A 57,330-nucleotide genomic window follows, 5' to 3' on the forward strand; every position below is an offset into this window, starting at 1 on the left:
CCACCACGGCCCGCAACACCGACACCGACACCGGCACCGGCACACAGCTCCAGACCCAGGAACTGATCACCCGTCAGGACCCCACACCCACATCCGCATCCACACCCACATCCGCTTCCGCATCCGCATCCGCTTCCGTGACCACCGCGGAAGCCCGACCGGCCACAACCGGCGAGACCACCGCCCCGCCCCGGCAGCAGCCCCCGCGCGCCGACGCCCCGACCACCGAGGCGCTCGCGGACCTGCGCACCACCGTCGAGGCCCGGGACCGGGCGTACGGCGAGTTCGAGACCCGGCTCACGGTCTTCCCCGAACTGCGCGCCCCGGAGGCGGCGGACCGGCTCGCCCCCGTCCGGGAGGCGTTCGCCGACACCTGGGCGCGGGACCGTGCCGCCGCTCTCGCGGATCTGGACACCCGGCTCGCGGCCACCCGGGACGCTCTCGCCGCCCGGGAACAGGCACGCCAGGTCTTCGACCGCGACATCGCCACCGTGCTGCCCACCGACCGCGGCGGCACGGCCTTCGCCGCCTCGTCGCAGGCCGCCGCGCTGGCCGAGGAGTTCCAGGACGTGATGGCGGGTCGTCNCGCCGCCTTCGACGCCGTACTGCGCACCACCGGATCGCACGGCGAACGCGTCGACCTGGCCGACGGCCGGGCCCAGTGGAACACCCCGGTGCGGCGTTGGTACGCCGACCAGCTCGGCGTGCTGCGCGGTCAGTTCACCGCCGAGTGGGCCGAGGCGTCCGCCGTGCGGGACGCCGACGAGCGCCGGCAGCGGCTGGAGCACCTGGCCGAGGAGACCCGCCAGGCCGCCGTGCACCAGCAGGACCGGGCGCCCGTCGCGGCCGAACAGCACCGCCGGTTCCTGGAGCACACCGCCGGGTTCGCCGCCGACCGCGCCTGGAACAGCGACCTGACCGCCTGGTACGAGCAGCAGCGCCGTACGCTCGCCGAGCCGCTGGCCGCCCGCCTCGACCAGTACGGTCCGCGGGGCCAGGCCGACGCCGTGGCGCGCTTCGACGCCCAGGCCGATGCGCTGCACGCGGTGGCCGAGGCCCGGCACCGGTCGTACCAGGACTTCGAGCGGCTCCTGGAGGACCGGCCCGAGGGCACGGTACGGATGACCCACGCGGCCACCGCCGACTGGGCCCGGCACCACATCGACGCGCTGCGCGAGGCGTACGTCCAGGCCGGTGAGACCGCCACCGCGGTCCGGTCGACCGACTCCGGCCCGGCCGCGGAGTTCGTCCCGGCCCCGCTCCACGCCGACGCGAGCGACTGGCGTACCGCGGCCTGGCAGACGGCCCAGCAGGACCTGCACCTGCGCTACGCCGACCTGCTGGCGCAGGCCCGCACCGAACCCACCACCGGGCCAACGGCCACCGCCGGCAGCGACACCGGCGCTCTGGACACCGACGCCGGCGCTCTCGACGAGGCGTTCCTGCGCTGGACGCGCGACGAGGCGCCGATGCTCACCGCCGACCAGCTCACCGCCGTCCGGGAACGGGTCCGCGAGGACCACGGCCGGATCACCGGCACCGACGACCGGCCGGCGGCCGACGTGGCGCTGCGGGACGCCTTCACCGTGGCGGCGGCCCGGGAGATCGGCCTCGGCCACGGCGACGGGGCGTTCACGCGCGCGTTCCAGGCGTGGGGGGAGCGGCTCACCGACACCTGGCGCGGCCGGCTGGACGACGGGACGACGGCACCGTTCGAGCTGACCGAGGACCTCGTCGTCACGGTCCGCGAGCAGGCCGCCGACGGCTTCCGCGCACGCTGGGACGCGGCGCTGCACGACACTCTCACCGGCATCGACCCCCGTACCGCGATGAACGACGCGGTACGGCAGGCGAGCCGCCGACTGCGCGACCTGGTCGACACGCTGCCCGGCGAGTTCGACCGGCAGGCGCTGCTGCACGGCCAGCTCGACCGGCTCCGCGGCCGGGTGGCGGAGGTGGCGGCCGCCCTCCCCGACCACCTCGGGCAGGAGGGCCGCGACCTGCTGGCCGCGTTCGACGCCGAGGACACCGTGGTGTCCGAGCCGGGCCGGGCCCTGGTACTCGACGAGGCCGGCCGCACGCTGCGCGAGGCGTTCGACCGGATCTTCCCCACCGCGGACAGCGCGGCCGGGACCGTGTCGGAGGCCCGCGCGCTGCCGGCGCAGTGGCAGGAGCGGCTCGGTGGCCTGCTGACCGAACTGCCCGGCCGCCTCGCGCGGCAGGCGGTCCGCGAGGCGGAGATCGTGCGCTCGCGGGAGGCCGTCACCGAGGCCGCCGACTCCTGGGCCGAGTCCGGGACCCAGGTGGGCCGCGCGTTCCTGGACCGCTTCCCGGTGGACTTCGCCCACCTGCGGCCGATGCTCCGCCAGGAACTGGACGTGACGGTCGCCGCGGCCGTCAACCACCGCTTCGAACAGGTCTTCGCCGCCGACACCTCCCAGGCGACGGGGGCCCGGCAGGAGCGGTGGCGCGCCGCGTACGCCGAGCTGACCGACCCCGGCCGGCTGCACACCTGGCTGACCGTGCGGCACGCCCGCGACCAGGTGAACGCCGTCTCCGGCCGGCTCTTCGACGAACAGCTCCAGCGCCGGGCCGACGGCGGGAAGACGCTGAGCGAGGCGGACGCCGCCCGCGCCCGGGCCGGTCTGGACGAGCGGCTGCTCGCCGCCTTCGACGCCCTGTTCACGGACCGCCCCGTCACCCGCGACGAACTGCCGGGCCTGACGCGGCGCTGGGACACCGTCCTGGCCGACCAGGCCCGCGCCCTCCCCGCCCACCTCGACTTCGAGTCCACCGTCGGCCCGGCGCTGCTCACGGCGGCCCGCTCCTTCGAGGCGCTGCGCGGGGACGCGGAGACCGGCGAGGAGCGGCTCGCCGAACTCGCCGACGACTTCCGCGAGGACTTCCTGGCCGCCTACGAACTGCTGTGGGCACCGCAGGCCCTCTCCACGTCCTGGTCCGCCCACGAGGCGGCGTACGCCGACTCCTTCACCGCCGGCCTGACCGCCGCCCGGCTGCGCGCACTCGACGCCACCCTCGGCCGGGACACCGCCGAGACCTCCGACGCGGCGCAGGCGCGGCTGCGCCGGGAGTACGACGAGCCCGCCTTCCAGGAGCTGTGGGAGCGGGCGGACGCCCTGCTCCGGCCCGCACCGCTGATCGGGCACGAGCCGGACACGGCCGCCGCGCGAGAGGTACAGCACCGGGCGATGTTCCGGGTCATGGAGATCCTCGGCCGGGCCGAGGACGACCCGCGGGCACAGGCCCGGGCGCACGAGCGGGCCAGGACCCTCGCGGACGCGCTGGCGGCCGGCCGGCCGGGCCTGCGCTCGGCCCGGCGAGGGCTGCGGGGCGGCGCGAAGCGCAAGCAGGGGGGCGCGACCGCCGCCGCGGGGCAGGGCGAGAGCAGCCGCAACGAGCAGGCCACCCAGCAGGCTGCCGAGCCGGCCACCCAGCCGGCGGTGCTCACCCCGGCGATCCGGGCCCAGTTGGACCGGGCGGCCGGCGCCACCGTGGACGTCGCACACCACCGGGCGCCCCTGCTCAACCTGCTGCTCGACCTGGCGCGGGTCGCCCCCTGGCACGAGCAGTGGCCCGTCAGACCGCTGGCACAGCTCCTGCACACCGACGGGCGCTGGAGTGCGGAGGAGCACCACCCGGCGGTGGTCAGGATGCTGCGCCCGGACGCCGTCCACCTCGTCGAGCAGGCGGCCGGGAGCCCGGCGCTCAGCTACTTCCTCTTCGTCCACGAGGACATGCCCGAGGTCCTCGCCGCCGCGCCGGTCCTGCTGAGCACGCTGCAGAACCTCCCGACGACGCACAGCACCCAGGCCGCGGTCTTCCACCGCAACCCGCAGTACCTCCAGGCCCTGATCCACAAGTCTCCCTCGGGCCGGCGGGAACTGGTCGACGCGATCGAGAACGGAGCCCTGTGGACCAAGGAACTGTTCGTCTACCCCGCGCTGGCGTTCCGCCTCGCCGGCCACACCGATCTGATCCACTCCCTGCTGGAGACGAAGAACAGGGTCCTCGCCGTCCTCGCCGAACGCGACCCCGAGATCGCCGACACGCTGCCCAGGGGCGACCGACCGGTCGCGCGGGCCGAGCTCCTCAGCAACGAGGGCGCCCTGATGGCCGGGCTCCAGTCGGTGACCCTCAACCGGCTGCAAGCGGTGGCCGTCGACTACAAGCGGCTCTTCGCCCACACCGGACTCCGCGCCGCGCTGCGGGTCCACGCCGACCAGCCGTACGTGCTCTTCTACGTGCCCGGCATGCTGGACCTGGCGATGAAGGACACCTCGGTACTGGACGTCCTGGCCCGCAACCCCCAGTTGATCGACGTCCTGCCGGACGTGCCCTCCTTCGGAGGCCGGATCGCCCGGTCCAAGGAGCTGATCGCCGCCGCCGCGGACAATCCGGCGGTGGCCGCCGTGCTCTCCCACGACCCGCGCGCCTTCGACGACGTCCCCGACGACCGACTGCTCCCGGCCCTGGCCGAGGCCGTCCAGCCGCCGCCGCGGCCGGTGCGGTCCGGTGAGGCGCCCGAGGACTCGGCGCTGAACCGGCTGCGGGCGGCCGACGCCGCGCTGGACACGGCGCTCGCCGATCCGGAACTCGCCGGAGTGCTGGAGCGGGATCAGGCACTGGTGGCGATGCTCACCCGCCACCCCGGTCTGCTGCACCACCCGCACGAGTACCGTCGCCTGCTGCGGCCGGGCAGCGTTCCGTTGCGTGGGCTCGTGGGCGGTGGCGGTATTCCCGCCCTGCTGGTTCCCGGCGTGCTCCGGACGGTGCTGCGCCACCGTGTGATGGAGCTGTACATCGTCCGCCCCGACGGCGCCACGGTCGCGCGGCGGGTGGCGCAGATGGCCGCGCACGGGCCGGGGCTACGGGACGCGCAGTACTGGAACACGGCCGTGGCGGAAGCCTCCACCACCCTCGCCGGCGCCGTCCCCATGTTCGAGCGACTGACCGGCCTGGAGTCGCGGCTGCTCACCGAGGACCGCCTGGTGGCCTTCGCGCGCACGACCGGCTCCGAGAAGGCCCTGGACACGCTGAGTTCCCCGCAGGAGCGGCAGGACCTGGCGGACGCCGTCACGGAGAACGACGGGGCGCTGCTGACGGTGATCGTCAGGAATCCCCGCGCGGCGACCGCCCTGACGGAGCCCGCCTACGTGGCCAACGTGCGCGCCCATCCGCTCCTGATGAGCGAACTGGCGGCCCGGCCCGGCCTGCCCCTGACCCTCGGCCACTGGCGGCGCTTCTACGGCGACCGGCCGCTGCTCGCCGCCCTCCAGCGGTCCGCCGCGGCCCGCGACCTGCTGCTCGCCGTCCCCGAGGTCCTCGTGGAGGCCGTCGCGCGCCCCGCCTTCGTCCGGGCACTGAGCGAGGGGCGACTCGACGAGGCGTTCCAGCGGGCCGCCGAGGCGAAGAAGAGCGCGCGGGGGAAGAAGAGCCGGGGCTGGATCAACGACCTGCTGGGCGTGGTCCAGAATCTCGGCGAGCCGGTGCTCTCATCGGAGGGCATCGTCTACCGGCCGCACGACTTCTGGCTGGCCAGGCTCTTCACCCTCACCGAGCAGGAGGCCGAGCAGGGGCTGAGGGAACGGATCACGGCCGACGAGCCCGTCGACCTGGAAGCGCTCCTGGAGACGAACCGTGCGGTCCGCCGGCTCCCGCGCGTGCTCGACCTCGCCCGCACCCGCCCGGCACTGGGCGCCGCCCTGCTGCGCAACGCCGAGTTGCTGCCGATGCTGCGGGAACGGCCGGCCCTGGTCGACCTGATCGCCGATCCGAGCGAGGACAGCCTGGTGCTGATCCACGACGACCCGGCGTTCACCAGCGCGCTGCGCACCAACGACTATCTCTACCGACTCTTCCTCACCACCCCCGCGGTGCGGCTGTGGCTGCTCAACAACCCCTCCCTCAAACAGGGATACGTGGACAACCCGCAGATCAGCAGGCTCTACCTGTACCGCCACGACATCCTCGTCCGCATGTTCCGGCCCGACGACATCAGGCTGTTGGGGAACGAGGACATCGCGCGCGTCCTCGCGGACTCCGGACCGGTCTCCGACGAGCTGATGCGGGAGGAGGGGCTGCGGGGCGAACTGGCCCGGCTGCTGCCCCGCCCCGGGGGCGGGGCGACGATCCGCGCGGCGGTGAGCAGCCTGCCGCTGCTGCGGACCCTGACCGCGCACCCGCACCTGCTGACCGTCATCGGCGCGGTGCCCGGCCTGGCCCGGGCGCTGACCGACAGACCGGACCTGATCACCACCGAAGCCGCCTACCTGAGGCTGCTGGACAACCCGCCGCTGGCCGCCCTGCTCGCCGGGCACACCGCCCAGGTCCCGGTGGTCCTGTCGGACGCCGCGCTGGCGGAGACCGCGACGGCCGCCCCGGCCGTGGTACGGGCCCTCGCGGCCGACCCCGACGTGGTACGCCTGCTCCAGCGCCGCCCCGCCGTCCACCTGCTCCTGCGCCAGCATCCGGAGGTGGCGGACCGGCTGGCCAACGGCTCGCTCTCGCTGCGCCGGGCGCTGGAGTCGGTACGCGGCCTGCCGGAGGCCATGACGGAGCAGCCCCGGATCTGGCGGCAGGTACGCCAGTCACCGTGGCTGGCCGACGCGCTGCTGCGCAGCCACCGCCTGCTGGACGAGGCCCACGCGGACAGCTCGCTGTGGCGGGCGGCGCGGACCGACCAGCCGCTGGCCGAGGCGCTGACCGCCCAGCTCGTGCGGCGGCTGACCGTCCGGGAGGCACTGCTGGGAGCCGTCGCCGCCCGGACGAGAACGGCCGCCGCCGGACCGGAGGCGGCCGACCTGCGCCGACTGCTGTCGAACACCAGTCTGACCCGCTTCCTCGACGACGAACCCTGGTTCGTCGACCGGTTCCTGTCCACCCCCGAATGGCTCGCCCACGCACTGCGCGACACCGCCCCCGCCGACGCGCTCCGGTCGCTGGCCCGGGAGGGCCGGCTGCGCGCGCTGGCCGAGGACCCCTCGCCGCAGGCGCTGCTGCGCGCGCTGTCCGAGTTCGCCGCGCCCGCCCGCGCCGCCGCCACCACCGGCACCGCCACCGCCGCGGCGACGGCACCGGCCCGCACCCGGAACGACGCCGGGCAGCCGGGACGTACCGGCACCGCCGCGGGGAAGAACGCCAAGCAGCCGGCCCGCACCGAGTCGGTCTGGGCGCGGGCCCTCGCCTCCGTCCCCGAGACCGCCGAACTGCTGCTCGGCCCGGCGGGCGCCGCGGCGGCCAGGGCGCTGGGCGGCAACCCCGAACTGCTGCCGCTGCTGCTCGGCGCGCCGACGGTGACCGAGGACCTCCGGCACGACCCCGCGGTGTGGGGCGACTACACCTTCGCCCCCTTCCTGGCCGGCCCCGAAGCCGCGTTCGCCAGCTTCGAGAGCGACTTCCACCGGTGGCTGGACGGGCTGGGCGTGGTCCTCGAAGGCGACTACCACGCCCGGACCACCGAGGCGGCCCGCGCGGTGTGGACCCGGGCCCACGCCGAACGCCAGGCCCGCCAGGCCGAGGAGACGGCGAAGGTCGCGCAGCGGTTCGCGGCGTTCGCCCCGCACGACAGCGACACCTGGGAGCACAGCGGACGCCTGGTGTACGCCGCGCACGTACGGCCGGAACGGCTGCCGCAGGACCAGCTCAAGGTGCTCGACGACGTGGCCTGGGGGCGCCTGCGCCCCCGCGAGAACGTGGTGCAGGCCAACCGGGCGCTGCACGTGCACCTCGACAGCGGCAGCGGCGGTGCCTCACTGGCGTACGTCCTCGCCCCCGACGGCCGGGTGGACACGCTGGTGTACGCGCTCAGCACCTCGCGGCAGGGCAACAAGTACCAGTGGGAGGGCCACGGCGGGCGGTACGTGAGCGGCCCGCTGGAACTCGACGCGGTGCGCAACACCCCCGCCCTGCTGGCGTCCGCCGAGCTGACCCGGGAAGCGGCCCGGCAGGCCGAGGAGCAGGCGGCCCGCCCGGCGGCCAAGGGGAAGGGCAAGGGGAAGGGCAAGGCCACCGCCACCGCCCCGGCCCCCGCCCGGACCGAGCCGGTCGACGCGGTGCCGCCGCTGGTGGTGGACCCCGACCTGGCCCGACTGGCCGACGCGGTCGCCAAGTACCACACGGCCCTGTCCGAGTACGGCGCCGCGCGGCAGGCGAGGAACGCGGCCCGCGCGGTGACGGGCGCGCAGGGCAAGCTGGAGGAGACCCGGCGGGCGCTGCGCGACATGGGTCTCGACCCCGAGGCGCGGTCCGACGCCGACGAGGCGTCCGAAGGTGTCGCGCGGCTGCGGATGAGCGCCGCCTCCCGCGCCCGGGAGGCGGGGCCGGCCGGTGACCTGGCCGAGGCGCCGTCCGTCGCCCCGGCCGCCGCACGGACCGAGGACCCGGCGCCGCGCCGGGTGTCACCGGCGCCGCTGGGCACCGTGTCGCTGCACGACCTCGACCTGCGCGGCCTCGTCGACGGGGCGGGCCGGTTCGTCGGCGTCGACCTCGTCCCGACGTACGACAGCACCACCCGGCAGGTCCGGTCCGCCGAGGGAAGCACCATCTGGCGCGTCGACTTCGACCACGGCGTGCCCGGCACCGCCGCGCCCGCCGTCATCGCCTACCGCCAGGGCCGGCCGGTCCGGATGACACTGCACGCGTTCGCCGACCTCGTCGCCCGCAACCGTTTCCAGGACGGCCCGGTGTGGCTGGTCGCCGACCACGCCGCCCGGCACGGCCTCGACCTCGCCACCACGGTGGCCGACCGGGCCGGCGTCCGGGTGTACTCGCACACCGGCCAGATCGACTTCTTCGACACCCCCTTCGGCGACCTGGAGATCCGGCCCGCCGGCCAGGCCCGGGAGGGGCGGTCCGCCGGGCGCTGGGTGTACGTGGACCCGAACGAGGACCGCGCGGCACTCGCGGCGCGGCGCGACACCGACGAGTCGGGGCCGGAGAACTACGTCCGCTCCGTGACCGGCGAGAGGTTCCACTTCCGTTCCCTGGTGATGACACCGCTCGCCGACCCCGAGGGACGCCTGATCGGCCACACCTCGCTGCCCGAGCACCAACTCGCCGAGTTCGAGGCCGCCTTCGCCGCGCTGCCGCAGGCACAGCGGTACGAAGTGGTCTCCGAGCAGGGTCGGAGCCACGGACTGACAGGAACGAACCCGTGGGCCTCGGGCGCCGGGGAGCGGCACTTCCTGGTCGCCCACGGCGTGGCCGACGCACCCCACGCGGAACTGCTCACCCGCGACGACCGGGTCGTGCGGTTCGACGGCGAGCAGGTGGCCGCCGTACTGCGCGCCCGGGCCGGTTTCCACGCCTTCCAGGGCCGGGCGACACGCACCGCGGACAGCTCCGTGATCGTCGTCATCTGCTACGCCGCGAGCACCTCGGCGGTGCATCCGACGTCGTACATCCAGCGGCTGGCCGAGGGCCTCGGCCTGCCGGTCGCGGGGCCGACCGGGCCGCTCCAGGTCGGTCTGCGCCGGACCTTCCTGGTGCCGTTCGGCGGGGTGGCCGGCTGGCGGACCGCGCGGCCGGGAGACGCCGAGCCGGAGTTCCGGGGCTACACGGGGCTGGGCACCGACCCCGTGGGGGAACGTCCCTTCGAGCGGGGGCCGGTCATCACCGTCTCCTCCTCCGGCTCCGACACCTCCGGCACCTCCCACGGCGAGCCGGTCGCGGACGCCGCCGTGCGGGAGCCGCGCCCGCCGCGCCCCATGCCCAACCTCGACGGCCTGCTCACCGGCCCCGACCTGCACACGTCGGCCGCCGACCGCGCCGACCGGGACCACACGGTCACACCGGTCGCCGAGACCGCGCTGCGCGGCCGGGACGAACGAGACGCCGGCCTGCTCTTCGCGCCGCCGGAGCACACCGGACGGCAGGGCGCGGGCGCGGAGACCTACGCGCCCGCCGACGACCGGCTCACCGCGGCCGTCCGCGACGGCCTGCTCGCCCTGCTCCCGCCGGAACTGCGGGAACGCACGGGACGGCTGCTCGACACCCACTTCGCCGGCACCGACCTCGACGGCGACCTGCACGAGGCGGTCGCCGACCGGCTCACCCTGGTCCTGCGCCCGCCCGGCGGCCCCCTCGCCGTCACGGTGCGGCTGCGGTTCGGTGACTGGACCCAGCTCACCGACGCGCGCGGCGAGCCGGTCGGCGACGCGAGCGACCGGGCCGGCGTCCGCGCGCCGCGCACCTCCCCGCCCTCGGCGACCGGACGGGTCAGGAACTGGCAGGAGAGCGCCACCGCCGACCGCTCGGTCGACCACGGTCTGAACGTAACCCTGCCGCAGCCCTTCTCCCAGGCCCTGTCGTACGTGCCGCACCTCTCCCAGGTCGGCTCCGCCGCGAAGGCCCTCCTGGCCGGTTTCTCCAAGAAGACCGCCTTCAGCGCCGCCACCCGGCAGGGCACCACACAGACCATCAGGCCGGCGTCCGCGCCCCGGGCGGTGCGGTTCCTGCACGACGTGGAGGTGAGCCTGGAGGTCCGGCGGGCCGGGCAGGAGCCGAGCCGGTCCCGGACGGTCCTGGAACGGGCCCTCACCGGCACCTACCCCCGCCGGGCCGTCCGCGCCCTGCCGCGCCCCGCCGGCACCGACCACGCCACCTCCGGGCTGTGGGCCGGCCTGTCCGGCGAGGCCGGCCCGAGCACCGCCGCGCTGCGGCGGGCACCGGCACCGGACGCGACGGCCCTCGCCCCCCGGACCGCGGGCCCCGCCCAGGCCGGCCCGCCGGTCACCGTCCCCGCCCTGTCCTGGGTGGACTCGGTCACCGGGGCCGGGGAGTACCGCGCCGCGGTGTTCGCCGCGGTCGACCCGTCGCTCGCCGACCCGGCCGCGCCGTCCTTCGAGACCCTGGACACCTTCGCCGGGGTCCGCTCCCTGCTGTCCGGACTGCGGGACGCGGCCGCCGGCGGCCACCACTCCCCGCCGGTGACCACCACGGGCGAGCGGTCCGACGCGGTGCGGGTCGACGCCACCTTCCACAACCCCCGCATCGTGGCGGACGCGGACGAGCTGTCCCGGGTGGACGTGGAGGACGTCCGGTCCGGCACCGTCGGCGCGGCCTCCGTCCAGGGCGACACGGCCAGCGCCGGCGTCGGCGGCGCGGTCTCGCTGGCCGCCGCCGCCCTCGGCATACCGGCGAGCGTGCCCCTGCCGAAGCTCACCTACGGACGTTCGGTGCAGTACACCCGCGCCGGGCAGCAGGCCGACAGCCTGGAGGTACGGCGGCTGCGGCACACCGACGAACCCACCACCGCGGTCGAGTTCGACGTACGGCTGGAGACCCGCGGGCTCGGCGGGCGCACCGGCCCGGAGACCTGGGTCACCGCGCGGGTGCGGATGCTCACCGCCGACGCCGGACGCCTCGGGGGCCTCCCGCCGGACGCCACCGCGGTGCGCCCGGCCGGGACGCCCGCGGACCCCGAGACCCGGGCCCGCACCGCCCCGGGCCGCGTACTGACACTGCCCCCCGCGACCGACGGCTGGCTGCCCCCCACCAGCCGGATCGGCGAAGTCGGCCCGGACGGGGCCGAACAGGCACTCGGCCGCGCCCTCGACCTGGTCCACGACCACTTCCCCGGCTACCTGGCGCCGCGCTTCCCCCGGCGGGAAGCGCCGGCCCCCGCCGGCGCCGTCGTGCGGTGGCGGGGCGACACCGGACTCGCGCACCACGTCGCCAACCATCTCGCGCTGGCCGAAGCGCTCAGCCCGGCGGCACTGGCCCGGCGGGCCCACGTACTGGCGGGGCAGGGCCACACCGTCGTGCTGACCCGCCCCCTCGGGGACCCCCGGCGGCCGAGCGGCACGGAGCAGATCCGCCTCACCGTCCGGGCGAGCCTCGACCCGGCGGACTTCACCTACGCCCGGTCCCGGCCCGGCCAGACGGAGGTCGTCTTCGGGACCTCCGTGGACCTGCTCAGCTCCGCGCTGCGCCGCTGGAAGGTCGTCGCGGGCATCGGCATCGACATCGGCGACTTTGCCGAGACGGAGGCGGCCGCGCAGCTCACCGGCCGCCTCGTCCCCAAGGTGAGCTGGAGCCGTTCGATCGACGAGACCGGCGGGTTCGCCGCGGCCGGTGCCCTCGGCGGCGGTTCGCTGTGGCTCGCCGAGTTCGACGGCCCGGTGACCTTCCACCTCACCGCCGAACCGGTGCCCACCGCCGGACGGCCCGCACCGGTGCGGGTGAGCGCCGAGCCGGTGACGGGCCGGGCGACCCTCGCCGTCCCCGAGGACCTGACCCTGGAGCGGGACGCCGCCGGCCGGGTGCGCAGCGCCCTGGAGTTCGACTCCCGCGTGGACGGCACCGGGGTGGCCCGGCGGACACCGCGCACCGCCGACCCGCTACCCCGGCGGACCTGGACGCCCGCGTTCGGCGAACAACTGCCGCAGGACACGCTGCACATGGTCCGCACCGACCATCTGTACGCCCACGTCGCCGCGCTGCTCGCAGAGGTCGGCGTGGGAACGCTGGACCCCGCGGACGAGGCCGCCCTGCGCACCGCCGTGACCGGACTCGCCTCCCGCGTGCACGACCTCACCGGCGCCCCGCACCCGCTGTGGACCCGCCCGCTCGCCCGCGGCGGCACCTTCACGATGCCGGGCCGGGTGGAGGTGTCGGTCCAGGCCAGGGTCGCCCGGCTGACCGCCGTCGGCGAGAGCGCGCACGCCTTCCACTACGACCACACGCTGGCCACCGCACTCGTCCGGGACACGGAGACCGACGACCGCCTGGCGCTGACCGCCACCGCCGCCTCGGCCCTGGCCGGCACCGCCCACGACGACCTGGACCTGCCCGACGACACCGACGGCACCAAGGTCGACCTCAGCTACTCGCGCAACGCCCCGGTCGCCGCCGGGCGGACGGCCGGCGGACGCGTCGACCGGACGCACACCACCGTCGGCGCCCACGTCTGGGCCGAGGCGCCGACCGAGTTCGTGGTGACCGTACGCCGCTGGAACGAGCTGCAGGTCGGCTTCCTCGGCGCACTCAGCTCACGCAGGTACGACGAACGCGAGGTGGTCGGACCCCCGCAGCCCGCCCCGGGCCTGGCCCTGCTGCCGGCGGAGTCGGCGCGGGCGCGCGGACTGGCGGAGCACCCGGCGGCAGCCGCGGCACAGGCCCGCGACCACGGCACCGCCCTGGCGCCCACCAACGTGCTGCGCGGCGACGGCTTCGACCACGCCGTCCTCCTCGGCACCCCGGACCTGGCCCCGTTCGTGCACCACGTGCTGCCCCAGGTGCGCGGACTGCTCTCCCGCGAGCACGCCGACGCGGTCGAGGCGGAACTGTGGAAGGTGGCCGCCCGGCGAGGGACCGCGGCGCTGCTGGAGACCATGCTCACCGGCCTGCCGATCCTGGTGCCCAACCGCAACGAGATCAGCACCTCGATGGCGCGGCTCACCCTCACCGCCGAACTGCTCAACCCGCGCTCCGCCGGACAGGCGGCCGGCGAACACGTCATGGACAGCGCCGACCTGCGCCTGCGCGAGCGGACCCGGGTCACCACCACGACCACGAGCCACGAGGGACGCGCGGGCGTCGGCGGCACCTCGGACCACACGGACGCCCTCACCTCCGAGACGGCCCTCGGCGCCCTCAGGCCCGCGGTCACCCGCTCCGACACCCGGCGCACCGAGGACCGGGACCACCGCGACACCGGCGTCCTGCGCGTCCTGCGCCCCCACGTCACCGCCTTCGACGTACAGCTCACCGCCGAACTGGAGGTGCACCACGCGCTGAGCGCGGCCCCGACCCCGGCCGGCCTGCTCACCCCCTTCGTCGGACGGCAGAACAACCACCTGCTGGCCGTCCGGCTGCTCCCCGGCGAACTGCGGCTGGGCCACCAGGAACAGTTGACCCAACGGGAGACGGCACCCGCGGCCCGCCCGAGGACGGTGCCGGAACGCGCGGAGGCCGAACTCCGGCGGCACGGGCCACGGCTGTCCGAGGACGTGCTCCGGGAGGCGTTCGTCGGCACCGTCGGTGATCTGCCGGGCCTGCGCCGGGCCGCCGAGTCCCTGTTCACGACGCTGGCCGGCCGCGAGCTGCGCAGCGGCGCCTCGCTCGCCTCGCACTCCTGGCAGGGCGGCATGTTCCCCCTGCACAACCGGATCGCGGCCGTCTTCAGCCCGCCCTTCATGAACCAGTGGTTCCCGGAGCTGGCGGCGGGGGCCACCCTCCACGAACAGGTGACGCTGCCGGGGGCCGGCGTCGACCAGGCCGCCCGACTGGAGATCAGCGCCGACGTCCACGGACTGCGCACACCGGTGTCCGGCCCCCGGGGCACACTGCCCGACACCTTCGTCAAGGACCCGGCCCGCTCCGTTCTCCTCCAGGCGGGCCGGCCCGGCTCCCACGCACGCCTCGGCGGCCCGCTGAGCGGCGGCACCGACTCCGCGGGGGACCGCGCCCGGACCGATGCCGAGACACTCGTGCTCACCGGCCCGGACCGGCAGCCGGGCCGCTCCTTCTCGCGGGTCGAGGCCGACTCCGTCACCTGGCACCTCGTACTGCGTCCGGCGGGCGGCAGGCCCTGGGCGGTGCGGGCGACCGTCTCCGGCGATGCCGCCGTCCTCTACGTGCCCACCGACCGCCTGAGCGAGCTGCGGGCCGCGGCGGACGGGAACCAGGGCACGGACACGGCCGCGGACCAGGAGACCGGCCAGGGCACTGAGCAGAACAAGGACAAGGACAAGGGCAAGGGCAAGGGCAAGGCGGCTGACGAGGAGGTCCGGGAGCCGGCCGCCGAGACGATGACGCCCGAGGAGGAGGCCCGGGCCACCCAGGACTTCGCCGACGCGCAGCTCGCCCTCCGCCGCGCGGAGACGGCCCTGACGGCGCTGCGGGCCCGGCACGGGCGCACCAGCGCCGACGCGTCGGACCGGGCGGCCCAGGAACTGGCGGCGGCCCTGGAACGGGTGGAGCAGGCCGAGAAACGGGCCCGGATCGCCGGCGAACGGCTGGGCATCGTCCTGGACCGGGAGCGAGGCGCCGGGCAGCTCGCCTACCCCGCACCCACCGACGCCGAACTGCGCGAGCAGGGCGGACTGCTCGGCGGGAGCCCGCTGGACCGCTTCCTCAGGCGCCGGGACGACGCCGCCGAAGCCATCGAACTGCACCGCCGCGATCAGCAGGTCACCCCGCCCGAGCCGGCCGGCACCCTGGTGAGCGAGCCCGCCCCCGAGTCGGCCACCGGAGCCGGCGCGGAACGGGCCACGGCGCCCGACACCGCGCCGGCGACCGCCGCCGCCACGGCGGCCGAGCCGGAGCACCCCTGGTACGTCGACCACGGACTGCTCGGCCACGTCGCGATCACCGGCACCGGAGGGTTCGGCGCGTTCAACGCCGAGGAGGCGGCCGAGCGGATCGCCGCCGGTCTGCGGGACCGGTTCCGGGACCTGGCCGACGGCATCAAGGACGCCGTGCGGACCATGCTGCTCACCAGCGGCCGCAACGCCTGGGACGACCTGCTCGCCCACGGCGTGACCCTGGCCGTCCGGGGCCGGCTGGTGTGGCTGCGGCCGGTGCTGGTCGATCCGCGCCCGGTCACGGAGGAGCAGCGGGCCGGCGGGATACGCGAGTACGGGGTGCGGTTCGCGACCACCGCCGCGAGCCGGGAACTCACCCGGGGGCGGGCCCTCGGCGCCGACGCGGCCACCCTGCTGGGCTTCAGCACCGCCTCGGCGGTGGCCTCGTCCATGCTCCTCGGCATGCCGCAACTGCGCGCCGAGACCGCCGCCAAGACCACCGACATCCTGCGGCGCAACGTCATCGCGGGCCGGACCCTGTTCATCGCCTCCAACCGGCCGTTCACCGCGAGCCTGCGCGTCCACGTCTACGTGGACGGCGTCGAGCACACACCGGACGTCACCGTCGACCGGCGCCTGCGGGTGGAGTTCCCGACCGAGTACACCGGCACGGACGCGCCGCGCCCGGACCTGAAGGTGATCGCCGAAGTGCCCCGGCCGGCCCCCGCGGCCGAGTCGGCCGCAGGGGCCGGGGTGACCCGGCCGCAGGACACCGCCGGGCACGGACTGGAGCGGACGGTGGTCAACGCCGTCGACGTCAGCCCGCTGGTGGCGGCCCTCCACCGCAACCTGCTCGACGCCGGCCTGGGCGCCGCCATCGCCGCGCGGTTCATGACGCACGCGCGCGAGATGCTCAACGAGCGCACCGCCCGCACCCGCAGCCGCTGGTGGCTGACGAACGGCGACACCTCCGCAGCCATCGAGGTCCCGCTGGCCGCCGGCCGGTCGGTCCGCGCCCGCCTCACGGTGCGGGCCGAGATCGACAGCCTCCAGTTCGCCGGAATCACCGAGGGCGTCCAGATCCGCGACGACCTCGGCCGGGGCATGGCCCGCGGCCTCGGCAGGTCCGGCAGCGGCTCGGCCGGCGTCACCGTCGGCTACAACGCGTACGGCTTCTCGATGCCGGTCACCGACGGCGGCGGGACGTCCGGGACCAGGGGCCTGCTGCCCATGCTGGGCGTCGGCTACGACCGGGGCACCGGCAGCGGACTGACGGTCACCTCCCAGACCCTCAACCACACCGTCCTCAACACCCGCGACGACCAGGCCAGGTACCGGGCGCGGCTGCGGATCACCGCCGAGGTCAGGTCGGCCGGAGGGCTGCGCGTCGCGCCGGTCACCGAGGTGGTCGAGGCGGAGATCGCGGTGCCGTGGCAGGACGGAAAGGGCGCGGCCCAGTTCGAGAGGCGGGTGCTCGGCGCGGTCCACACCCCGGGCGTGGCGGACAGTCCGGCCGTGCGGCCCGCCCCGGTCGCCGCGCTGCCCCACGTACGGGCGCTGCTGCGGGCGTCCGGACTCGCGCCGGAGCGGGCGATGGAGCGCCCGGCGCGCATGGCCGCCGGCCGGCCCCGCGTCCTGGACCCGGCCGAACCGGCCGCCCTCGCCGCCCGGCGCGGCCAGAGCTTCGGCATGGCCCTGGCCATGCCGGGTTCGGAACTGGTGGGGGAGCAGTTGCTCTGGAAGCTGAGGGACCTGGCCACCCCCGCCGCGCTCCGGTCCACCGACTGGGCCGCGCTGGAGGCCGACCTCAACCTGCACTTCGGCAGGCCCGTGCTCGAATCCGACCTGCCGTCCGTGCTCGCCGGCGTCTCGCACACGGTGACCGTCGGCTCGCGCCGCTACCGGCTGTCGGCCAAGGCCCTGCTCGGCGACCGGCTGGGCGGTGGCACCTCCTCGATGACGGTCAACGCGCGGGCCGCCCGCACGGAGACGGTCACCGGCAAGCAGAGCACCGAGTGGAGCGCCTCGATCGGCGGGGGCGGCGGCGTGCTGCTGCCGATCGGCACGGCGATGAAGCTGCGCTTCGGCGGCCTGACCGCCCGCGCCGGCCTGGAGCGGGCGCACGACGCGCAGTTCACGACGGCCCACGCCGGCTACCGCCGCACCGAGACCGAGGGCCCCGTCGAAGAGCACGTCTACGACACCGTGTACGAGCTGTCCGTCCGCCCGGAACAGCCGGTACGCGGCCGCTCCGGCGCGCAGACGTGGTGGATCGACCGGGCCGAGCCGCTCGTCACCCAGGTCGTGGTGCCGCGGCAGCACGTGCCCGCCCGGCCGGTCGACGCGGCCACCGTCGCCCGGACGGGCCGGGCCGCCTTCCAGCGCGACTGGGGCGACGCGGCACAGCGCCGCCTCGACTTCGCCCGCGGCGGCACCGGCGGCCTCTACCCCGCCTTCCTCGTCATGCCGGAACTGACGCACCTGGCGGCGTTCGGCTACGCGGGCCTGGCCGGGCTGCCGCAGCGCTGGACCGAGGACCCGGGCAACTGGCCCGAGGAACTGGCGGAACTGACCCAGCCGTCGGCGCTCGCCGCCCGCATCGGCGCCCTGACCGGCCCGGACGGCTACGAGGCGGTGCTGCCCAAGCGCGACGGCTGGCGCTACACGGTGCGGCTGCGGCTGCGGGCCTACGCGCCCCAGGACCTGGGGCCGACCGCCGGCGAGACGGAGATCGAGCAGTACGCCCAGACGGTCGACAAGTACGGCCGCAACGACCGTACGACGTGGCGGCTCGGCCTGTCCGGCACGGTCGGCCCGCAGCTCAGCACCGGCGCCCTCGCGGGCGGCGCGCACGGCTCGGCGTCGGACGACGGCGCGGCGGTGCTGGCCAGGACGGAGGAGCACACCGGGGAGGACCACGCCGGCGAAGGGGCGCACGGACCGGCGTCCGCAGGGACCACGCACGCCGGAGCCGAGGAGCACGGCGGTTTCGGAGCGCGGGCCGTCGCACAGGTCCAGACCGAGGCGAAGTGGGCGTGGGGCGGCGGCCGGGGCACGGTCGCGGGCGTGGTGGAGATCAGCCGCGCCACCTACCAGGGCACCCCGCACGTCGTGCGGGCCTCCCCGGTCTTCGAGGTGACCGTGGTGCGCGCCAAGGGCAGCAGGCGCGAGGAGTCCGTACGGTACCTGCGGGTCGAACGGGGCCTGGACGTGCTCGTGCCCGAACGCCGCCTGGAGGACCTGCTGCCGCCCGCGCGCGAGGAGACACCGGCACCGGCATCCGTACCGGCACCGGCACCCACCCCGGCATCGGTGGAGACGCCGGCACCGGTGGAGGCGCCCGCCCCGGCCCCCCTGGCCCGGCATCACCTGCTCGGCCGCCCGCTGCCCGGCGCCGTCCACCCGGAGGTGCTCCGCGCCGACGGCGTACTGCGGGAGATCACCCACCGCCTGGAGGAGCAGGGCGTACTCGGCGGAACCGGGGCGGCGCGCGAGCAGTTGGTACGGGCACTGCGCTCCACCTTCTCCTCCGACGCGCTGCAGTCCCAGTACACGGCCCTCACCGGCACCGGTGTGGCCCGCTGGTTCCCGGTCGCCGGCCTGTTCGGCGCCACCCGCTACGTGTGGGTGCGGGTCTCCGCCGACGTGCTCCAGCCGCACTCCCACCGGTCCCGCCCGGAGATCAAGTTCACCCTGCGCTCCGAGGGGGTCAGCGAGGACGTCAGCGGCACCGAACGCTCCTTCCACGCCGGGGCGGGCATCGGCATCCGCACCCGCCTCGGCAACCACGACATCCACGGCGGCACCGAGGCCGAGGCCGTCTACGCGGTGGGCCGGGAACGCTCGCACGAGGTGGCCCGCACGGTCCTGGACATCGCCCGCGCCAACACCCGGGAGGGATCGGAGGAGTTCGAGCACGCGCTCGACGTCCGGATCGAACTGCGGACGGCGAAGGAGCCGCCCGCCGCGTTCGCCGTACCGGTGGACGCCGTACGCCAGTCGGTCCGGTGGGCGGCCGGGCTGCTGCGCCGCGAGCACGCCGGGCAGCCGGCCGAGCCGTTCCGGTGGGACACCTGGCACGACGACGGCCTCGGCACCGTCCCCGCCGGGGAGGGTACGCAGGCCGCCCAGAAGCGCACGGTCCGCGCCGAGGTGCGGCTGCTCGTCCCGACCCATCTGACCCTCGCGGCCGATCCGCCGCTCCCGGCCGCACTGCCCGCCCCGGCGCCGGCCGTGTCCGTACCCGCCGACCTGGCGCCCCGCTGGACGGCCCCCTTCACGGCACCCACGCTGCCCGAGGCACTGACCGAGTTCCTCCACCCGTGGGAGGTGCCGGCCGCGCGGGTCGTGCAGCACTGGGCCAGGGCCGCGGCGCACCAGCCGGTGCGCGAACCCGACCTCACCCGGGCCGGCGCCTGGGAGGTGTCCGGCCTCGACCCGCTGGGCATGCCCGGCATGCGCTACGACCACCACACCTCGACCGGCATGCTGCGCGCCAACGTCGTGTCCCTGCTGCTCCACCGCTACCAGGTGCCGGTCGGCGGGCGCACCGTCACGGTCGGGTTCGAGCTGACCCGGGCCGAACCGGTCGGCCCGGTCAAGGGCGTCGCGTTCAAGGCGCGCCGGTACCAGCAGGACCACACCAGTCCCAAGAGCGAGCAGAGCAGCACCCGAGGCGGTGTGATCGCCCTCGGTCCGGAGGTCGGCGGCACGCCGGGCGGGACGCGGGTCTTCGAGCGTACGAGTGTGGACGTCTACGGCCGCAGCACCGGCCAGAAGCAGGGCTTCGAGGCGGGCGAGACGAGGGAGACGAACCGGGAGGCGACCCGCCCCTACCGCCACTACCGCTTCGACGTGACGGTGGTCGTCCAGCCGGCCGACGGCGCCCGCCGGGCGCTGCGCGTCCCGGTCCCCGCCGGCCTGTACGCGATGCTGCCCCTGGACAAGGACGGCACCCTGGCCGGCGGCCTGGAAGAGTCCCTGCCGGCCCTGTTCGGACCGAAGGCGGAGGAGCCGAAGGCAGAGATACCGAAGGCGGAGGTACCGAAGGCGGAGGGGCCGAAGGCAGAGATACCGAAGGCGGAGGAACCGAAGGCGGAGGAACCGAAGCAGGCGGAGCCGACACAAGCGGAGCCGGCGCGGGTGGACGCCGATCAGCCGGTCACCGGCGACGCCGACTCCGTCGTGGCCCCCGTCCCCGTCGACGAACTGCTGGCGGGCGTGCGGATCGCCCGGCACGAGGACCGTCCGCTGGCGGTGTGGTTGCCGGGGGCGGAGGGGCTCGCACTCGACGAGGCGACCCTCGACCGGCTGCCGGAGCTGGTACCCGAGGACACCGTGCTGCTCTTCGGGGAGCCGGACGCGGACGGCGGGCTGACCGTGGGCGGCCGGCCGGTCACGGTGTCCGCGCTGGCCGGCCTGCTGGCGGTGGCCGTCCCCGGGCACACCCCCCTCCTGGCCACCCCGCGCGCCGACCGGATCGCCGGCCCGCTGGCCCGGACGCTGGGCGTGCCGGTCGTCGCCAGTGCGCACGGCGTCGTCCTCGACCCGGCCGCGGGCGCCCTCGCGGCGACGGCCGCGCCGGAGGCGACCGGCGAGGAGGCCGGGGCGTTCCTCCGGTTCGACGGGGAGAATCCGGCCGGCCTCGCCGTGTCACCCGAGTTCCGGACCACCCCGTGGACGCCCGCCCCGGCCGTGGCCGCCCCGCCCGCGGCCACCGGCACCGCGCGGCAGGACGCCCGGGAGCCCGCCGCGCAGCCGCCGCCCGTGCGGGATGCCGGGCTGGGCGACCCGGTCGAGGTGCACCCGGCGGCGCGGACCATCGGCGTCCCCCGGGCCGGGCTGCCGTATCTGCCCGAGGTGCTCGCAACCCTGCGGACCCTGGCCCGGGACGCCGGGCTGAGCGTGCCCGAGGGGGTGTGGAACCTGCTGCCGCAGCGGCTGCTCAGCAACTACCGCTACCTCGTGCCGGGTACCGGTGGTGGCGGGCTGCTCGTCCCGTTGGGCGGCGCGGAGGCGCTGATCGAGCTGGACCCGCAGGACCCGAGGGCGGTGCGCCACCCGGCCGCGTCGTACGACGGCGTCTCCCGGACCGAGCCCGGAGCCGCGCGGCTCGCGACCGTCCCGGAGGAGGACGAGGGGGAGGAGACGGCGGCGGCGAGCGAGGACGGACCCAAGGGCCTCGTGCCCGAACGCGCCGCTGGTCCGGAACGGTTCCACGCCAACGAGACGATCAACGCCTCGTACCTGACCGGCGCCTTCGTACGCACCCACTCCGGTCCGACCAGCGCCACCCGCGGCGGCGTCTCCCTGTCGTTCGGCATCGGTCTCAGCCCGGGTGTCCTCCAGGTCGCCAGGGTCGGCGCGGGCATCTCCGGTACGGCCAACGCCTCGTCCAGGTCGACCAGTTGGGTCGGTGACGCCGAGGGCGGGCACGTCGAGGCCGCCAAGGCCGACTCCACGATGATCGCCTACCGTCCGAAGTGGACGGTGCGGCTGCGCACCGACGCCGACCGCCGCTGGGCGGACCTCGCCCCGGTCGAGGTGGCCACCGCGGGCGACCGCCGGCTGCTGCTGTACGTGCCGGAGTTCTACCTGGAGAAGGCGCCGGCGCAGGTCGTCGCGGACGGCGTCGGCGAGTCCGGGAAGCTGCTGCCGCGGGTGTACTACGCCTCCGGTCTCACCGGCCTGCCCGCGCTGTTCGACGGGATCGTCGCCGCCCTACGGGAGCAGGGCGTCGCCCTCCCCATCGGCAGCGTGCCGCGCGACGAGCTGCTGCAGAAGCTGTGGAACCTCGATTCCCACCTCGACGAGTCCGTGGTCGACGAGCACGGCTACCCCTTCACGCTGCACGACCGGTACGGCAAACCGGTCGCGACGGTCCAGGTGCACACCGAGCGTCACGCCGGGGCCACCCGGATCGGCGCCACCAGCGACAAGGCGCCGATCGAGAACGTCAGAACCGGCATCGACGGCACCAACGGCGCGCACACCATCGGCCGGTCGACCACGCTCAGCGTGCCCTCGGCCGAGGTGAACCTGCTGCCGCTGCCGTTCGTGAACCCCGCGCTCGGGCTGGGCGTCAGCGCGTCCCTCTCGATGACCTGGAACGCGTCCGACGGCGTCAGCAGCGGCCGTACCGGCCTGAGTGTCGTGGTGCCCCGCGACACCGGCCTCAGCGCCGCCTACCTGCTGGAGTTCAGTTACCGCGCCCAGGTCGCGGGGCGCGGCGCCCGGCCGGTCGGGACGCCGAGCGTGCGCGGACAGGGCATGGTGCGCGTGCCGGAGGCGCAGGCGTGGAGCCACGGCTTCCCGGTGGACGAGGAGGCACTGCGGGCCCCGGAGGTCACTCCGCAGGCCGATCCCGGGGCCACCTCGAAGACCGTTCCGAAGGCCGCCTCGCAGGCGGCCCCCGAGGCCACGTCCGACACCGGCCCCCGCAAGGTGCCCTTCGGGCCCGATCTGATCCGGGGCAGCGAGCGCGACCCCGCCGACCCCGTACACGTCGACCTGCCGCCGCACGTCAAGGAAGGCACCGGCATCGGCACCGGTGTGGTCGAGTTCGAGGAGAGCGCGGTGCGCGAGCTGCACACCTCGCTCACCCGGGAGCTGCACCGGCTCGGCTTCCTGTCCGACGACCGGTCGGCGCCGCTCTCCGACGCCCGCTGGTGGTCGCACGCCGCCAAGGTCGACAGCCTGCTGCAGAACCACGAACTGCTCGACAAGTACGTCTCCCGGCGCGGCCTGGAGTCGCTCGTCGACCTGCTGCTGCAACACGGCGTGGTCCTCTCGATGACCCGGCTGCGCGGTCTGCTCGGCGTGAACGTCGACGCGGACACCGTGAAGATCACCCTCCGCGCGACACCCAGCGAGGAAGAGGCACCGCGGTTCCTCGGCACCACGAAGACCCGGCCGATCGTCTACCTCGCGATGGGCATGGACACCGCAGGACAGTCCACCGGCGGCAGCCGGCAGATCGGGCTCAGCGTGCGGTTCCGGGCCGGGTTCAACCAGCTCAGGGCCGCCCCGGTCGGGGTGGACCTGAAGCGGACCGTGGGCGCCTCCGACTCGGTCTCCTTCCTCAACAACCGGCCGGAGCTGCTGGAGTACAACGGCGTCGTCAACAAGCACGCGCTCTACTACGACCTCACCGCCACCCTGGAACTCCAGCACTCCGGGCTCCAGGGCCGCGTCCGGCCGGGCGCCCGCGACCCGGAGACCATCAGGGTGCCCCGGCAGCGGATCACGGCCTACCTGCCGCCCCTGGACGCCCTGCCGGGCGCCGCGGTGCAACCGGAGACCACGACCACGACCGCGGCCTCCGTGCTCGACCGGGCGGTGATCTACCACGTCGACGCCTCCGGTCTGCACGACGCCGCGGTGGCGGTACTGGGCGACCTGACCGGCCCGCAGGGCCAGGCCGACGCCGAGCTGCACTCCTTCACCAGCGCCATCCAGATCCGTTCGCACCTCAAGGAGATCGTCAACCGGCGGTACACCAGCGACCAGTTCTTCGACACCGGGTTCCGCAACACCCACGCCGCGGTCGACGTGCGGGCCGGCCTGGGGCCGTCCACCCTGGTCGGGGTCCTCGACGACTTCGTGCTGGGTGACATCGGCCTGTGGATGACCCAGACCAACAGCACCGACACCTCCTCGGCCGGCCTCGGCTGGGCGCAGGCGGGCGCCACCGTCGGCGGCCCCGCCGGTGACGGCACGGTCCAGGGCGAGGTGGGCGCGGCCCGGAACTGGCAGTGGAACGCCTCCACCAGCCGCGGGCAGACCGGCGCCGAGGAGATGATCCGGCTCAGCTTCGGCCGGGGGTACGTGTACCGCGCGGCGGCCGACTTCGAGGTCCGCAGCCGCTTCGAGGCGACCGCGAAACTGCTGCCGTCCACCTACCGGTCGAGCCTGCGGGAGGTCCGCGGCAACACCGTGATGTACGTCCTGCCCGAGCCGGACGCCCTGGAGCGGTACGCCGCCGACGACCTCCCCGTCTCCGACGAGCGGCTCGCCGACGTCCTGAACCGCTGGTACGCCGGAGAGGTCAGGCTCAGCGGCAACACGGTGGCGGGCGTGCTGTCGCGCTGGGTGCGCGACCGGCCGGAACCGGGCGATCCGGGTCCCCGGCCGCTGACCCTGGAACGCCACTCGGTGGTCCGGGCCTTCGAGAGTCTGACCACCGGCCGCCGCCGACTGGCCGAGACGCTGGCCCGGCTGCACGACAGCGGTGCCCTGCCGGTGCTCGACGAGGGGGCCAGGACGGCGTTCGGCGAGCGGTTCGGGCTGTCGCTCGGCGACCCGGAGAAGGCCTTCCCCGAGAGCGCCTTCCCCGAGTACCTGACCCGCGAGGACCGCGGCGGCGCGATGCTCGGGCACAGCACGGTGCGCGGCGTCACCTACGACGACGGCCGGTCGACGTACGACATCGTGCGCGAGCAGGTGGACCGGGTCGCGCCGGGACTGCTGGCGGCCGAGCCCGAACTGTGGACGGGGGACGGGCGCAGGATCGGAAAGCTCCAGGGCGCCGTCAACATCCTGCAGTCGCTGCTCGCCGAAGGCCGCGACTCGGCGATGTGGGAGGACCTGCTCTCGCCCAACGGCCACACGTTCTACCTGATCAACCCGATCGGCTGGCTGCTGTCCGACGTGGTGGAGATCAACCTCTCCGACGTCCTGACGTCCGCCCCCGAGGTGTACGACTTCCGTCCCGACTCCGGCCTGGAGAAGTACGGCCACGGCTACGAGAGCACCGCCGTCTCCGCGTCCCGCGACGTCGGCCAGAGCTTCACCGCGGGCAGGTTCGGCGGCGGCGAGACCTACACGTCCCACAACGCCGGCGTCGGCGTCGGCACCGGCGCCCACCGGGGCACCACCCGGGCCGAGACCGCGACCACGGAACAGACCGCGTACGCCTACGACGGCACCCGCCTGGCGCGGCTCCGGCACCGGTTCACCGCCACCGCCAGCCGCCTGAACACCGTGGGCGGGCCGCTGAACAAGGCGCTGAACGGACTGCACCGCAGCCTGGACAAGGCCCTCTCCGCCACCGCCGCCACCACCGCCACCGCCACCGTCTCGGGCGTGCTCGACCTCCAGGTCCCGCGCGGCCTGAGCGAGTTCCGTCCGCTGTACGGACCGTCACCCGCCCGCGACCTGCGGCCGCTGCCCGAACTGCCCGGCGACGCCTACGTCGCCGGCACCCTGCTGGACGACGCGCTGCCGGCCGCCGTACGCCTCGTCCGGCGCCTGTTCGGCACCCAGGCCCGCCTCCCCCTCGTCCTGCGGCAGTTGTTGAGCCGCGGTCACCTGACCAACCACCTGGTGCAGGCCGCCGCGGGCCGCCGCCACCTGCTCACCGACACCCTGTTCGTGCCGGGCCACTCCTCGCGCCGGGCCCGGCTCCACATGAGCGGCGACCTGTTCGACCTGGAGGTGATCGGCCCGGTGCACGGCACCGGGACCGGCCGCTACACCAAGCACCAGAGCGGTACCACGGTCAACGCCTCCACCGACAAGTACCGTCCCGTGGTCAGCGGGAGCACCTCCGCCTCCGGTGTCGTCGCTCAGCACGACCCGGCCAAGTCGTCGGACGGGCACGGCTTCCCGCCGTACACCGGGCAGGGCGGCGCGTCGTCGTCGTGGAACACGGGCAGTTCGGTGGCCGGCGCCGGCACCGAGAACTACCGGCGCGAGCAGCACGTCAAGCAGCAGGGACCGGTGTTCCTGGTGCGGCTGCGCGGCCGCTACCGGCTGGAGGCCGAGCCGTACGTCCGTAACCTGCTGGGCCCGGACACCACCCGGGACGGCGGCGTCGTCATGCGCAGCGACCCGTTCACCGGGGACGTCTACGTCGAACTGTTCCAGGCCGAGACCGAGGAGCTGCGGGCGCGGCTGCGCGGCACGTCGCTGCCCCCGGCCCTGCCGGCCGGGGCGTGGCAGAAGCTGGCGCAGGCGCCCGCCTTCGACCTGGCGGCCCTGGTGCGGCAGGCCGCCGACGAACCGGGTGTCACCACCACCCGCCTCGCCCGGGCGGTGGCCCGCCAGGTGCGGGCCGCGGACCCGGCGGGCGGGAAGAAGGGGCAACTGCCGGCGGTGGTGTTCCGCCTGGACCTGGCGGCGCTGGAGGAGCACGCCCGCCGCGCCACCCTGCGCTGGGCGCGGGCGGCCATCCGGGCCGACCTGGCGGAGGCGCGGACGCTGAACCCCGGTGGCGTCCGCGAGCCCAGGAGTCTGGAGCGGTACGAGCGGATGCTGGCCACGCCCCCCGGCGAGGCGGCGGAGCGGATCGGGATCGACGAGATCCTCCGGGAGGTCCACCGCATCCGCGAGGAGCTGACCGGGGACCTCGGGCCCGCCCGGCCCCCCGTCGAGCTGCCGCGGCTCGTCGCCTTCGCCGCCCTCTCCACCGACTATCTGGTCCGTGACCTCGCGCACGAACTGGACCTGCCGGTGCGCGCCGACATCATCGAGGAGCACGGCACCCTCGTCCGCCGCTGGGCCGAGCCCTCCGGCCGGGTCCACGCCTTCGACCCGCTCGACCAGGACGGCCCGGGGGTGCGGACACTCACCGTGCCGCAGGCCGAGAAGGCCCGGCTGCTCGACCCGGCCTCCGTCGCGCTGGTGGCACGGCTGGGGCTGGACGACACGGAACTGGCCGGGCTGTACCGCACCTCCTGGGAGCACCGGCGGACACTGGTCGGGGAGATCGAGGCGGAGGCCGCCCGCCGCCGGGAAGCCGCCGCCCCACCGCCGGCCGAGGACACCGCCGACCGCACGGAGGAGACGGCCCCCGACGCCGCCGCCGAACGCACGGACACCCGGACGGGCACGGACGCCCGGACGCGTACGGACGCCCCGCCGCGCACCGACGAGGCCGACCGCGCCGACATCCCGGTACGCACCGACCTCCAGGCCGTGCCCGAGGCGGTGGCCGACACGACGGCGTCCGCCGCCCCCGCCCCGGTCACCGTCTCGGCGCCGACCGCCCCCTCGTACAGCGCGCCACCGGCCGGCGCACTGTCGGACGAGCGGACGCGGACCCCCGCCCCCGCACCGGACTTCTACGCCCCGCCGCCGGACGAGGCCGCCACCGCCCTCGCGGCCCGCCTGATCACCACGCCCGGCGACGGTGTGCGCCGGCCCGTCGCGGCCCGCAACGAACTGCTGCGGCAGATGACCCGGGTCCTGCACGACCCGGCCGTCGCGGCCCGGGTCGGCGCCTCCGGGGTCCGCGTACTGCTGCTGCCCCGGGGCGAACACCTCACCGACCAGCCCGGTCACCAGAACCTGCGCGACCTGCACACCCACGACCCGGCCGGCGCGGTCCGGCCGCTGCGCGAGACCCGCGGCCTCACCGACGTCGAAGCGCGCCTGGTGGTGGTGGCCGAGGAGAACCTCCTCGGCCAGGACACGGGGATCGACGGGACCGCCCGCCACCCCGACGGCTACTCCACCGTCACCCACGAACTCGCCCACCTGGTCTACTTCTTCGGCCTGGACGAAGCGGACCGCGCAGAGGTACGCGCCGCCTACCGGAACCGGCTCGCGCTGGACCGGGACACCGAGTGGGCCGACGGCCCCCGGCTGGACACCGGCGGCCGACCCGTCGACCCCTACGCCGCCACCAGCGCCGAGGAGTACTTCGCGCAGACCAGCAACGCCTACCTCGGCGTCAACCGGGGCCACGATCCGTACACCGGCCGCCCCCGCAACAACGGCGCGGCCTGGGTGCGGGCCCACGAGACCGAGCTGGCCCCGCTGCTCGGCCGGCTCTACGGCGACCGCCCGGACACCGCCCCGCCCGCCAACCCGGTCGCCGCCGTCCGGGCCGAGGACGAGGCGCTGGCCGCGGCGAGCGACCTCGACCGGCTGAACCCCCAGCCCCGGCTGGACCTCCAGCCCCAGTCCCGGACGGAGCCCCAGCCCCGGCTGGACCTCCAGCCCGGGCTGAGCAGTTCCGTCACCGCGTTCGGCACGGACCGTGCGGGAGCGCTGGGACTCGTCCATGTCGCCCCCGTGCCGGAGGAGACCGTGGCCTGGCTGCGGGAACTGGTGTTCCGGCAGGTCGAGGGCGGCCGGGGCACGGACGCGGACTTCCGCCGGGCGGTCCGGGCCACCCTGACCTCGGCCCGCCTCAGCAGCGAATGGGCGCACCTGTTCAGCGAGCACGGCCTGCCGCTGCGCGTGCCCTACCGGGGCACCACCTACCCGGTGAGCCTGCGGTTCGCGCTGTCCGCGCCGCGCCGGGTGTCCCCGGACATCGAGGAGATGCCGGACGGCCCGCCGGTCAACATCCAGCGCTGGATGTTCGGGGTCAGCGAGGCCGGCATCACCGACTCGGTCGGTGACCTGCGCTCGCTCGCCCTCAGCCACGGGCACACCCTGCCGTTCGCGCCCACCGGGTGGTTCCGCCGGCTGACACTCGCCCCGCAGGTCACCCTCACCCACAACCAGACCACCACCTCGGTCACCGCCGGCGCGACGGTGCAGCCGATGATCCTGCTGCGCAGCCGGGAACGCTCCTGGCCGGTGGAGTACACGCTGCACGCGCAGGTACGGACCAACGAATCGCTCACCCGGGCGATCACCGGCCACGCGGCCACCGACCAAGCCGTCACGGACACCTCCACCATGGACACCTCCACCACGGACGCCCCGGCTGCCGCGGGGTGGGTCACCCCGTCCCTCGACGGGCAGGACACCGCGGCCCCGGCGCCGCTGACCGTCTGGTTCCCCAAGCACCTCATCGACGACGAACCCGACCCGACGGTCATGACCGGCGACGACCCGGCGCGGCTCCCCGCCTCGATGTCCACCCTCCTCGAAAAGGTCCCGCTGTTCGCGACGGAGGCGGTGCACCACGCCGACCGGCTCCTCTCCGACCTGCTGCGGTCCTTCGCCGGCGACCTGGCCGCCCTCTCCGAGGCATCCCTCGACCAGTTGCGGCAGTTCCTGGACGAGGGGGTCCTGCGCGGCAACCTGCCGCTGATGTACGACGGCCACCACAGCTCCCCGACCCTGTACGCCAAGGACGGCTCCGTCATCGGCATGGTGCGGATGCGGGCGGAGGTCACCCAGCGCACCGGCGCCGAGGCGCTCGCCGGACCGGCCACCCGCAACTCGGTGCTGGAGTCCCACGTCCTGCGCTCGGTACGGCTCTCCGGCAGCGCCGCGATCACCAACGCGGCGGGCTTCGGCCTCTCCGTGGGCGCCGGGTTCGCCGCCGGCGACCCGGACCCGGTCACCGGCACCGAACCGACCGGCTTCACCCTGACCGGACAGGGCGCCGTCCAGCAGCAGGTCACCCACTCACTGACGGCCGGCGGCAGCGCCCGTACCTCCCATTCGCTGCGTACCGGCGCGCCGCTGCTGCCGGTCCACGCCGAGGTGGTCTTCCGGGCCACGCTCATCCGTGCCGAGGGGCTGGAGACGGGCCCGGAGGCGGGCACCCCGCTGGCCGAGGGCGTCCCGTACCCGCTGACCCTGCGGGTGCCGTCGGCCGCCACCGTCTCCGGCGCCCCGGAGGCCACCCGCCACCTGCCGCCGGAGATCCTGCACCTGAGGGACCCGGGCGTCTCCACCACCGCGCTGGCGGTGCGGGGAACCGAGCGGCTCTTCGACGACCTGGAGACCTGGCTCGGCGACCACGGCTTCCTGCCGCCCCGCCGGGGCCGGATCGGCGGCTGGTACCACGGGCCCGTGTACGGCGCCGTCCACCTCCAGCGGCTGAACAACCTGCGCAAGCTGGACCAGATCCGCTCCGGCATGGGACTGCGCGCCGGGTTCGACGAGATGGTGGCCGGCGGCCACCCCGTCTGGTTCGAGCTGCCCACCGTCACCGGCGTCCAGCGGGTGTCGTTCCGCGTCACCGCCGAACGTCACTACGAGCAGGACGAGGAGCACGGCGGCGTCACCCACGACCTGCACCTGGCCAAGGTGCAGACGCTCAACTACTCCGGCGCCACCGTGGTGGGCGACGAGCAGCTCACCCGGGTCCCGCTGGCGCTCAGCGGCACCGTGCAGGCGTCCCTGACCAACCCCTTCGACGGCCACGGCAACCTGTGGGCGCAGGGCCTCACCCCGGAGTACACCTACAGCCGTCAGTCGTCCACGGTCACCGGCTCCAGCGCGGGCACCGGGCAGGAGTTCTACGCCCTCAGCCCCAGCGGCGAGGGAGAGGGCGTCCACGTGCACACCCTGCCGGTCACCTACCGCACGTCGATGTCGTACAGCCACGGCCCGGCCATGGCGCCCGCCGAGGCACGGGGGCAGGTCAGCCTCGCGGTGCCCACGTACCGGACCCTGGAGCGGCCCGCCGAGCCGCAGCCGGCCGCCCGGCCGAGGCCCCGCCCCTTCACCGAGGCCGACGCGGACCGTATGACGGACGGGGTACGGCTGCCCGAGACGGCCTGGGTGGACCGGGTCGGCGGCAGCCAGGCGCTGCGGGAGGCGGTGACCGAGATGCTGGCCGCCGCCGGCCGGGCCCGGGAGACGGCGGAGGGCACCGAGCTGCGGCCGATGCCGGGCGCCTGGCCCGACCCGGTGCCGGACGCCCGGGCCACCGACGAGGCGGCGGCCGAGCCGGCCGCGGCCCCGGCCCAGGACGGCGTGTCGCGGGCCGTCCGCTTCCTCACCGGCCAGGCGGCCGGCGCGTTGCGCTGGGCGGGCGTGCTGGCCGCGGGCGAGCGGACCGACGCCCCGCACGGCGTCGCCCAGGAGGTCGTGGAGGCGGGACTCTCCCCGCACCACCTGGTCGCCAACGCCTACCGGATGTTCAACGACAGCTACGTGGTCGAAGGCGCCGTCACCTCCGGCGTACTGGCCGGCACCGACATCATGGTCCAGGTCGAGGCCAGGCTGACGGACGTGGCGGAGAAGCCGCGCCCCGGGATCATGGACTACGAGCGGTGGACCCAGTCCACGGACGCCGCCGCGGACACCCGTAACACCACCACCGCGCACGCGGCGGGCGCCACCCTGGCCGCCGACTACGGCTATGGGCGCGGGGCCGTCGCCCCGTCCGGTCACTACGCGCACCGCCGTGCCACCACCGAGGGCACCACGGTGAACGACATCTCCGCGGTCTTCCGGGTCACCACCGAGAACGACGTCGACGCGCGCCGCTTCGGCGGCACCGTCCGCTACCAGGTCACGGTCAGCTCGGGACTGCGCAACGTGGTGGCCGGGACGGTGGCTCCGGGGCCGCGGTTCGTGGACACCCGGACGGTCGAGATCCCCGACGCCGTCGAGTTCCTGCTCTCCGCCGACGACCTCACCGCCCACCCCGAGTTCCGGCTGGACGGCGTGAGCGAGCCGGACTCCGCGGCCCCGCGGGACCGCGCGCTGCCGTCCTGGTTCCGGGAGAGCGGCGGCCAGATCGGCTTCGGAGCCGTGCTCGAGGTGCGTCCGACCGCGGTCGTGGACGAGGAGCCGACCCCGCAGACCCCGAGGGCCGGGACGGAGCCGGCGCCGCAGCGGGACGTGGAGGCGCAGACGCCGGCCGTCCGGTCCGAGGAGACGGGAGGCGACCGGTCGCTGTTCGAACGGACCGTCCAGCGGCTGGTCGAGCAGGTCGCCCCCGGCAGCACCGTCCCCGGCAGCGCCACGTACCTGCCCGGTGTCCGCTCGCGGATCAACGAGCACACCACCTCGCTGGGACTGCGCACGCTCGCCAACCACGGCCCCGGCGGACACACCGCCTTCCACTTCGTGCACCGCTCCTGGCTGGGACCGATGCTGGTGGAGGTCGCCCTGCGGGCCCGGCCGGACCAGAACCTGGACACCGTCCGCGGCCGGCGCGCCGCCGGCAGCCAGGGCCTGGACAACGTCCTCGGCCACAGCAGCGGCGACGGCGCCTCCCTGCCGGTGCCCGGCAGTACCCGGCAGTCCCGTACCACCACGACCTCCGACTCGGCCGACTTCTCACCGGTGGTCGAGCGGGGCGCCTTCCGGTACCGGCCGACGCTCTCGGTGGCCCGGCAGTCCGACACCGTCGAGACGGCCACCTCGGTCCGGGAACGGCGCGCCTGGCAGCGCAGCATGAAGGACATCTCCAAGTTCGAGGTCCGCTACCGCTACCAGGTCACCGTCTCCGCCCGTCCCATGGACGAACTGCTCACCGGAGTACCCCTGCGGGTCCTCCACGGCGGCCTGACCGACCTGGTCGACGGGGTGTACCGGCGGCTGCCCGAGGGCGCCCGCACCTCCCTGCGGGCCCTGGCCGGCCGGCTGCCCCTCCCCGTACGGAAGGTGTCCGCCACCGTCGCCGCCGACGTCGTACTGCACTTCAACGGTTCGGACACCCCCGCTGTCCCCGTCGCGACGGAGCGGCCGGTGCGGCCGGCCCTCTACGAGAGCGATCCGGCCCTGTCGGCAGCGGTACGCCCGGGGGAGACGGTCGTCGACATGGAAGTGCCCCCGGAACTGCGCGACCGGCTCACCGGCCCGAGGTGGATCCCCCGGCGGCCGTTCTCGCTGTACGACCTGGACGCCCTGCCACAGCTCGCCGAGGCCCTGCGCGCCGTCGACCCCTCCCTGGGCCGGCCGCGCGCCCTGCCGACCTCCCTCTCGGCGGAGGGCATGCTGGTGCGCCTCACCCAGCTCGCCCGTACCGGCCGCCTGACCCTGCTGCACCCCGCCGCGACCGCGCCCTACCTGGGGCAGCCGGGCACGGGCGGCACCTCCCTCCAGTTGTCCCTGTACGCGTCGAGCAGTGAGGCGGGCAGCAACGACACCGCCCTGGACCGGGTGGAGATCTCCACCGACGGCTCGGTCACCCAGGCCGGGGTGGGGACCACCTCGGCGCTCGGCTTCGGGTTCAGCGCCCCGCTGGACGCCGCCGCCACCGACCGGCTCGGTCCCACCGTCCCGGTGACCGGCCAGCACGTCAGCGCCGGGCTGACGCACACCCAGAACGTGCCGCGCCGCGAGATGCTCCGCTTCGGCACGCCGCTCGCGGGCGCCCAGCAGGGCGCCCAGGGCCACCAGATCCGTGCGATCGGCGTGCTCCGGGTCACCGGTCCCGACGGCACCCGGTGGGTGGTCGGCAACGTGGTGCTGCGCACGACGGAGGCTCCGCCCGACCCGTCGGCCCCCGCCGCTCCGCACGCCGACGCCGACCTGCGCACCGAACCCGACACCCCCGCCGGCCCGAGCGGCCCACTGGCCCCGCTCCGCGCCTTCCTGCCCCGGCGCCGGCAGCGGAACATCCCGGCCACCGGGACCCGCAGCCGCGGCCACCACCGCGAGGAGCCGGCCACGACCGTACGCGGGCCGTCCGACCCGCGCCCGGAGGAGCCGGCGTTCGGAGAGCTTGAGCCGGTGCCGGAGGAGCGAGAGCCGGCTTTCGGGGAGCAGGTGCCGGTGCCCGGGGACGACGGAGCGAACCCACCGGCCGACCCACCGGCCGACGTGCCTGCCGACGGGCCCGCCGACGTGCCGCCCCGCGTGCCTGCCGACGGCCCGGCCCGGCCGCCGCACGTCGTCGTCGGCCTCTGACCACCCCACCGGGCGCGCGGGCCACCGGGCCGCGGGGCCGTCCCGGGGGCGCCTCAGTCCCGCGGCCCGCTCGCCGGGTCGCGCATACCGGCCGCGATCGCGCGGATCTCGTCGAGCACCGTCACCACCGCGGGCACGGCCGCCATGTCCGGCCACAGCAGGGCGTAGGTGCGGCGCCGGGGCCAGTGCCGCAGCGGGCGGTGCACCAGGCCGGGGGCGACATGGGCGGACAGCGCCATCTCGCTGACCAGGCTGATGCCCAGGCCGGAGGCGACCAGGGCCTGGATGGCGCTCACATCGTCCACGGTCGCCGCGATCCGCGGCTCGAACCCCAGGTTGGTGCAGGCGGCCAGGAACCGGTCACGGAAACTCTCCATCACCCAGTCCCGGCCCGCGAGTTCCGAGAGGTCCACGGTGTCCTGGCCGGCCAGCGGGTCGTCCTCACGCATGAGCACGCACCGGCGGTCGGTCATCAGCTCCTCGCGCCGCATGGTCGACTCGCCCTCGGGCAGGTCCTCGTTCTCCCAGTTGCACAGCAGCCCCAGGTCGGCCTCGCCGGTCCTGATCTGGTGGCGGGCCTCCACCGGTTCGGCCTGCGTCACCGTCACCCGCACCCCGGGACGGCGCTCGCGCAGCCGGGCGATCAGCTCCGGCACGAGGGTGACGCAACTGCTCTGGAAGGCCACCAGCCGCACCAGCCCGCCACCGCGCGCCACCAGCGAGGAGACCTCCTGGTCCACCGCGCGCAGGACGGAGAAGATCGCGTCCGCGTGCTGCACCAGCGACCGTCCGGTCTCGGTGAGCCGCAGCCCGCGGCCGATCTTCACGACCAGCGGAGTCCCCACCGCCTGCTGGAGCTGGCGCATCTGGTAGCTGACCGCGGGCTGGGTGTACCCGAGGGACACCGCCGCCGCGGTGTACGAACCGGTCCGGGCGACCTCGGTCAGGACCTTCAGTTGGTGAATGTCCAACATGGGCGAACGATAAGCGACTTTGATGCGAGCGCGAAAATATCCTCGTTGGACACCGGGAACCGGGGTTCGATCAAATGGCATCAGCAGGTGAGCCGTACGACCCCCACTCGCCGCCTCCCCGCCTTGCGGCTCCGCCCGCAGGAGTTTTCCGAGGCCGTCGCGCACCGCCGCGCGCACCCCCTCTTCCGCCCTTCCCGCAAAGCTCCCCTTCCCTCAAGCTCCCGGAGAGTTCATCGTGCACAGCACCGTACGGACCCGGCGCCGCTCCGTCCCCCTGGCCGCCGCGGCGGCCGTCGCCGCCCTCGCCCTCACCAGCGCCTGCTCCGGCTCCTCGGACCAGTCCGTGCCGGGGGCACCGGCCGCCGCGCACAAGAAGGCGAAGACGAGCGCCCTCGACAAGCTGATCGAGCGGGAGGCTCCGGCGAGCGCGTCCCTGATGCCGCCGGGCTCCACCGCCGCCGAGATCAAGAAGAACGGCACCCTCGTGGTCGGCGGCACGCAGACCGCGGCCCTGTTCTCGCAGCTCGACCCCACCACCGGCAAGGTCGAGGGCTTCGACGCGGCGATGTCCCGGCTGCTGGCGAAGTACATCATCGGCGAGCCGAAGACCAAGCTGGTCAACGTCACCGCGGCCACCCGTGAGGCGCTGCTGAAGAACCACTCCGTCGACACCGTCTTCGCCACCTACACCATCACCCCCGAGCGGTCGAAGGTCGTCAACTTCGCCGGCCCCTACTACGTCGACGGGCTGGGCATCCAGCTCCGCGAGGACCAGACCGGCATCGCGTCCCTGACCGACCTCAAGGGCAAGACCGTCATCACCCAGTCCGGCTCCACGGCGGCGGCGGTGGTCAAGAAGCACGTGCCCTCGGCGAAGATCCAGCTCTTCGACACCAACACCGAGTGCCTCCAGGCCCTGCGGCAGGGCCGCGGTGACGCCTACGTCCTCGACCAGGGCGTGCTGGCCGGCAACGCCAGCACCAACCCCGACGTCAAGGTGCTGTCGACGGCGTACGAGGAGCAGCCGTACGGCATCGGAATTCCGCTCGACCGGCCCGACTTCAAGAAGTTCGTGAACGAGTGGCTGAAGAAGATCGAGGCGGACGGCACCTGGGCCACCGTGTGGAAGAACACCATCGGCACCCAGGTACCCGGGCCGGTGCCCGCCCCGCCCACCCTGGACTGACGCCATGCACGTCATCACCTCCCACTGGGGCGTCCTCGGCCGCGGACTGCTGGTCTCGCTCGAACTCAGCGCCTGGACCTTCCTGTTCGCGGCCGCGGGCGGCCTGCTGCTCGCGGTGTGCCGGATCTCCCCGGTGCGCCCGCTGCGGCTCTTCGCCGCGCTGTACGTGTCGGCGGTGCGCAGCGTCCCGCTCCTGGTGCTGCTGACCCTGTTCGTGTTCGGCCTGCCGGAGATCGGACTGGTCTACTCGCTGTTCTGGACCGTGGTGTCGGCGATGGCCCTGTACTGGGCGGCGTTCTTCGGCGAGACGGTCCGGGCCGGCGTCCGGTCCGTCCCGCCCGGCCAGACCGAGGCGGCCCGCGCGCTCGGCCTCACCTTCCGCCAGGTGCTGCGCCACGTCATCGTCCCGCAGGCCCTGCGCTGCACCGTGCAGCCGCTGGCGTCGCTGCTGATCGCCGTGGTGCTCAACTCGTCGCTGGCGGCGGCCGTCGGCGTCACCCAGGAACTCACCGGCCAGACCGTGCTGCTCGACCAGCAGTACGCCCAGCCCCTGGTCACCTTCGGTGCCGCCGCCGCGTGCTACGTCCTGCTCACCCTGGCGATCGGCCGGGCGGCCGCCGTCCTCGAACGACGACTGGCGGTACTGCGATGACCTCGTCCCTGCGCGAGCGGCGCGGCGAGCCCGCCGCGGCGACGGCCGCACACCCGGTGCCGTATCCCGAACGCACGCCGCGAGCCCCCGGTCCGAGCCGCCGGCTCCTCGCCCGTTGCCAGGTGGCCCTGGACCGGCTGGACGGCGACGACACCCAGCTCTTCGACCCGCCGGGCCCGCGCGCCCGGCGCCGTATCACGGTCGCCACCGCCGTGTCGCTGGTGCTGTTCGCCGCGCTGCTCGCCGCCGTGCTGCGCCAGTTCGCCGCGCACGGCCAGCTCGACCCCGCCAAGTGGCAGCTCTTCACCCAGTGGCCGGTGCTCCGGTACCTGCTGACCAGCCTCTGGGCGACCGTCCGCGTCACCCTGGTCAGCGGCCTGATCGCGCTGCCGCTGGGCGCCGCGCTCGCGCTGGCCCGGCTCTCCGGCATCGGCGCGCTGAGCCGGCCGGCCGCCGCCTACGTCGAGGTGCTCCGGGCCGTCCCGCTGCTGCTGCTGATCTACGCCTTCCTGCTGGGGCTGCCCGCGGCCGGGCTGCGGCTGCCGCTGTTCTGGCAGCTCGTCTGGCCGATCGCGCTGACCAACGCCGCCGTGTTCGCGGAGATCTTCCGGGCGGGCGTCGGGGCGCTGCCGGCCGGCCAGAGCGAGGCGGCCCGGGCGCTCGGTCTCACCCACGGCCAGACGATGCGGTACGTGCTCCTGCCGCAGGCGGTACGCCAGAGCGCGCCCGCCCTGGTCGGCCAACTGGTACGGCTCCTCAAGGACTCCACCCTCGGCTACGTGGTCAGCTTCCTGGAACTGCTGAACTCCGCCAAGGTGCTGGGCGAGTTCAACCACACGATCATCCAGAGCTTCCTGGTGGTGGCGCTGGTCTACGTGGTGGTCAACCTGGCACTGGCCGGCACGGCGTCCCGCCTGGAACGGCGCCTGTCCGGCCACCGGCCCCCCGCTCGCGGAGGTGCTCCCGCCGGGTGACCGCGGCACCGCCCCACCCCCCACCCCGCCCCGCACCCCGGGACCCGGCCGCGCCTTCGCGCCGCCGGCCGTGCCGAGGGGCGGTCCGGCCTGCCCGCCCCCCTCCGGCGCACCCCCCTCACGCCTCACGAAGGAGAACCCGCATGTGTCGACTCATCGGTGCCGTCTCGCGGCAGCCCGCCGCCGTACGCGACCTGTACGCCGACGACCTCGCCCCCTTCCTCGACCTGGCCGAGGAGCACGGAGACGGCTGGGGTCTGGCCGTCCGGGTCCCCAACGGCACGGTGCAGGCGGTGAAGGAACCCGAGCGCGCCCACGACGGCCTGCGGCTGCGCTCCCTGCTCGACACCTCCACCACGGACGCCGCCCTGCTCCACCTCCGCATGGCCAGCCCCGGCCTGCCGGTCAGCGCGGCCAACACCCACCCCTTCGGTGACCGGGAGATGGCCTTCGCCCACAACGGCGACTTCGCGCCGGTCGGCGTCCTGGACACCGTCATCGGCCCCGACCTGCTGGCGACGGCGGACGGGGAGACCGACAGCGAGCGCTTCTACCTCGCCGTACGCCGCCGGACGGACGACGGCCTCGACCCGGTGAAGGCCCTCATCCAGGCGGCCGACGACATCCGGTCCTCGGCCGACCGGTTCGCCAGCCTCAACTGCCTGCTGCTCACCGCCGCGGGGCTGTACGCGTACACCGAGCACGACCCGCGCTCGGAGGTCATCAGCCGCCGCGGCGAGGGCTACTTCGGACTCCACTACCGGACGACCCCGGACGGCAGGGCGGTCGTGGCGTCCACCGGCTGGGCGCAGCCCGGGCCCGAGTGGTCGGCACTGCCGGAGCGGCATGTGCTGGAGATGACCCCCGGCACCCTGAACCTGACCGTGCACGGCAGTTGACCACCGTGAGCGTGAGGAGGGGTGCCGCGACCATGACCGACCCGAACGAGACGAGGCCCGGCGACACCGCACCCCCGCCGGCCGTCGTCGTCCTGGCCGACGACCCGCTCACCCGCGACGGCACCAACGCCTTCATGGCGGCGGGCGGACGCGTCGAGGTGCTGCCCCGGGAGCGGATGGCGGAGGCCGACGTGGTCGTGGTGATCACACCCGACGTCACCGGGGAGACACTCACCACGATGAGCCGGGCCAGCCGGGTCACCGGCGGCCGGGCGCGCCTGGTGCTGGTCGCCGACCGGGTGGCCAGGTCGCACCTGCCGCACGCCCGCGGCCACGGCACGGTGTCCTTCCTGGCCCGGCCGTACACGAGCTTCACCCAGCTGGAGACCGCGGTGCTGGACAGCCACCGCGGCGCGCCGGCCCGGTGGGCGGCGGCCACGGGCGCACCGCGGGACGCGGCACCGACCGCGCGGCGGGCCGGAACCGCGCCGGGCCTGCCCACGCCGGACCTGGCGCCGCGCGAGGTCGACGTGCTGCGGCTGCTGGCCGAGGGCCGGGACGTGACGGAGATCGCGACCGAGCTGAGCTACTCCGAGCGGCTGATCAAGAGCGTCATCCACAGCGCGGTCAAACGGCTGGGGCTGCGCAACCGTACGCAGGCCGTCGCCCACGCGATCCGGACGGGCATCCTGTGACCCCCCGTCGACGGTGGGGGCCGGGCGCAAAGGGAAGTGATGGTGCCCGTCAGGACACGGCACGTTCCCCCCGGCCCGGCGGCGGAGGTGTCCGGTTCTAGTATCGCGCCGGACGACGTGCCGCACGAGCGCCGCTCGAAGGCTGTGGCACGGCACCGGACCGCGGGTTCCCGGCGGTCGCCACCCCCTACGCCGAGCGCAGTCGTCGCCGACCTCCGTTCGCGCTCCACGACCGCAGGAAGGCGCGCCCGTGACACAGCAGGAGCCCGGCGCCGGGCGTCCCCCGCGGTCGGTGTGGGACCGCGAACTGCCCTGGCAGGCGGCGACGCTGGGGAACGCCGGGGAGCTGAGGGACGCGGGGGAGCCGAGGAACTCCGGGGAGCCGAGGGACGCGGGGGAGCCGGGCACCGGCGAACGACCCGCCGTCCCGGGGCCGTCCGACCCGCACGACCCCGCCGACCCCGACCACGAGGTCGACGCCGACGCCGATGCCGGCTTCGACGACGAGTTCGTGGCGGAGTTCGAGGAGGAGTTCGAGGAGGAGCAGGAGGAGCCGGCCGCGGGCCGGACCGATCCCACCAACCGGCTGCTGGCCGCGGCCACCGGCCTCTGCGTCCTGCTGCTGGTGGTCCCCGCCCTGCTGCTGGACGGGTCCGGGAAGCCGGGGCACTCCGACGCGGGCTCGCCCGCCGAGGAACAGGTGCTCCAGCAGCCGTCCCCCGCCACCGGGTCCTCCCCGCCGCCCGCCGTCCGGCCCGCTCCGGAGCCGAGCCCGAGCGCCTCGCGTTCCCCCGGTGCCACCCGGACGACGGCCGCCGCCCGGGTGGAGCGCGTCGCCGAGTCGGCCGGCCCCACCGCCTCGTTCCCCGCCGACACCGCCCGGACGGCCACCGCGCCCGGGGGCCCGGCGGCGGCACGGCGCGGGACGGCGACCGCGGTCGCCGGCACCAGCGTGCTGCGGCGGGGGGAGAGCTGGTCCGCCGACCGGGTCGTCCTCGCCTTCCAGGGCGACGGCAACCTGGTGCTCTACGACCGGCGGGGCCGTGCGCTGTGGTCGTCCGGAACCGTCGGCCGGGGCGCCAGGACGGTGTTCCAGGCCGACGGCAACCTCGTCGTCTACACCGAGGACATGCGCACCGCCTGGTCGTCCCGGACCGACGGACACGACGGCGCCGAACTGCTCCTGCGCGGCGACGACCTCGCCGTCCGGTACGGCGACTCGGTGCTGTGGTCCACGGCCACCGCGCCCTGAGGACCGCCGGGAGTTCGGGCAGTTTCCGTGTCCGACCAGGCACTTCGCCCGTTCCGCGCTGGCCCGCCGAGGGTCCGCTTTCTTAAGTTCGCCCTACCAAGAGGCTTGTCGCCGGCTGGAGACGCACCTGATGAACACCGTGGTTGTGAAACGCCCGCCGCGGGTGTCAGGCCCGGAGGTGCCGGAGAGCCGCATCGAGCTGGCCCAGCCGCCCGTCCTCGGCGAGCCGGCCAGCGCCGACCTGGGCTCCGTGATGGTCGTCCTGCCGATGGGCATCGGCTTCGGCGCGATGGCGCTGATGTTCACCGCCGGCAGCGGGACGTCGACGTACCTCATGTCCGGGATGATGGGCGTCGGCATGATGTCCATGAGCATGGGACAGATCGGCCGCGCGGGCCTGGAACGCAAACGCCAGATGCGGGCCGAGCGCCGGGACTACCTGCGCTACCTCGCCCAGCTCCGGGTGCAGGCCAGGCAGGCGGCCGAGGCCCAACTGACCGCCTCGCTGTGGGACAATCCGCCGCCCGAGCGGCTGTGGGCGCTGGTGCGTTCCGCCCGGGTGTGGGAGCGCCGCGCCGCCCACGACGACTTCGCCAAGGTGCGCATCGGACTCGGCACCCGCCGCGCCGCCCTCGAACTCGTCCCGCCGGAGACCAAGCCCGTCGAGGACCTCGACCCGCTCGCCGCGATCTCGCTGCGCCGGTTCACCGCCGCCTTCCAGACCGTGCCCGGCATGCCCATCCCGGTGGCCCTGCGCAGTTTCACCAGCGTGGAGCTGGCCGGTGACATCGAGGACGCGCTGGACCTGGTGCGGGCCGTACTGGGACAGCTCGTCACCCTGCACTCGCCCGACGAACTGCGCGTCGCGGTCCTGACCGACGAGAGCGGCCGGGAGGAGTGGGAGTGGGTGAAGTGGCTGCCCCACAACATCCACCCGAGGGAGTCCGACGCGGCGGGCCCGCTGCGGCTGATCGCCACCGAGCACGACGAACTCCTCGACCTGCTCGGCCCGGACGTCTTCGACCGGCCCGACCACGACGCGCACGCCACCCCCAGCGCCGCCGAACCGTTCGTCGTGGTCGTCGCCCACCGCACCGCGCTCCCGGCCGGCTCCCGGCTGCTCGGCGCCGGACTGCGCGGCGTGGTGCTGCTGGACGTCACCGGCGCCATGCACGGCGGCCCCGACGTGCTGCGGCTGACGGCCGAGGGGGGACGGGTGTCGTTCCCGGTCGCGGACACCTCCGCCGACGCCGAGGCGGACGCGCTCAGCCGCCCCGCCGCCGAGAACCTGGCCCGGCTGCTCGCCCCGATGCGCACCAGCGGCACCATCGACCTGACCGACAACCCCTTCGAGTCCGACTTCGAACTCACCACCCTGCTCGGCATCCGGGACGCGCGCACCTTCGACGTGGCCGCCCAGTGGCGCCGCCGCCTCGACCAGAGCACCCGGCTGCGGGTGCCCATCGGTGTCACCGAGGAGGGCGAGGTCGTCGAACTGGACCTGAAGGAGTCCGCACAGTCCGGCATGGGACCGCACGGACTGATGATCGGCGCCACCGGCTCCGGCAAGAGCGAACTGCTGCGCACCCTGGTGATCGGCCTGGCCACCACCCACTCCTCCGAGGTGCTCAACTTCGTCCTGGTCGACTTCAAGGGCGGCGCCACCTTCATGAACATGGAGCGGCTGCCGCACACCTCCGCGGTGATCACCAACCTGGCCGACGAACTGCCACTGGTCGACCGCATGCAGGACTCCATCGACGGCGAACTCATCCGCCGCCAGGAACTGCTGCGCGCCAGCGGCTACTCCTCGCTCTACGAGTACGAGAAGGCCCGGCTCGGCGGCGCACCGCTCGCGCCGCTGCCCTCGCTGCTCGTCATCGTCGACGAGTTCTCCGAACTGCTCGCCAGCAAACCCGAGTTCACCGAGCTGTTCGTGACCATCGGCCGGGTGGGACGAAGCCTCGGAGTGCACCTGCTGCTGGCCTCCCAGCGCCTCGACGAGGGCCGTATCCACCGCGTCGAGGGACACCTGTCGTACCGGGTCGCGCTGCGCACCTTCTCCTCCATGGAGTCGCGCAGCGTGATCGGTGTCGCCGGGGCCTACGAACTGCCCTCCGTCCCCGGCAACGGCTTCCTGCGCGTGGACACCACCAACCTGGTGCGGTTCAAGGCCGCCTACGTCTCCGGCCCCTGCCCGCCGAGCCCCACCGGTGAGGAGACCGGGCAGCCGGACGAGGCGGTGGCCCGCGAGATCGTGCCGTTCGGCCTGGACCAGCGCCCCGCCGCCGAGGAACCGCCCGAGGTGCGGGAGGAGACGGAGGAACGGCCCGACCCGGTGCCGAACCAGCCGTCCGAGAGCGACGAGAGCCTGCTGGAGGTGCTCATCGACCGGCTCGCGGACGCCGGGCCGTCGGCGCGGCAGGTCTGGCTGCCCCCGCTGGCCGACTCGCCGAGCCTCGACCAACTGCTGCCCGGCATCGTGCCGGACCCTGTGCGTGGCATGACCGCCGCCGAGTCCTCCCTGCTGGGCGGCGTGTGCGCGCCCCTGGGCATGGTCGACCGGCCGCACGAGCAGGTCCGCGAACTGCTGGTGGCCGACCTGTCCGGGGCGGGCGGCCACGTCGGTGTGGCCGGCGCGCCGCAGACCGGCAAGTCGGCGCTGCTGCGCACCCTGATGATGTCGCTCGCCCTGACCCACACCCCCGCCGAGATCCAGTTCTACTGCCTCGACCTCGGCGGCGGCGGCCTGGTCTCGATCGCCGGACTGCCGCACGTCGGCTCGGTCGCCACCCGGCTGGAGCGCGACAAGGTGCTGCGCACCGTCGAGGAGATCGCCCAGCTCCTCGAACGCCGCGAGCAGATCTTCACCGACCGCGGCGTGGAGTCCATGGCGGCCTACCGGCAGATGCGCCGCGCCGGAACGCTCGACGACCCGTACGGCGACGTCTTCCTCGTGGTCGACGGCTGGGGGACGCTGCGCCAGGAGTACGAGGAACTCGACGACCGCATCACCGCGCTCGCGGCGCGCGGCCTGTCCTTCGGCATCCATCTGGTGGCCTCGGCGGTGCGCTGGTCGGAGATCCGGTCCAAACTGCGCGACCTGCTCGGCACCAAGCTCGAACTGCGGCTCGGTGACTCCATGGAGTCCGAGGTCAACTCCCGGCAGGCGGGCGGCATCCCCCAGCAGCCGGGCCGCGGCCTCACCAGCTCCGGCCACCACTTCCTGTCGGCGCTGCCCCGGCTGGACAGCTCCTCGGCGACGGACGACCTCAGCGCGGCCACCAAGACCGCCGCGGCCGAGATCGGCACCTTCTGGACCGGCCCCACCGCCCCCGGGGTCCGGCTGCTGCCCAGCCGGCTGCCGGTCGGCCGGCTGCCGGTCGCCGAGGGCGACCTGCGGGTCTGCGTCGGCTGGGACGAACAGCGTCTGCAGCCGGTGTGGCACGACTTCTCGGCCACCTCCCACCTGATGGTCTTCGGCGACGCCGAGACCGGCAAGACCAACCTGCTGCGCCTGATGGCCCGCGCCATCACCTCCCGCTTCCGGCCGGACGAGGCCCGCATCCTGCTCGGCGACCCCGACCGGGAACTCCTCGCGGCCGTCCCCGAGCAGTACCGCGTCGGCTACGCCGTCGACAGCCAGGGACTGAAGGAACTCACGGCCAGCACCGTGATCTCGATGAGCAAGCGGCTGCCCGGCAGCGAGGTCAGCCCCGAACAACTCGCGCGGCGCGACTGGTGGCAGGGGCCGCGGCTGTTCGTCCTCATCGACGACTACGACATGTTCGTCAGCAACGCGATGGACAGCCCGACCGTCCCCCTGGTGCCCCTCCTCGCCCAGGGCGCCAACATCGGCATGCACCTGGTGGTCGCCCGGTCCAGCTCCGGGGCGATGCGGGCCACGATGGACCCGATGGTGCGCAGGCTGTGGGAGCTGGGCAACCCCGCCCTGCTGTTCTCCTACCCGAAGGAGGAGGGCAAGTTCATCGGCGAGGCCAAGCCCCGCACCCTGGTGCCCGGCCGCGCCCAACTGGTCACCCGACGCGGCATCCGGCTCGTCCAGACCGGTCTGGTGGACGAGGAGTGACCGGCCCGCCGCCTCGCGGCGTGCCCGCACCGCCGCCACCGCCCCCACCGCACCGGCCGTCCCGCACAGGAGCGCCATGACCACCTCCAGCACGATCCCCGACTCCGACCGCACGACGGTGTGCCGGATCACCGTCGTCGGCCCCGAACGCAGCGCCGACCTGGGTGTACCGGCCTCCGTCACGGTGGGCGCGCTGCTGCCCGTCCTGGTCGACCGGCTCGGGGCGGCCGACGACACGGACGCCGGCGCGTTCGTGCTGCAACGCCTGGACGCGGAGCCGCTGGACGCGGACGCCACCCCGGAGGCGCTCGGGCTCCGCGACGGCGAGGTGCTCTACCTGCGCCGGGTCGACGAGGCACTGCCGCCGATGATCTTCGACGACCTGGCGGACGGTGTCTCCACCGTCGTCGGCGCCCGGTCCGACCGCTGGCGGCCCGACCTGACCCGGCGACTGTTCACCGCACTGGGCTGCCTGACCCTGCTCGCGCTGGCGGTGGCCGTCCTCGCCTCGCCGACCGGCCTGACCGTCACCGTCCAATGCGGGGTGATCGCCGTCGCCCTGGTGGTCGCGTCCGCCGTGATCAGCCGTGCCCCGGCGGCCGACCGGGGGGCGGTACTGGTCACCGGGGTGGCCGGCTGGGCCTTCGCGGGCCTCGCCGGACTCACCGCCCGCCGCGGCGCATCGGCGCTGCCCGTCCCCGACCGGCACGAACTGCTGATCGGCGGGGCGTGCACGGTCGCCGCCGCCCTCGTCCTGCTGATCGGCGGCAAGGTGCCGGTACGGGTGTTCGGCGCCCTGCTGGTCGCCGCGCTCGCCGCCGAGATCGGCTCCTTCCTCGCGATCAGTTACGACTGGGACGCCACCACCTCCACCACGGTGGTCGCGGTGTCGATGTTCGTGCTCAGCGCGATCGCGCCGCGCCTCGTGCTCCGCCTCGCCGGACTGCGCGTACCGCAACTGCCGCGCAACGCCGACGAACTCCAGCAGGACGTGGAGCCGCGCACCCGGCCGGACCTCGACCGGCGGGTCGCCGACGCCGACGCCTACCTGACCCTGTTCACCGTCGCGGCGTCCGCCGTGTACGCGACGGCCCTGGTGCTCCTGACCCGCCGCGACGGATGGTTCGAATGGCTGCTCGCCCTCACCCTGGCCGCCGCGGTGACCTTGCGCTCCCGCAGTGTCACCGAGACCGGACAGCGGGTGGCACTCGCCCTGGCCGGCACGCTGGGGCTGATCCTGACCACGGTCTGGCTGTTCGTCCCCGGCGGACCCGTCGCCCAGGCGGCCCTCGCGGTCGTACTGCTGGCCGCCACCGCGCTGCTGCTGCTCGGCGCCCAGCGGCTGCCGTCGATCCGGCTGCTGCCCATCTGGGGCCACACGGCCGACATCTTCGAGATGATCACCGCGATCGCCCTGGTCCCCCTGCTCCTCCAGCACCTCCACGTCTACTGGTACTTCCGATCTCTGGCCGGCTGAGGGGAACCCGTGCAAAGCCGTCGTGACCACGTCCACGCGTACCAGTTCGCCACCGGGCGGCTGGCCGCCGCGCTGGTGACCGGTGAACCCGCCACGGGCGAACCACCGGCCCGGCGCAGCGTCGTCGGGGTGGTCATCGGCGTCGCCCTCGCCGTACTCGCCTGCGCCGGGTTCGCCATCTACGGACTGATCAAACCCGGCGGCAACACGGCCTGGGCCAAGCCGAACGCCATCGTCGTGGAGAAGGAGACCGGAACCCGCTTCCTCTACCTCGACGGCGTACTGCACCCGGTGGCGAACTACGCCTCCGCACTGCTCGGCGCCTCCGGTTCGTCGGCCGGCACCAAGGTGAACACCGTCTCCCGCAACTCGCTCAGCGGGGCGCGGCGCGGGGCCGAGGTCGGCATCACGGGGGCACCGGACTCCGTCCCCGGGGCCTCCTCGCTGCTCACGGGGGAGTGGTCCCGGTGTCTGGTCCCGGGCCGTGACCACGGTGAGACGCTGGACTTCGCGCCGTCCGACACCCCCGCCCACGCCCGCTCGGCGACCGGCCGCCGCATCCTGCTGAGCGACGACGACGGCACGCTGCACCTGTTGTGGAACGGCGTCCGGTACCGGCTGAAGGACCGCTCCGCGCTCGTGGCACTGGAACTGGACGGCCAGGACCCGATACCCGCCCCCAAGCCCTGGCTGACGGCGCTGCCCGCCGGACCGGTCCTCGGCGCCGCCCCGGTGCCCGGCCGCGGCGACAAGGGCCCGCGGATCGGGGGGAAGCCGACCGAGGTCGGCCAGGTCTTCACCACCACCCCCGACGGCACCGGACCCGCCCAGTACTACGTGCTGCGCTCCGACGGGCTGGCCCCGCTGAACCAGACCGAGTTCATGCTGCTGGCCACCGGCTCCGGGCAGGGCGCGCCGCGCCAGGTGACCCGCGCCGACGTCGCCGCGGCCCCGGGTTCCGAGGACCGCACCCTGCTGCACCGGCTGCCCGACTTCTTGTCCGGGCCGGTCGCCCACCCGGGGAAGAAGACGGCCTGCCTGCGGCAGCAGACGGCGGGCGGCAAGGTGCGCACCACGGTCGGCTGGGAGACACCACCGGCGGCGAACGCCGGTCCGGCCGTCGTCCCGGTCGGCTCCGGACTGCTGCTCACGGCCCTCCCGCTGCCGCCCTCGGGCACCCCCGCCCAGTCCTACCTGGTGACCGAGCTGGGCACGAAGTACCCACTGGCGGAGAACGACGCCCTGTCGGCGCTGGGCTACGCGGCCGGCCAGGTGCGGGCCGTCCCGCCGGGCGTCCTCGAACTGCTGCCGACGGGCCCCGCGCTGTCCCGGGCGGGCGCCCTCACCGCCGTCCCCGTCGTCCCGGCGGCCACCGCCCCGGCGTCCGCCGCCGCCTCGGCCGCCGCCTCGGAGGACCGCTGAGATGGCGCTCGGACTGAGGCCGCGCCGGGCCGGGGAAGCGCTGGACCTGACCGGTCACCGGGCCGGCCACGCCCTGCTGGTGCACGTCCGGGGCACCCTCGACCAGCAGGCGCTCGCCTTCGCCCGGGGGCTGCCGGAGGACCCGGAGCACCACCTCGTCGTCCTCGACCTGCCCGCCGACCTCACCGACGCCACTTGGCCCGAGATCGCCCGCGTCCTGGGCCGCCGCGACGGCGACTACCGGCTGGTCACCGGCCGCCGGCCGCCGGACGGCGTGCTGCCGCTCGGACAGTGGCTGGCCGAGCGGCTCGACCGCACCGTACTGGTCGCCGACGGTGCGGTGACCCCGGCGGCCGGCGGTGTCCTGTACATCCCCGTCGACAGCGGAACCGGCTGGGTACGACTCAGCCCGAACCGGCCCGCCCTTCCCGTCTCGCGCCGCTTCCCCAAGCCGATCTGGGAGTTCTCCGTCGCCGACCGCTCCTGGCACACCAGCGCGCGGGCGGTGGCCGACCCGCTGCCGAGCGGCGTGTGGCTGCGTCCGGCGGGACGCGCGGAGGAACGAGCGGGGGAGCCGGCCGGGGAGCACGCGGCGCGGCGGGACAGCGGGCTCGCCGGCCACCGCGGCCGGCTGGAGGCCCGGCTCGCCTGCCGACGCGACCTGCTCACCGTCGTCCTCGGCTGCCCGGGAACCCCCGCGCTGCCGCTGGACGACGTCTCCCGGTTCTGGGAGTCCGTACTGCCCGGCGCCCGCTCCCAGGTCCGGTTCGTCCCGTACGGGCCGCTCGCCGTGCCGGGGGACACCGCACCCGGCCAGGCCCTGGCCGACCGGCTCGACTCCCCGGTGGTGCTCTGCAACGGGATGCCGGTCGGCCGGGCCCTGTGGGAGACGCCGCAGGTCCACACCGTGGACGAGGACGGGACGCTCGGCTGGGCCACCTTCGCGCGGGAACTGTGCTACCTCCCGGCCCGGACGACCGGCGGACGGCCCACCGCGCCCACGGTACTGAGCCACCGCCCGGTGGTGGACGGCATCCCGCAGATCGCCCCCGGCGTCTACCGGTACGCCGACGACGCGGTACTGGAAGTGGTGCCGGGCGGGCTGTGGATGCGTCCCTCGGAGGAACCGGCGGAGGCCGCCGCCATCCGCTCGGCCGCCGCCGACCCCCACCACTTCCACCTCGTCCACGGCACGGTCGCGCGGGCCGCCGAACGGATGCGCGACCTCGCCGAGAACCTGCTCAGCCGCCTGGACCCGGTCACCCGCGGCCTCGCCAGGCTGGTGCCCGCCGCTCAACTGGTCCGGGGCGCCCGGGCCCTGGAGCCGGCACCGGCGGCCCGCACCGCCACCGGCGCGGGCCTGCCCGGCCGCCCGTACCCGTCCGCGCCCGCGCCCGGCATGTCCGCCTCCGCCCACGGCGGCGCGTCCGCCGCACCCGCGGTCGGCGCGGTGACGGCCGCTCCGGCCTTCCCGACCGCCACGACGCGCGCGGTTCCCGAGCCGCCGCTCTGGGCGCAACCCGTGCCGGGAATCCCGGCGGCGGGTGAACCGGCCGCCACGGCCGACGGCTTCGGCGATCCGCAGGCCCATGCGGTGTCCTCGGCGGGCGGCCCGTCCGCTCCGGTGACCGCCGGCGGAGCGACGCCCACCCCCGGCCCGCCGGGACAACGGGGACCGGACACGGGGACGCCCCGGGTCGCCGAAGCGGCGCCGGAACCCGCCCCCGCGCAGCGGCTCCACGAAGGCTTCCCGGCGGCGCCCGCCGCCTTCACCGCGGGCAACCCCGGCGCGCACCCGGCCCCCGCCCCGACCACCCCGAGCCCGGTCGGGCACCCCGCACCGGCCCCGCGCCCGGACACCGCTTCCCCGCACCTCCAGGCCCCGGTCACGACACCCCCGGTCACGGCATCCCCGGGCGAGGCCGGCCTCCCGGACCCGGTAATCGCCCCCGACCCGGCACACCTGGACCCCGCACACCCGGACGCCCCGGCCCCCGCCCAGGCAACCCCGGGCACGACCGGGCACCCCGTGCCCGCCCCGCACCCGGACACCTTCGCCCCGGACACCTTCGCCCCGGACGCCGTAACCCCCCACGCCGTAGCCCCCGACGCCCAGGCGGCCCCGGCACCGCCGATGCCGCCCAGGCCGTCGTTCAGGCTGGTGTCCGCGCCCGTGCCCGGCCCCGCCGGCGCCGCGCCCTCCCCGCCGGGCGGCCACACCGGGACCACCGTGCACCCGCCGGGCACGGGCACCCCACCCGGTCCCGCCGCCCCGCGCGAAGCGGCGGCGGCAGCGGCGGCGACCGCACCGGAAACGGGCGTACCCGAGATGCGCGGCGGGCCCGGCCCGGGACCTGCGGGCGGGCCGCGGACACAACCGGTGCCGGCCCAGGCCGCCTGCGCGCTCCCGCCGCCCAAGGGCATCGCCCGGGAACGCGAGTGGCTGCGCGGGGCGTTCCGGCAGCAGTACAACGACGCCGCCGGCACGGTCGCCCGGGTGCTGTCGCAGTCACCGGGACTGCGCGGCACCGGCCGGACCTCGACCGAGGACGTCGTCAGCGACCTGGTGGCGGCCCACCTGTACCTGCGCGGTGACGGAGCCCTGCTGGACCGGGCGGTGCGCGGCGCCACCGTGGGACCGCACGTGCCGCTGGCCCGGTGCGTCACCGCGGGGCTGCGCCGCCTGCCCTCCTACCGGGGCGCCACGCTGATGCGCGCCACCCTCGACGAGACCGAGTGGGCCTGGTACGCGAACCGGCGACTGGTCACCGAGTGGGCGTTCGGCTGGGCCATGGCCACCGCCGCCCCGCGACTGCCGGGCGACGTCGACTTCCTGATCTGGTCGATGACCGCACGCCGGACCGCGCTGCTCGACCCCGAACCGGCCGGCCGCGTGCTCTTCCTGCCCGGCACCAGCTTCAAGGTCCTGGCCGTCCGGGACGGCGAGCGCCGCACCGTACTGCTGCGCGAGCTCTCCGCCTCGGAGATCGGCCCCGACGGCCGGGTCGACACCGAGCGGACCCCGCTGGACGAGATCGCCCTGTCCGGCCTCGACCGGGCCGACCAGGTCTGGCAGGCAGCCGAACCGGAGTCCGTGCCGAAGGTGCCGGACACCGTGGCGGGCCGGTTCGGGGTTCCGCCGGGGCTGATCACCGGCCCCTCTGCGGCGGTCCCGGACACCTCCGGCACCGCCGGCCCACTCCCCGGAAAGAGGACGACATCATGAGCCGGCAGATCTTGCTGGTCTCCCAGGACGGGTCCACCCCCTACCGCACCGTCGGCGCGGCCCTGGGCGCGGCAGCCGACGGCGCGTTGATCACCATCTCCCCGGGCACCTACCAGGAAGCCCTGGTGATCGACCGCGTCGTCACCCTGGCCGCCGGGGCGGCCGGCGTCCGGATCGACGGCGGTGCCGGCAGCGCCGTCGTCGTGGACGCCGAGGCGGCCCGGCTGACCGGGCTCACGCTGGAGGGCGGCGGCGAGCAGACACCGGTCGTCGAGATCCGCCGCGGCGAGGCCGCCCTCGAAGGATGCGTGATCTCGGGCAACGCCTGGGCGGGCATCCTCGCCTGGCACCAGGGCACCCTCATCGCCCGCTCCTGCCGGGTGACCGGACCCGGCGGCGCCGGGATCGTGGTGACCTCCGCCGGAGCCAACGTGGTCGAGGGCACCGAGGTGGGCCAGACCCTCTCGTCCGCGGTGGTGGTCGCCGAACGCGGACGGCTGACGGTCCGCGACTGCCGGCTCGACGGAGCCGGCGGCAACGGAGTCTGCGTCAACGGACAGGCCCACGGCGTGGTCGAGGACACCCGGATCACCGGCAGCGGCCAGCCCGCCGTGGTGGCCGAGCAGAACGGCCGCCTGGAACTGCTCAGGGTCGCGGTGTCCGGCAGCGCCGGACTCGACGCCTACCTGACCAGCGGCGCCGAAACCACCCTGACCGAGTGCGCCTTCACCGGGTCCGGCGGGGAGTCCGTGCTGGTCGCGGGCGGTTCGTCGCCCGCGCTGCGAAGCTGCACGCTCTCCGACGCGGCCCGCGGCGGGCTGCGCGTCACCGAGGCGTCCAGCCCGTTCCTGGACGACTGCCGGATCACCGGCACACCGGTCGGTGTCCTGGTGGACGGCGGCAGCCGGCCCGTGCTGCGCGCCCTGACGGTGAGCGGCACCGACCGCGCCCTGCTGGCCGGCGGCGAGTCCTCCGTGGAGTGCGAGCGGCTGACGGTGGCCGCCGGTTCCGCCGGCATCCTGGCGAACGGCCGGGCCGTCCTCACCGTGCGCGACTCGGAGGTGACGACCGAGCGGCCCGGCGCGGCCGTCGAACTGACCGAGGGCGCCACCGGCCGGTTCCACGGAGTGCGGCTGCGCGCCGCCGACGGGCCCGCACTGGCACTGACCGGGGCCCGGGCCGTCACCGAGTCCTGCGTGGTGCTGGACTCCGGTGTCCTCGTCGGCCGCGACGGCGAACTGGAGTCGAAGGACACCGAGACCAGCGGCTCCGCCACGGACGGCATCCGGGTGACCGGCGGCGGCAACCTCATCGCCGTCGGCTGCCGGGTGCACGGGGCCCGCGGTCACGGTGTGCACCTGCAGGCCACGGCGCGGGCGGAACTGGATCACTGCGCCGTCTTCGACAACGCGCGCGACGGCATCCGCGTCAACACCGAGGAACCGGTGCGGGTCCAGAGCTGCGAGATCCGGGACAACGGAGGCCAGGCGCTGCACCGGATGGGGTCCGGCTCCCGCCTCACCGTCATCGACGTCACGGGCGCGGACGACTCGGGCAGCGGCCCCGAGTACGGGGACGGCGGCCCGGCACGGCGGTCCGGGACACCGGACACCCGCGGCGACAGCGGCCAGGACGGGGGCGGCGGGGGCGGTACGGCACCGCCGCCCACCGCCCGGCACACCGGGACCGGACCGCTGGCCGAACTCGACGCGCTGGTCGGACTGGAGAGCGTCAAGCAGGAGGTCACCGGCCTCATCAACCTCAACAAGATGACCCGTCGCCGCGAGGAGATGGGCCTGCCCATGCCTCCGATGAGCCGCCACCTGGTCTTCGCCGGCCCGCCCGGCACCGGCAAGACCACGGTGGCCCGGCTCTACGGCGCGGTCCTCGCCGAACTCGGCATCCTCAGCCAGGGCCACATCGTCGAGGTGTCCCGCGCCGACCTGGTCGCGCAGATCATCGGCGGTACCGCCATCAAGACCACCGAGGTGGTCAACCGGGCGCTCGGCGGCGTGCTCTTCATCGACGAGGCGTACACCCTGACCAACCAGTCCAAGGGCACCGGCCCGGACTTCGGTCAGGAGGCCGTCGAGACCCTGATGAAGCTGATGGAGGACCACCGCGACGAGATCGTGGTCATCGTGGCGGGCTACTCCGCGCAGATGGACCAGTTCCTCGCCTCCAACCCCGGCATGGCGTCCCGCTTCTCCCGGACGGTGGAGTTCCCCAACTACACGGTGGACGAACTCGTCACCATCGTGCGCGGCCTGTGCGGCAAGCACTACTACGAGCTGACCGAGGACGCGCTGGAAGCGGTGGGGAGGTACTTCGAGCGCATCCCCAAGGGCCCCACGTTCGGCAACGGCCGGGTCGCCCGGCAGCTCTTCGAGACGATGATCAGCAAGCAGGCGTCGCGCCTGGCCGTCACCGCCCCCGGCAAGGACTCGGAGCTGAGCCGGCTCACCGCGGCCGACGTGGAGACGGTGCCGGAACCGGTCCCGCCGGCCCAGGAGGACCATCCCCGGCCCGGTTCGCCGGACGAGAGCGCCGGTGCCGCGCCGGGCGGTCCGCCGGGCGGTGCCGGCTTCGCCCGTATCGCCGCGCTGATCGGCCTGGACGAGGTGAAGCGGGCCCTGACGCACCGGCTCACCGCCCTCGCCTCCGCACACCGGGCCGGCGCGCTGCCGGCCGGGGCGGCCAACCTGGTCTTCGCGGGCCCGGAGGGCAGCGGCCGGGACGCCGTCGCGGTGCTGTACGCCAAAACCCTCGCCGGACTGGGTGTGCTGACCACCGGCGCGGTGCACCGGGCCCAGCTCTCGGCCATGCCGGCCCGCTGGCCCGGCCAGGCCGAGGCGTACACGGCGCATCTCTTCGACGAGGCGGCCGGTGGCCTGCTGCTGATGGAACTGGACCAGTACTTCCTCCAGCGGCCCGCCGAGGAACGCCTCGCCCTGGTCACGGCGGTGGCCGGCGAGGTGCCCCGCCGCCCGGACGTGGCGCTCGCCCTGTCCACCGACCCCCAACTCCTCGCCGACCTGCTGGCCGGCCAGGAAGGGCCCCGGCTGGCGGGCTTCTTCGCGGACCGGCTGGACTTCGCGCCCTACACCCCCGAGGAGTTGGCGAGGCTGGCGGTCCGGCGCCTGGCGGCGGTCGGTTTCGAGGTGGCGGACGGGACCGTCGAAGCCCTCGCGGAACGCTTCGCCGCCGTTCCCTCCCCCAGGGGAGCGTTCGACGCCCACTGGAGCGCGGACCAGGTGGCCGACGAGGCGGTGTCGCGGCTGATCGGTCCCGGGGACCTGCCGGCGTCGCTGACGGAGACGGACGGGGCCCGGGCCGATGTCGCGGCGGTGGCGTGACGTGCCCGTCGCCCCGCCCGCGGCGCGGGGCGTCGCGGGGGCAAGGGCCGTGTCACAGCGGGCAGTACGGGGCTCCGGCGCTGTCGACGCGCCGCCGGGACAGGAAGGATGGCACTGACGGCGCGAAAGCTCCATCAACCCGGCGAATCCGCATGAATCCGCATGCATCTCATGAAGGAGTACGGTATGGCTTCCGGAGTAGAGGCAGTAACCCTAGAAGGAATGGCCAAGTCTGCCGGTGTACACCTGCAGACCGGGGAGCACGTCCGCTCGTCCTACAAGAGGATGGACGGGCTGGCGGATCAGGCCGCGACCGGCTGGACCGGTGAGGCCGGCGCGGCGTTCAAGAGCGCGCTCGACGGCTGGATGAGCAACTACGCCACCGTGGCCAAGATCCTCGACGAGATGCACGAGCGGATGACGGCCCACACCTCGAAGCTGACCAGCACCCACGAGTCGACCACCCAGGGTGCTCGCGCGGCGGGCGCCCTGATGGCCGAGCCCGTCGGGCTCCCGGGTTTCTAGCCTCTCCCTCGCAAGACGAATCCGCGTGGGCCGCCGCGGTACCGCCGCGCGACCCCGGTACAGGAGGAAACGTATGCCTACTTATACGGTCAACTGGGCCGCGTTCAACGAAGTGCTCGAGCAGTTGACGGTCCTGCAGAACGAGGTGAACACCCTCAACGCGGGGTTCGCCCAGGGCAACAGCTCGGCCCTCACCGAGTGGGACTCCGAGGCCAGGGAGGCGTTCGAGGTGCGCCGGCAGGCGTGGAACGACGCCACCAAGAACATGGAGCTGCTCGCGGGCCAGGCGCAGACGGCCGCGGCGAAGTGCCGTGAGGAGTACCAGCACGCGGTCCAGTACGGTACCCAGCTCTGGGGCGGCTAGTCATGGCAGAGGTTCCGCAGATTCCGGTGGAGCCGGACACGGGGGACCCCGACGCCACCGCGCAGCCCTGGGACCCGACGAGCGTGCACCGTCCGGCCGTCGTCACCGGGCCGGTGCAGGGCGGTGTGCCGGACCCGCCGGCGGTGCCCAAGGGCGCGGGCGGCGGAGCCGGCAAGGAATCCGTCAACACCGCGTCGCTCGACCTGTTCGCGAAGAACATCGAGGCGCTCGTTCCGACGGTGATCGCGGCGCGGGACCGCATGACGGCCGGCAACGCGAAGACCGTGCAGCCGGGTGCCTTTTACGACGCCTACCAGTTGCGGTCCCAGACCTCGGGGCCCAATGGCGGCGCCGGCCTCCAGGAGCGCTACTACAAGGTCCTCGCCGACCTCGCCGAGGGGCTCGCGGACATCAGCAACGGCGCGAAGCTGATGAGCAAGAAGTACACCTCCACCGAGGAACTCAACAAGATGAAGACGAGTGACCTCCAGGAGCTGCTGAGCGACGCGACCGCGGACTTCCAGCGGCTGGCCGACGACAGCGGTGGCACCGTCACGGGCGGCACCGGAACCGGCACCGGTACCGGCGACGACACCACCGGCACCAAGGATCCGACCACCAAAAAGTGAAGTGAGCCACCCGCCTGACCCCTGCCGTCCGTCCCGGGAGACCCCCGGGACGGACGGCAGGGGTGCAGGCGTCCATGACGTGAGCGCCCGGCCCCTCCGTGATCGTCGAGGTGATCTCCCGGAGACCGAGGCTTCAGACGAGAGCGCAGGCTGATGCCGGACTACAACCAGGGCGGGTTCCACCAGGACGACACCGGGATCTACGTCGATACCAGTGTCCAGGGCTCCCCGTCCGACTACGACAGTTGGGACTGGAAGCAGATCATGGCCGCCATCACCGGCGGCTCCAACCTGACGCCCGGCGCGGGTGGCGAGGCGCGTGCCGCCACCGTGGCCAACCCCCAGTCCCTGGTGGACGTCGCCAACGACTTCCAGTACGTGCAGCAGGTCATGGCCTCGGTCGCCCAGAGTCTCGCCGCGCAGGCGAAGGCGCTGGCCGGTGGCGACGGTTCGCCCTGGCAGGGCGGCGCGGCGGACGCCTTCGCGGACACCATGGCGACCTTCTCCAAGCAGGTGGCCGCCAACGCCGAGGCCCTCGGCGGCGGCACCACCGGCAGTTCGGTCGGACAGAACCTCGTCTGGAGCGCCAACGCGCTGTCCGTCGCCCAGGCCAACATCCACGCCATCGACAACTGGTACGCCAACCAGGCCATCAAGGTGGGCGTCCAGCCGATGGCGAACGGTCTCATCCCGGTCAGCCAGAAGCCCGAGATCGTCGAGATGATGACCAACGACATGCGGGCCCAGTTGAAGCAGCTCGCGTCCAACTACGCGCAGGTCAGCCAGTCCCTGGGCCGGGTGCAGCCCAAGCCCGTGGTGAAGCCCACCAGGGATCCGAGCAGCACCGGCAACGACGACACCACGAAGCTGCCCAACGCCGGTCTCGACGACCTCAACACAGGCGGCGGGGGCGGCTCCGGCGGTCCCGATCTGAGCACCGCCGGTGGTGGCGGGGGCGGGACCGGCACGCCGGACCTGTCGACCCTGGGCGGGGGAGACGGTGGCGGTACGGGTGGCACGGCAGCACCGTTCACGGGCGGCGCGGCCCTGCCGGGCGCGGGTACCGGCGGGGGCAGCGGGATCGCCTCGCCGGACCTGTCCACCCTGGGCGCGGGCGACGGCGGTACGGCGTCGCCGTTCACCGGCGGTACGGCCCTGCCGACGGCGGGTACCGGCGGGGGCAGCGGGATCGCCTCGCCGGACCTGTCCACTCTCGGCGCGGGCGACGGCGGTACGGCGTCACCGTTCACCGGCGGCACGGCCGCGCCGGACCTGACCACGGGTGCGGGCACCGGAGCCGGTTCCACGATCGACCCGTACGCCGGTTCCACGGCCGACCCCTACACGGCGGGCGCGAGCGACCCCTACACGGGCACGACGGCCGCCCCTTACACCGGGACGCTGGACCCGGCGCTGGACGGCGTCCTCAACCCGACGACGGGGTCCACGGGTACCGGTGGTACCCCGAGCATGCTCCCCGTAGGCGCGCTGGGCGGCATACCGTCGGCCTCCACGGGCGGCGGCACCGGCACGTCCGGCTCCGGCCAGGGACTGAGCGAGATCCCGGAAGCCTGGACTGGTGGCTCCTCGACGCCGAACCTCCCCGGAGTGACGTCGACGGGCCTCCCGGAGTCGACCGTGGCCGGCCTGCCCGACACCGGAGTCTCCGGACTGCCCACCGGGCTCAGCGCCTCCCCGGACAGCGCGTCCCTGGCCGGGATGCCGTCCTCCGGCCTCGTCTCCGCGCCCGGCCTCTCCACCGCGGGTTCGTCCGGCGGCGCGGGTATGCCGATGATGCCGATGACGGGTGCGGGTGGTGCTGGTGCGGGGGCCGGTGCGGGTTCG

General features: G+C 74.8%; 16 protein-coding genes. 15 read left to right on the forward strand and 1 reads right to left on the reverse strand.

Annotated elements, in window-relative coordinates; genetic code table 11:
- Positions 1 to 33,817 precede the first annotated feature (33,817 nt).
- Positions 33,818 to 34,738, reverse strand: coding sequence for a LysR family transcriptional regulator (locus ABEB00_RS20350; RefSeq protein ID WP_345621325.1), 921 nt, complete (start codon positions 34,736 to 34,738; stop codon positions 33,818 to 33,820).
- Positions 34,739 to 34,973: 235 nt separating this feature from the next.
- Between ABEB00_RS20350 and ABEB00_RS20355 the strand changes: the two genes are divergently transcribed.
- The 15 genes from ABEB00_RS20355 to ABEB00_RS20425 form a co-directional block, all read left to right on the forward strand.
- The gene (locus tag ABEB00_RS20355; protein WP_345621326.1) at positions 34,974 to 35,924 is read left to right on the forward strand and encodes a glutamate ABC transporter substrate-binding protein; all 951 of its coding nucleotides are present in this window, start codon (positions 34,974 to 34,976) and stop codon (positions 35,922 to 35,924) included.
- Positions 35,925 to 35,928: 4 nt separating this feature from the next.
- Positions 35,929 to 36,576: an amino acid ABC transporter permease gene (locus ABEB00_RS20360; protein WP_345621327.1), complete on the forward strand. Its 648-nt coding sequence runs from the start codon at positions 35,929 to 35,931 to the stop codon at positions 36,574 to 36,576.
- Complete coding sequence (locus ABEB00_RS20365; RefSeq protein WP_345621329.1) at positions 36,573 to 37,550, forward strand: amino acid ABC transporter permease; 978 nt, start codon at positions 36,573 to 36,575, stop codon at positions 37,548 to 37,550. Before ABEB00_RS20360 ends, ABEB00_RS20365 begins: the two co-directional genes overlap by 4 nt.
- 143 nt (positions 37,551 to 37,693) lie before the next feature.
- A complete protein-coding gene (locus ABEB00_RS20370) occupies positions 37,694 to 38,449 on the forward strand; it encodes a class II glutamine amidotransferase (protein ID WP_345621330.1) in 756 nt (251 codons plus the stop codon).
- A 32-nt stretch (positions 38,450 to 38,481) separates the two neighbouring features.
- Complete coding sequence (locus ABEB00_RS20375) at positions 38,482 to 39,144, forward strand: helix-turn-helix transcriptional regulator (RefSeq protein ID WP_345621332.1); 663 nt, start codon at positions 38,482 to 38,484, stop codon at positions 39,142 to 39,144.
- Positions 39,145 to 39,394: 250 nt separating this feature from the next.
- The gene (locus ABEB00_RS20380) at positions 39,395 to 40,396 is read left to right on the forward strand and encodes a hypothetical protein (RefSeq protein ID WP_345621333.1); all 1,002 of its coding nucleotides are present in this window, start codon (positions 39,395 to 39,397) and stop codon (positions 40,394 to 40,396) included.
- 130 nt (positions 40,397 to 40,526) lie between these two features.
- Complete coding sequence (gene eccCa / locus ABEB00_RS20385; RefSeq protein WP_345621334.1) at positions 40,527 to 44,486, forward strand: type VII secretion protein EccCa; 3,960 nt, start codon at positions 40,527 to 40,529, stop codon at positions 44,484 to 44,486.
- 76 nt (positions 44,487 to 44,562) lie between these two features.
- The gene (gene eccD, locus ABEB00_RS20390; protein ID WP_345621336.1) at positions 44,563 to 45,963 is read left to right on the forward strand and encodes a type VII secretion integral membrane protein EccD; all 1,401 of its coding nucleotides are present in this window, start codon (positions 44,563 to 44,565) and stop codon (positions 45,961 to 45,963) included.
- Between the two features lie 9 nt (positions 45,964 to 45,972).
- Positions 45,973 to 47,385, forward strand: coding sequence for a type VII secretion protein EccB (gene eccB / locus ABEB00_RS20395; protein ID WP_345621338.1), 1,413 nt, complete (start codon positions 45,973 to 45,975; stop codon positions 47,383 to 47,385).
- 1 nt (position 47,386) lies between these two features.
- Positions 47,387 to 50,611: a hypothetical protein gene (locus ABEB00_RS20400; protein WP_345621339.1), complete on the forward strand. Its 3,225-nt coding sequence runs from the start codon at positions 47,387 to 47,389 to the stop codon at positions 50,609 to 50,611.
- Entirely contained in the window at positions 50,608 to 53,967 is a 3,360-nt protein-coding gene (locus tag ABEB00_RS20405) for a right-handed parallel beta-helix repeat-containing protein (RefSeq protein ID WP_345621340.1), read from the forward strand. Before ABEB00_RS20400 ends, ABEB00_RS20405 begins: the two co-directional genes overlap by 4 nt.
- 186 nt (positions 53,968 to 54,153) lie before the next feature.
- Positions 54,154 to 54,492: a WXG100 family type VII secretion target gene (locus tag ABEB00_RS20410; protein ID WP_345621342.1), complete on the forward strand. Its 339-nt coding sequence runs from the start codon at positions 54,154 to 54,156 to the stop codon at positions 54,490 to 54,492.
- Positions 54,493 to 54,565: 73 nt separating this feature from the next.
- Positions 54,566 to 54,856 carry a hypothetical protein gene (locus tag ABEB00_RS20415; RefSeq protein WP_345621343.1) on the forward strand — a complete coding sequence of 97 codons (291 nt, stop codon included), beginning with the start codon at positions 54,566 to 54,568 and terminating at the stop codon, positions 54,854 to 54,856.
- A 2-nt stretch (positions 54,857 to 54,858) separates the two neighbouring features.
- Positions 54,859 to 55,485, forward strand: a complete 627-nt coding sequence (locus ABEB00_RS20420) for a hypothetical protein (RefSeq protein WP_345621344.1) — start codon at positions 54,859 to 54,861, stop codon at positions 55,483 to 55,485.
- A gap of 153 nt (positions 55,486 to 55,638) precedes the next feature.
- Positions 55,639 to 57,330 (forward strand): WXG100 family type VII secretion target (locus ABEB00_RS20425; RefSeq protein ID WP_345621345.1); only part of this gene is annotated, 1,692 nt, incomplete at its 3' end.

It is taken from the genome of Streptomyces ziwulingensis, from assembly GCF_039542605.1.
Classification (GTDB): domain Bacteria; phylum Actinomycetota; class Actinomycetes; order Streptomycetales; family Streptomycetaceae; genus Streptomyces; species Streptomyces ziwulingensis.

What these genes read in the sequence shown, in the direction of transcription:
- ABEB00_RS20350 (WP_345621325.1), bottom strand. Translation starts at nt 34,738, where the DNA reads ATGTTGGACATTCACCAACTGAAGGTCCTGACCGAGGTCGCCCGGACC.
- ABEB00_RS20360 (WP_345621327.1), top strand. Translation starts at nt 35,929, where the DNA reads ATGCACGTCATCACCTCCCACTGGGGCGTCCTCGGCCGCGGACTGCTG.
- ABEB00_RS20365 (WP_345621329.1), top strand. Translation starts at nt 36,573, where the DNA reads ATGACCTCGTCCCTGCGCGAGCGGCGCGGCGAGCCCGCCGCGGCGACG.
- ABEB00_RS20370 (WP_345621330.1), top strand. Translation starts at nt 37,694, where the DNA reads ATGTGTCGACTCATCGGTGCCGTCTCGCGGCAGCCCGCCGCCGTACGC.
- ABEB00_RS20375 (WP_345621332.1), top strand. Translation starts at nt 38,482, where the DNA reads ATGACCGACCCGAACGAGACGAGGCCCGGCGACACCGCACCCCCGCCG.
- eccCa (WP_345621334.1), top strand. Translation starts at nt 40,527, where the DNA reads ATGAACACCGTGGTTGTGAAACGCCCGCCGCGGGTGTCAGGCCCGGAG.
- eccD (WP_345621336.1), top strand. Translation starts at nt 44,563, where the DNA reads ATGACCACCTCCAGCACGATCCCCGACTCCGACCGCACGACGGTGTGC.
- ABEB00_RS20400 (WP_345621339.1), top strand. Translation starts at nt 47,387, where the DNA reads ATGGCGCTCGGACTGAGGCCGCGCCGGGCCGGGGAAGCGCTGGACCTG.
- ABEB00_RS20405 (WP_345621340.1), top strand. Translation starts at nt 50,608, where the DNA reads ATGAGCCGGCAGATCTTGCTGGTCTCCCAGGACGGGTCCACCCCCTAC.
- ABEB00_RS20410 (WP_345621342.1), top strand. Translation starts at nt 54,154, where the DNA reads ATGGCTTCCGGAGTAGAGGCAGTAACCCTAGAAGGAATGGCCAAGTCT.
- ABEB00_RS20415 (WP_345621343.1), top strand. Translation starts at nt 54,566, where the DNA reads ATGCCTACTTATACGGTCAACTGGGCCGCGTTCAACGAAGTGCTCGAG.
- ABEB00_RS20420 (WP_345621344.1), top strand. Translation starts at nt 54,859, where the DNA reads ATGGCAGAGGTTCCGCAGATTCCGGTGGAGCCGGACACGGGGGACCCC.